Below are 57583 nucleotides of genomic sequence, written 5' to 3'. Positions count from 1 at the left end.
CGGCCACCGACCACCTCACCACCAACCCGGCGCTGAGCGGCACCGGCCTTGCCAACACCGTGGTGCACTTCACCATCGACGGCAGCCCGATCGCGACGACGACCACCGCCGATGCACAAGGCGCCTGGTCGTTTACGCCGGGCGGGCTGGCCGACGGATTACACACCATCGTCGCAAGCCAGACTGACATCTTCGGCAACACCGGCTCGGCCTCGCTGAGCTTCACCCTCGACACGACGGCACCCGCGGTCGCGATCACCAGCACCGGCGGTTCGACCAACCAGGCCAGCCAGACCATCACCGGCGCGGTGGGCGTCGCCGATGCCGGCGCCACCGTCACCATTCTGGATAATGCCACCGCAATCGGCACCGCCATCGTGCAGGGCAACGGCAGCTGGAGTACCACGCTCACGCTCAGCAACGGCCCGAACTCCCTGACGGCACGGGTCAGCGACGCGGCCGGCAACGTCGCGACCAGCGGCGCGGTGGTCTACACGCTCAGCACGACAGGTCCGACGGTGACCGAGGCCCTGGTTGCCGACACCGGCGCTTCGGCCACCGACCACGTCACCGCCAACCCGACAGTAAATGGCACCGGCCTCGCCAACACCGTGGTGCACTTCACCATCGACGGCAGCCCAATCGCGGCGACCGTGACCACCGATGCGCAAGGGACGTGGTCGTTTACGCCGAGCGGGCTGACTGACGGATTACACACCATCGTGGCGAGCCAGACCGACACTTTTGGCAACACCGGCTCGGCCTCGCTAAACTTCACGCTCGACACCACGGCACCCGCGGTCGCGATCACCAGCGCGGGCGGACCCGTCAACCAGGCGAGCCAGACCATCACCGGCACGGTGGGCGTCGCCGATGCCGGCGCCACCGTCACCATCCTGGACGGCAACACCGCAATCGGCACCGCCATCGTGCAGGGCAACGGGACCTGGAGCGCCACGGTCACGCTCAACAACGGCCTGAACTCGCTGACCGCTCGGGTGAGCGATGCGGCCGGCAATACCGCGACCAGCGGCGCCGTGGTCTACACGCTCAGCACCACCGGTCCGACCGTGACCGAGACCCTGGTCGCCGACACCGGCACGTCGGCCACCGATCACGTCACCGCCAACCCAGCGCTGAGCGGCACCGGCCTCGCCAACACCGTGGTGCACTTCACCATCGACGGCAGCCCGATCGCGGCGACCGTGACCACCGATGCGCAAGGGGGCTGGTCGTTTACGCCGACCGGGCTGGCCGACGGATCACACACCATCGTCGCGAGCCAAACCGACACTTTTGGCAACACCGGCTCGGCCTCGCTGAGCTTCACGTTCGACACGACGGCACCCGCGGTCGCGATCACCAGCGCGGGCGGACCGGTCAACCAGGCCAGCCAGACCATCACCGGCACGGTGGGCGTCGCCGATGCCGGCGCCACCGTCACCATCCTGGACGGCAGCACGACGATCGGCACCGCCATCATGCAGGGCAACGGCAGCTGGAGCACCACGGTCACGCTGAACCAGGGCGGTAACTCCCTGACCGCACGGGTGAGCGATGCGGCCGGCAACACCGCGACCAGCGGCGCCGTGGTCTACACGCTCAGCACCACCGGTCCGACGGTGACCGAGACCCTGGTCGCCGACACCGGCACGTCGGCCACCGACCACGTCACCGCCAACCCGGCGCTGAGCGGCAGCGGCCTCGCCAACACCGTGGTGCATCTGACGATCGATGGTGTTCTCAGCACCGCTACGGCGACCACGGATGCGCAAGGCGCCTGGTCGTTTACGCCGAGCGGGCTGGCCGACGGATTACACACCATTGTCGCAAGCCAGACCGACACTTTTGGCAACACCGGCAGCGCATCGCTGAGCTTCACCCTCGACACCACGGCACCCGCGGTCGCCATCACCAGCGCGGGCGGACCCGTCAACCAGGCCAGCCAGACCATCACCGGCACGGTCGGCGTCGCCGATGCCGGCGCCACCGTCACCATCCTGGACGGCAGCACCGCGATCGGCACCGCCATCGTGCAGGGCAACGGCAGCTGGAGCACAACGGTCACGCTGAACCAGGGTGGCAACTCCCTGACCGCCCGGGTGAGCGATGCGGCCGGCAACATCGCGACCAGCGGCGCGGTGGTCTACACGCTCAGCACCACCGGCCCGACCGTGACCGAGGCCCTGGTCGCCGACACCGGCGCTTCGGCCACCGACCACGTCACCGCCAACCCGGCGTTGAGCGGCAGCGGCCTCGCCAACACCGTGGTGCACTTCACCGTCGACGGCAGCCCGATCGCGGCGACGACCACCACCGATGCGCAAGGGGCGTGGTCGTTTACGCCGAGCGGGCTCGCGGACGGACCGCACACCATCGTCGCGAGCCAAATCGACACTTTTGGCAACACCGGCTCGGCCTCGCTAAACTTCACGCTCGACACGACGGCGCCGACCGTCGCGATCACCAGCGCGGGCGGGCCGGTCAACCAGGCCAGCCAGACCATCACCGGCACGGTGGGCGTCGCCGATGCCGGCGCCACCGTCACCATCCTGGACGGCAGCACCGCAATCGGCACCGCCATCGTGCAAGGGAACGGGACCTGGAGCACCACGATCGCACTCAACAACGGCCTGAACTCGCTGACCGCTCGGGTGAGCGATGCGGCCGGCAATACCGCGACCAGCGGCGCAGTCGTCTACACGCTCAGCACCACCGGCCCGACCGTGACCGAGGCCCTGGTCTCCGACACCGGCACCTCCGCCACCGATCACCTCACCACCAATCCGGCGCTGAGCGGCACCGGCCTCGCCAACACCGTGGTGCATCTGACGATCGATGGTGTTCTCAGCACCGCTACGGCGACCACGGATGCGCAAGGGACGTGGTCATTTACGCCGAGCGGGCTGGCCGACGGATTACACACCATTGTCGCAAGCCAGACCGATACCTTTGGCAACATCGGCTCGGCGTCGCTGAGCTTCACCTTCGACACAACGGCGCCGACCGGCGGTACACCGGACCTGACAGCGGGCTCGGACAGCGGTACCTCGGCTACCGACAACCTCACTTCGGCGACGTCGCCAAGCTTCACGGTGGCGCTGAACCCGGCGGCTGCCATCGGCGATACGGTGCAGCTGTTGCTGGGTGGCTCGCCGCTGGCGCATCCGGTCACGTATGTGATCACGGCAGCCGACATATCGGCCGGAAGTGTCAGCTTGACGGTGACTGCCGGCGATCTCGGCGCCAATGGCGCCAAGCAGGTGACGGCGCGGTTCAGCGATGTCGCCGGCAATAGCTCGACGAGCGCAGCGCTGAGCTTCACGCTCGACACGACGGCACCGACGGTCGCCATCACCAGCGCGGGCGGACCCGTCAACCAGGCGAGCCAGACCATCACCGGCACGGTGGGCGTCGCCGATGCCGGCGCCAGCGTCACCATCCTGGATGGCACCACGACGATCGGTACCGCGGTCGTGCAGGCCAACGGCAGCTGGAGCACCACGGTCACGCTGAACCAGGGCGGCAACTCCCTGACCGCACGGGTCAGCGATGCGGCCGGAAATACCGCGACCAGCGGCGCGGTGGTCTATACGCTCAGCACCACCGGCCCGACCGTGACCGAGACCCTGGTCGCCGACACCGGCACCTCCGCCACCGATCACGTCACCGCCAACCCGGCGCTGAGCGGCAGCGGCCTCGCCAACACCGTGGTGCATCTGACGATCGATGGTGTTCTCAGCACCGCTACGGCGACCACCGATGCGCAAGGGGGCTGGTCGTTTACGCCGAGCGGGCTGGCCGACGGATTGCACACCATCGTCGCGAGCCAGACCGACACTTTTGGCAACACCGGCTCGGCCTCGCTGAGCTTCACCCTCGACACCACGGCACCGACCGGTGGCACGCCAGATCTGACGGCGGGTTCGGATACTGGTTCCTCGAGCACGGACAACATCACCTCGGCGACCTCGCCGAGCTTCACGGTGGCGCTGAACCCGACCGATGCCATTGGCGATACGGTGCGGCTGTTGCTGGGCGGCGCGCCGCTGGCGCATCCGGTCACGCATGTGATCACGGCCGCCGACCTGACGGCAGGCAACGTTAATCTGACGGTGACTGCCGGCGATCTCGGAGCCGATGGCACCAAACAGATCACGGCGCAGTTCAGCGATGTCGCCGGCAACAGTTCGACGAGCGCAGCCCTGAGCTTCACGCTCGACACGACGGCACCCGCGGTCGCCATCACCAGCACCGGCGGACCCGTCAACCAGGCGAGCCAGATCATCACCGGCACGGTGGGCGTCGCCGATGCCGGCGCCAGCGTCACCATCCTGGACGGCAGCACGACGATCGGTACCGCGATCGTGCAGGCCAACGGGACCTGGAGCGCCACGGTCACGCTCAACAATGGCCCGAACTCGCTGACCGCACGGGTGAGCGATGCGGCCGGCAACACCGCAATAAGCGGCGCAGTGGTCTATTCTGTCGGCGTGCCCGGCGCCATTCTCGGCGATGCTGGCGACAACACCCTGACAGGGACCGCCGGGAACGATGCATTCCAAGGCTTCGGCGGTAATGACACATTCAATGGTTTGTCGGGCGTTGATCGAGCGGTCTATGTCGACGCGACCGGGGGCATCACCGCCGATCTGACGGCAGGAACCGTGACGGGGCCGGGTGTCGGCACCGACACTCTGGTCGGTATCGAAGCCATCCAGGGCAGCAACTTTGCCGATCACTACTCGGCGGTCGGTTTCAGCGGCAATTCCGGGGTGCCTGGCACGCCAATTGGCTTCAACGGCTTCGAAGGCATGGGGGGAGATGACATCATCGCCGGCACGGTCAATCCTTCCGGCGAGATTCTGACCCGCATTTCCTATGTCAGTGCGACAGCGGCAGTGGTCGTTGATTTCGCCGCGGGAACGGCGAACGGCGATGCATCAGTCGGCAACGACACCTTCACCAATGCCAATGCGGTCATTGGGTCAGCATTTGGAGACACGCTGCGGGGCAGCGACAATCCGAACGGCACGTTCGAGCAATATGACGCTCGTGCCGGCAACGATCTGATCGATGGCCGCGGCGGCTACGATTTTGCCGTCTACAACAACGACGCCACCACCACCACGGGCATAACCGTCAATCTTGCGGCCGGTACCGTCACTGGCGACGCGACAATCGGGACCGATACGCTGCGTTCAGTGGAAGCCGTCCGCGGCACCAACTTCACCGATACTTACGATGCCACTGGTTTCAGCGCCACCAGCACCAATGCCGGATCGAGCGGCACCTTCAACAATTTCGAAGGCATGGGCGGCAACGATGGCATCATCGGCAACGGCAACACCCGACTCCAGTATACGCAATCAACCGCCGGCGTGACTGTCGATTTCCTCGCGGGCACTGCAACCGGCGATGCCTCCGTGGGTACCGATACATTCACCGGCGTCAACGCCGTCATGGGCTCGATGTTTGCCGACACCTTTTCTGGAAGCGGCGCCAATGAGAACTTCATGGGCCTTGCCGGCGATGATTTCATCGACGGAAAAGGCGGCTTCGACACGGCGCAATATGCCAACCTGACCTTCACGACGGGGTGGATCAGCGTTCACCTTGCCGCTGGAACGGTGACCGGAGATGCCTCGAGCGGCACCGACACCTTGCGTTCAATCGAAGGCATTCAGGGCACTAATTTTACCGACACTTATGACGCGACTAACTTCGGCGTCACCGGCGCTATCGATCCCGCGACCGGCCTTCCTTATACCAATGTCGGCAACAATGGCACCTTCAATCAATTCGAGGGAATGGGCGGTAACGACATCATCACCGGCAACGGCAACACTCGTCTGATCTACACCAATGCAACCGGCCCCGTGACGATCACTTTCGCTCTCAACGGCTGGACCAGCACCACCAGCGGCGCGTCGGGTACCGTAACCGGTGATGGGTCCGTAGGCACCGACACCTTCTCCGGTGTCGGCTCGGTGTCGGGGTCGTCATTTGCCGACACCATCACCGGCTCGAACAATCCAAACAACACCTCGGAGGAATTTGCCGGTCGCGGCGGCAATGACTTCATCGACGGTAAAACTGGTTTCGACAGGGCTTTCTACAACAACGATGGTTCGGCGTCGGGTATTCAAATCGATATGGCTTCGGGCGTCGTGACCGGCGACGCTGCTATCGGAACGGACACCCTCCGATCCATCGAAGCGATCCGCGGAACCGGCTTCGCCGACACTTATGTCGCGACCAATTTCGGCGTCTCCGGCGCAAATGTCGGCGATTTCGGTACCCTCAACGAGTTTGAGGGAATGGCCGGCAATGACACGATCACCGGCAACGGCAATACCCGCATCGCATACTACAATGCTCTCGATGGGGTGACCGTCGACCTCGCCGCCGGCAACTCCCACGGGACTGCCTCCGGTGACCTCGCAGGTGTCGGGACAGACACGTTCACCGGCGTGAATGCCGCCCGCGGTTCAGCTTTCGCTGACGTCATTCTCGGCGACGCCAATGCCAATGCCCTCGACGGCAGGGACGGCAATGATCGGATCGACGGCCGCGGTGGCGCCGATACCTTGACCGGCGGGAACGGCGCCGACACCTTTGTCTACGCCGATGGTGACGGAGCAGACACCATCACGGACTTTAACCGTACCCAAGGCGACACGATCGATCTGACAGGGTTGTCAGGCTTCTTCACGCTCGCAGATGTTCAATCGAAGGCAACGGTGAGCGGCGGCAACACCATCATCGATGTCGGAAGCGGGAATACTCTGACGCTGATAGGTGTAACAAGCCTCCAGCAGAGCGACTTCATCTTTCCCAACGCCACCAACGGCACCTCGGGCTCGGATGTGCTGCTCGGAACGAGTCAAGCGGATGCAATTTCCGGCCTCGCCGGAAATGATCGGCTTCAGGGATTCGGCGGCAACGATCTGCTCGATGGCGGGGCCGATTTTGACCGCGCTGTCTACACCGATGCCACGGGCGGGATCTCCGTGAACCTTGCGGCGGGAACGGTATCCGGACCGGGAGTGGGTACCGATACGCTCGTTGCGATCGAAGCCGTGGTTGGCAGTGATTTTGCGGACACCTTCAATGCGACCGGTTTCGCCGGGGTCACCGGTACGCCCGGTACGCCGATCGGGTTCAACGAGTTCGAGGGCCGCGGTGGCAACGACACCATTCTGAGTGACGTGAATCCTTTAGGCGCGGCTCTGACGCGGGCTTCCTATGTGGGCGCCACTGCCGGTGTGACTGTCGACATCGCAGCCGGAACGGCGGATGGAGATGGATCCGTTGGTCACGACACGTTTGTTGGCTCTGGAATTCTTGCCGTCTGGGGCTCTTCGTTCGCCGATACTCTTTTCGGAAGCAACAATGGATTCGGTACGATCGAGGTATTTGCGGGGTTCGCTGGCAACGACGTGATCGACGGCCGCGGCGGCTTCGACCGCGTCGACTATAATAACGATCCGACCACCACGTCAGGTATCACGGTTAGTCTCGCGGCAGGCACCCTGACGGGGGATGCCACGGTTGGTTCTGATACACTTGTGTCGATCGAAGCGGCGCGTGGCACCAATTTTGCCGATACCTACAACGCCGTTGGATTTGGCAGCACCAGCACGAACTCCGGCTCCCTCGGGACCTTCAATGAGTTCACCGGCGAAGGCGGCAACGACATCATCAACGGCAACGGCAACACGCGCCTCGGATTCAACAATGCGACTGCAGGCGTCGTGGTGGATATAGCAGCCGGCACGGCTACCGGGGACGTCTCGGTCGGAAGCGATACGTTCACGGGCGTCAATGCCGTCATGGGCACGATGTTCGCCGATTCCTTGTCGGGAAGCGGCATCAACGAGATATTTACCGGGCTTGGCGGCAACGACACGATTGACGGTCGCGGCGGCTTCGATACCGCCAGCTACAACAACATCTATCTTTCGACCGGCAGTGTCACCATTGACATGGCGTCCGGCACGGCCACGGGCGACTCCTCGATCGGTACGGACACGCTGCGTTCGATCGAAGCCATCCAGGGAACCGTCCTTGCCGACACCTATGTGGCAACGGGATACGGCCTCGCAGGCGCTCTTAACGTCGGCAACAACGGCAGCTTCAACCAGTTCGAGGGACTTGGTGGTGACGATGCCATTACCGGCAACGGCAACACGCGTTTGATCTACACCAATGCAACCGGTCCCGTGACGATCACGTTTGGCCTCAATAGCTGGACCAGCACCACCAGCGGCGCGTCGGGTACCGTAACCGGCGATGCGTCGGTAGGCACCGACAGCTTCTCGGGCGTTAGTTCGGTGTCAGGGTCCTCATTCGCCGATACCATCACCGGCTCCAACAATCCCAATGGTACAGCGGAAGATTTTGCCGGTCGCGGCGGCAATGACTTCATCGACGGCAAAACTGGCTTCGACAGGGCGTTCTACAACAATGACGGTTCGGTTTCAGGTATTCAAGTCGATATGGCGTCAGGCGTGGTGGCCGGCGACGCTTCCATCGGAACGGATACCCTCCGATCTATTGAAGCGATCCGCGGGACCAATTTCGACGATACATATGTCGCAACCAACTTTGGCACCTCAGGTGCAAATGCCGGCGACTTCGGCACCCTCAACGAGTTCGAGGGAATGGACGGCAATGACGCCATTACCGGCAACGGCAACACGCGCATTGCATTCTACAATGCGCTGGATGGGGTGACTGTCGATCTAGCCGCCGGCAACTCCCATGGGACGGCCTCCGGTGACCTCGCCGGCACCGGGACAGATACCTTCACCGGCGTGAATGCCGTCCGTGGGTCATCCTTTGCTGACTTCATTTTTGGCGATGCCGGCAGCAACACGCTGGATGGGCAAGCAGGAAATGACGTGATCCAGGGCCGAGGAGGTGCCGACACGTTAATAGGAGGAGCGGGAAGCGACCAATTCGTCTTCACTGCGATTTCTGATTCGACGATTGCAAATCACGATACGATCAGCGATTTCGTTCATGGTGCAGACATCATCGACACCTCGGCGATCGCGGGGGTGACGAGTGCCCAAGGCTTGCTAAGCGGGAGCGCCCAAGTCGCCGCGCACAGTATCGGGTGGATTCAGAGCGGCGCAAATACGATTGTCTACGTCAACAACTCGACCACAGCGCAGAATCAAGGGTCGGCGGATATGGAAATTGTCTTGACCAATGTAACCGCGAATATACTGACCAGTCAGGATTTTCTCCTCCACATCTAACGGATGCGGCTGACAACCAAATTCGTTGCGATCAGCGCAGCCTCCGCGCTGCTGTGCGCAGCCGCTGCGATCTGGATATTGCGATCCGGCGAACCGGCGCGCGCAACGGCGGCATCCGGCGAGGTCCGTCCGGTGTGGACGGAAACCGACTGGCCTTTCGCCGCAGATCCCTGGGGCAAAGGAAAAGCGTTCCGCTGCAAGGCCGACGATTGCGGCGGCGAGGTCCAGCTCTGCGTTCGCGCCAAGCTCGGCTTCTGCAATTGCGCCACCGGCGTCGCTGACGATGGCGATCTCGAGCAAATGGGCGACCTGGCGCTGATTGGCAAGGCAACGCCGCTCGGTGCCGGCCGAGAGATCATCGTCGGTCCGATGCGCGGCCGCAGTCGGGCCTATCGTCTTGAAGGAAGTCGCAACGCCGCGCTCTCACTCGCCTTCAATCAACGCTGCGACATGGTGGCAGCGACGGCTTTGGTTGGACCGGGCGCGCCCGCGTCACTGGAGCCGGCGGTGCTGGCGTTCCTCAATGGCGACCGCATGTTGAAATGGGCCGAGATCGCGCTTGGCTTATAACTCAGAGCGATTCGGCTTCCGTCCTTCGCAGAGCCGACGACCTTCTCGATGCGCGCACCGAGCGCGCTGCGGTCAGCGGAGCCGACCATTCCGGCAGCGTCACTGCTGTACGCCACATCTTTGACCGGCAAATCCGCAGGTGCGTAGTTCTTGGTGGAAGCAGAGGCGCTCGTTTCGTCGTCCAGGGAGAATAGTGTCTTGGCCGCGCCACCAAGATCGTTTGCCGGCACCCAAGATGAGAATGTCATGGTCCCCTCCGAAGCGTCCGCTGACTGCCTCGCACGCTTGAACGAATGGAAGGACGAGAACGGAAAGAACCCTTGTCGCAACCGAAACAATAAAGCTCCGGAGCGATGGTGGCTCATCCTCTTCCAGGCGACGAGCGATCTTGTTGATCGGGTGTCGGCGAACCAGTTCTCCCCGACGGCTTCGGCGGGGGAATCGGCCTGCGTGAGGGCAAGACAACCATAACAAACAGAACGTTGATCAGGAGCCATATCCCAAGAATAAGAAGGACAGTACGCACGATAAACGACCATCGTTTGATTGAAATCTGCCGAACTTACCTCCTGCCTCATATCTAGGATGCAGCCGGCACCATACCGCGTCGCAAAAAGGGAGCCGCCGTAGCGCAGCCCCGATAAAAACGGCCTCGACATCCACCCTACCAAGACGCCGAGGCCGTCAGGCCCTGAGCGCGTTGGCGGCGCTCGGAGCGGTCACAGCCTAGTCCGGCGCAAAACTCGGGTCTGTGCGGTTTCGAACATTCATGCACGTTGACGGCGCCGTGTTCCAACAGACACGGATGGCTGGGCCTTGCGGCCTGTGGCCAACCGCTGGCACCGGATCGATCGGCGGCGGCTAGGACGGGATGACCGGGCCGGTCCGCGAAACGCCGGTCCAGCTCCTCAGGCGGCACCGTCCGAATCTGCTGCCGAAGACCCTGACTTGGTCCAACCGGCGCGATGGCTACATATCGCACGGTGAATAGCGACTAATTGGCAATTAAGAAGAACCAATAGCGCGTTTCGGTAGTTGACTCATGCGCGATCCGAACAACGGGCTTATTGTTCGCGCCGAGCACTAGTCTAGAACCCCGGGCCGAAACAACATGAAGGACCTCAGGCGACGATTAGAGAAGCTCCGCTCTGACGCCAGAGAATTCGACCTGATGAGTCAGCGGGCAACGGACGTAGAAAAGCGCGAGCTGTTTAAGCGCTTGGCGGATGAACTTGCCATAGAAGCTCTTGAGCTTGAGCAGCTCGTGAAACAAAAAGGGCAATCGGATCCCAGCGACCAGCATGAGGTCGTGGAATTGATCCGTCCCGAGCGGAAGCGCGGCTGACACGGAAAAGAGGCCAAGCCGTCGGCTTGTCTTCCTTATCCGCCCCGCGCACATAACGATTTTTGAGCATAGCTCCGTCGAATCGGCGGTTGCTGCGCCGCCGGCGCTGGCGCCCGACTTCGTGCCCTCCATCAATATCCCCCGCGACCGGCTTCGGATGACTCGGCGCGATCACCATCTTCGGTGCTGTTCTCGCGTCTGAGCTGAGGCAGAGCGGAAAACGACAGCGCCAGGCCCAGAGCGGAAGAGGACTGCTGCTGCCGCCGTTGGCACAGCGAAAGAGTCCGCGCATCACGCGGCACGGGCTGCGCGCCGTAGCATCATCAGCGAAATCGCATGCGAGAGTAGGCCAGTCCACGAAGTCTAATGCTGTCTCTGTTCCAGCTCTTTGAGCAAGGCGTGGAGAAACGCGCTGGCATGGTCGTGATTTGCATTGTCGTCCGCCACGCCACGCGCGCAGGGACTGAGCACGCTGCCGACAATTTCCGGTCCAGGCGCCTCAATGCGCTCTGACCAATGATCGAGGAGATCATCGGAAGTGTCTCGGGCGGACGTAAGTAGCTTCAGCAGCCGAGGTGCACGATCGTGCTGCTTGCCAGGTCGGTCTGCGCATGCATAGAGCGCGAACAAGCTTCGGAAATCATCGCGGGATATTTTACGACTCTCATTTTGTCTGACAGCCAAATGTGGCGCGGGCGCAACACTTCGCTACCTCGCCTGGTCTTGCAGAATGGTCGCCATCCTGGCTTTGAGGCTCGTGGGTCCTCGGTCCCAAATCGGATCGCCATAAATCAACCTGAAGAAGCCGAAGGATGGACGAGACGCCACCGCAGCTCTGGTTCGGCATCCGTATAATTACGGGCGGTGCTCGTCTTGCGTTGGGCTGTGGTTTGCGCAACAGCAACGCGCATCACACCGAATTCGGGACACGCGAAATGGTTCATTAGCTTTCCTGTGGCTAGCTGGGAGCGTGCCGATTACCGCCGATTGCGGCACATTGGAATGGGAATGCCGGCCCTGGCTGTTTTGCCCCATCCTGCAGCTGGGGCCGTTTTGAACTTTCGCAGCATCGTTCAAACCCGGTCCGCAACCATGCTTAGAGGCATTGCTATCGCGCTATTTGGAATGGGCATCTTCTCGCAGCTTGATCGCGCGCTGTTCTATGGCCGCCATACTGACGCCGCGCTCAGGCTGATGCGGGAGATCGGCCGAGGCTTTGGACTGTAGCACCTGCCACATTGTGGAGCGCGGTCGAGGCGGTCCACGGAGCGCGATGGTGCGGTATTTCTCTGGTGTGTGCGGCGTTCAGCAGGCGCCCGACGGCTCTAATCTCAGTTGATGATGCGGCTCCCAGCCGCCGGCATGCCGGGATACGGGCGAATGTTCGGTGTGCCCGCCAATTCGCTTTGATCAATCCGGACGAAGGCGTGTAGTACGGCGCATTCGTCTTCGGATCAGGCGGGCGCCCACGCTAGTGATCAATTGCCGCCCGGCTGGCGGCGTGAGCACGCCAGTGCTGCTTTTTTCAAAGATGTTTGAATGCGGTGAAGTGAGTGCGCCGTTTTGTCAGCGATAGCGAACAAAGGACGCAGCGTTCAAACATGACGACCGCCGTGCATCGTCGAACGATGGCACTCGATCACAGGCTTCTTTAGGGTTGTTCGATCAAGGGAGAGTTGCACCGCCCATCGCAACGCCACGGCCGACGCGACGGACTCGTCGCCTCATCGGTGATGGAGATGCTTCTATTTTCTGAGCGAAGCTTCCGCTTCCTCGTCACGCCGCAGCAAGCTATCGTGCAAGTGGTTCAGTCCCGAAACTCCAACGAGAGATAGGCCTTTGTCGCACACAGCGACATGGTCCAGGTCCAAATCCGGCTTTCGGAGCGCCTATCTTCGTCGTACGATGCATTCCCCCAAGTTCGGGGTGAACACGAGATGGCGCGAATTCCTTGGGGTGCAACGGTGCCCTGTTCGTCCCACTGGTTCTGACGCAATCCGCGGGGATTGAACAGCAAGTCGGCCAGCTCGATCGCACGTGCCGTCTCTTAGTCCGCAGCAGACTGCTGTGATCAATTGGACCTGAGTGCATCTGCCCGTATCCATCTAGCGATCTTAGATCCAGAGATCAAAAGTCAGTTTCGATAGACGAAGCATTTGCCTAGTCCAGGACGTGGACGATGTCCAATCCTCGATCATTAGCTCCCGCGACAAATTCTAGCCGAGGTGTCAGCTACGTCGGTAGTCTGGTCGCAATCGGCGCCATCTATCTCGTCTTGGCCAAAGGTGGGCTTGCTCTCGCGTCCATTCATCCCAGTTCAACGCCAATTTGGCCGCCGACAGGTGTCGCGCTGGCGGCGGTGCTGTTGGGGGGATATCAGACCTGGCCAGCAATTTTTGCGGCAGCGTTGATCGCAAATGCGACGACGGCGGGCTCGGTTGCTACCGCAATCGCGATTGCGGCCGGTAACGCTCTTGAAGCGGTTGTAGGCGCTTATCTCATTAATCGGTGGTCGAGCGGATGTAACACGTTTTCAACCCCCGATTCTGTCGCAAAGTTTGCGGTGATCTGCGTCGTCATCGCGACGCCGATTAGCGCCAGCATTGGGCTGACCAGTCTGACAATCTTCGGGTACATCGAACAGAAGAGTTTCGCCGACGCGTGGATCACCTGGTGGCTGGGAGATGTGACAGGCGCACTGGTCATTACTCCCGTTATCGTGCTTTGGGCATCAAGCCGCTATCATGACTTCGAACGCCATGCGCTTCAGGAGACGGTCGGCGTCCTCACGACAGCGGCGGTTGTTGGACTCATTGCTTTCAGCCCTTTGATCGAGCAAACGCCCGGCCGAGATCCACTGGGTTTTCTGGCGATCTTGCCAATGTTGTGGGCGGCGCTGCGCCGCGGTCCTCGCGATACCGCGACGGTCGCCCTGATGCTTGCGGGCATCACGATCTGGGGCACGCTCACGGGCGGCGGCCCGTTCACAACCACGGACCTTAACGCATCGTTCCTGCTGGTGTTGATGTTCTTGATCAGCATTACCGTTCCAAGCTTGTTGCTGAGCGCCGATGTCGAGGTACGCAAGAAAGCGGAGGAGCGTCTGCGCCGCGCGCGCGCCGAACTCGAGCAGAAGGTCGCAGAGCGAACGCAAGAGCTGGAGCTCGCCAGTGCCGCAAAATCACGCTTTTTTGCCATGGCAAGCCATGATTTGCGGCAACCGTTACATGCATTAGGGCTGTTTGTTGCCCAGCTGCGCACGCCGCTCGAACCGGGGGAGAGGGCGAGGACGATCGAGCGGGTCGACGCAACGCGCAAGGAAATGGACGAAATGTTCAATTCGCTGCTGGACATTTCGAGAATCGATGCCGGGATGCTGAACCCTTACATTACCGAATTCCCGATCGGGCGCCTGTTGCAGAAAAGCGAGACGGCGTTTGATCAGGCGACGCGTGAAAAAGGCTTGCGCTTACGCGTCAGGCCAAGTGAGGCCTGGGTGCGGAGCGACGCCATGCTGCTCGAACGCATACTCCTGAATCTGGTGTCCAATGCTGTACGCTATACGTTGCACGGCGGGATCCTGGTCGGATGCCGTCGGCGCGGTGAAATGCTGCGCATCGAAGTATACGATACCGGTCCCGGCATTCCCGAGGATCAAAAGCAGAATATTTTTGGCGAGTTTTTTCAAGTTCCTGCTCCGGAGCAGAACCGGTCCGGCGGCCTGGGACTCGGCCTTGCCATTGTCGACAGGCTTCGCTTGCTTCTCAACCATCCCATTGAGCTCGCTTCGACTGTGGGTCGCGGTTCGCGATTCACGATCCTGGTTCCGAAGGTCGACGAATGCGTCAGAGCCGCAGCGCCCGCCGACTTACCACACCCCGGTGCTTTTGCAGTCGACGGCAAGGCAATTCTTGTTATTGCCGATACTCCCATCGTGCAGGAGGGAACGGGCGGATTGCTCAGCAAATGGGGATGTTCGGTTCTTGCCGCCGGATCCGACGAAGCCGCACTGGTTCGACTTGCTGAGCGCGAACAACGCCCCGACCTCATCATCTCGGACTATCATCTCGCACGCGGGAAGACCGGAATCAGGGCAATTGAACAAATCAATGCGGCGTTTGGCTCGTCAATTCCTGCCATTCTCATCAGCGGCGATACAGCAGCTGAACCACTGCGGGACGCCAAGGATAGAGGATACGTTTTGCTGCATAAGCCGGTTGACCCAATGCAGCTCCGCGCCGTCATGCACAAGCTGTTTAGGGATCACGATGGTGGGAGAGACGCTGGGGCAGTTTCATGATCCAGATTTCGGCGGCCACTCCCAGCCCATTTTTCCGACCTTTATGATGGCCTCGGTGCGCGTCGCTACGCCGAGCGTCTTGAGAACGACCGTGATGTGATTCTTCACCGTAGGCACTGCCATATTGAGTATCGTGGCAATGACCTTGTTGCTCTTCCCCTTCATCAGGAGCGCAAGCACTTCAATCTGCCGATCGGTCAACCCGAGCCCCTTGAGCGAGTCGGGCGCCACTGGCTTGTTTGCATGCCGTGGGCCCGCTGTCTTCTCCAGTATCTCCAACGGGATGTAAACTCCGCCGGAGAACACCAATTCAATAGCCTTGAGCATCACCTCGCGTTCCGTGGTTTTCGGAATGAAACCCAGCGCGCCGAATTTGAAGGCGCGCCTGACTGTGTCTTGATCATCGGAGGACGAGAGAATGACGACAGCAGTCCTCGCATAGCGATCGCGCAGTTCGCAAAGGACGGAGAAGCCGTCGCGATCAGGCAAATTGATATCAAGCAAAATGAGGCTGATGTCGGGATGCTCCTCGACGATGTGCATGGCCTCTCGGCCGCTCGAAGCTTCGAATATGACGGCTTCTCGCTTTAGTTGCTTGAGGACAGCGTGCAGCGCGGCCCGAATCAATGCGTGATCGTCAACAACAAGCACCTTCATAAAAAAGCTCTCCGTCTTCTGGCCGCCCGGAGATCAATAGAAAATCATACACCCACCTTCGAAATCGTCCATCTTCCATCTCGTCTCAAGCCGGCGGTTCGCCTTCAGGTAAGAAGGGAGCTGACTACGTGAAGCGCGCAGCTCGCGGGCCCCGCAGGACGGACGGTACCTTGGTCATAGGACCTAGGCACCTCTCTGTACCGACCTCCGGCCGATTTACAGGCTGCGGCGCTTGCACGATGATGACGACAGTCAGCCACCTCACCAGAGGGTTGTGCGCAGCCCGGCGATATCATCATTGTCGCAATTGCTGTCGTGGCCGGGTGGGTGTGAAGCAATTCCGGACTGCGGTGCTGTCAGAACCCCGCAGCGTGCTTTTTGTTACATTCAGTTCCTCTCGCTCGTTCCTCTCGAAGCCTGCGCGTACCCTGGACGAGGCAAGCCAATGCAGGATCGGACCGCATCCCCGAAGCTATTTGCGGGCGCTCTGCCGGAGCTCAAAGTCAACAGCCGCGACCTTCGCATTGATGCCTGCCGCGGCATCGCGCTCTGGTGCATCTTTCTTGATCATGTTCCCAATAACATTGGAAGTTGGCTGACGCTACGGAACTACGGCTTCAGCGATGCCGCGGAAGTGTTCATGTTCGTCTCGGGAGTGACCTGCGCGCTGGCCTACGGCAAAGTGCGGAGTTGCGAGGGGTGGACCAGCGTGATCCGCCGGACCCTGCGGCGAAGTTGGGACATCTATGTCGCATTTCTGCTGCTGACGCTCGCCTGCGCCATCTTGGTTCACCTCGCAGGCGGGGACCGTCTTGCTGATGAGAGCAATACGCGGATTCTGTTGGACCAGCCGGGCTCGGCGCTCGCCCACGCAGCGATCCTGCAATACCGTCCGGTCAATACCGACGTATTGCCGATCTTCGTGCTTCTCCACCTCTTTTTCGCGCCGTTGCTGTGGTTGCTGCTCCGAATGCCGAACGTGACGCTTGGTGCCTCGCTGGCGCTTTATGCGCTGGTGCAAATGTTCGGCTGGTCCATGCCGGCGTGGCCGAGCGGCCATTGGGCTTTCAATCCACTGGCCTGGCAGCTATTGGCGGTTCTTGGTGCGTGGATGATAATCGAGGGCGAAAGAGTGCGCCCCTGGCTAACGTCTCGCACGGTGCTCGTGCCTGCCGCTCTCTATCTGATCTTCGGCCTCGTCATCGCATTGAGCTGGAGGGTCAAGCCGTTGGAAGCGTTGATCCCGCAGGGGCTGACCAAATTGGCTTACCCGCCAGACAAATCCAATCTCGCTCCGTTGCGTCTATTGCATTTCTTGGCTCTAGCGGTTGTGGCGGTATGGTTCGTACCCCCCAATCGGCAAGCATTGACGAGTGCGGTGATGCGCGGCGCCATCCTCTGTGGCAAGCACTCGTTGCCAATCTTCTGCCTCGGCGTCCTGCTGACGCTCGCTAGCCTCCTGGCGCTGCTCGACATATCGGAAGGGCTTGCGATGCAGATCACGCTCAGCGTTGGCGGGATCCTCATGATGATCGTGGCAGCGACGCTGCTGAATTTGGTCAAGATCACGCCCAGACGGCAGCCGTCTGTTGCTCTGGCTGCGGGCGTGCCCGTCCAGCCGGACGCCTGGGGCACCGTTGGCTGGCGCCCCTGGGAGGCGTTTCGCCGGGGACTGCGCGAGCTCGGATGGGCCGGCGGCCGGAATCCCGTCATCAATTGCTGGTTCGCGGATAAGCAATCCCACCGGGTGTACCAGGTGTTTGGCCTCGCAGACGGATTATTACGGCCGAAGGCGGATGTCATCGCGGCGTCGCCGAAGCCTGCAGCGACGGCGGCCAGGAATGCAACAGCGCCCATTGCATCGGCGGAATATGGCTTTTGACACATCGGCACGGAAAAGTTCCGGCAGAGCTCGAGCCGCTCTGAGAGATCACCAGGAGGTGAAGGATCGCGTTTCTTCGCAGCGTGAGGCGGAATGTTTCAGCAACGGGAATCGTACGGTTCAGTCGCCATCTTGCGTTCCGCCGTGTTGCTCATGCATCGAGCCATTTCCCCAAGGTCACAGCACGCACCCGCAGCGGGCAGATTGAGCATAGGCCAAGAGCCGAAAGTCAGCTTTAGCATGCACCGTGCAAAAGCGGTCGATGATTGGGGTCACCTTGTCACTGTAGCCGCGTTGCCAGTGTCCGAGCCCGTGCAGAGCGCTCTCCTGACAGGCAATCGAGTTGAGGTGAAGGATGCGCTCCATCGTGCGGAGCGCGCAATCGTGGAGAGTTGGCAGGTGCGGATCGTCGGCAAGAGCCAAGCACGGAAATGCATCCCACCACATATAACAGACACAGTTTAGCGTCCCGGCATCGGCTTCGCTCAGGTGGGACAAACTGGAGGTGCACCGCGATTCGAACAATTTGGCAAAGAGTTCTGCGATGGACGTGACGCAGCGGGCACGATCTTTGATGGGCACGTCAGTTGAACAAAGCCATCTGTTGTCGCCGCTTGCGCTGGTATTGACAAGATAGGTTAAGCCTTGTGCGATTTGGCTGTCGGCAAATCCCTCTAGCGCGGTCTGCGGGTCTTCAAACAGCCGAGTGAGATAAGACACGGCTTCTGCTGGTGGCGGGTCCCACCAATCATGCTCGGGATCGAAGTACCAAGGTGCTTGCTGAAAGCGAACCTCGCGTCCAAATGCGTGCTCCAGCCAATCATGAAACGAGAGCGTTTGCAGGCGCATCACAAACGCCGCCTCCCCGGAGACATGAAACTCCCTAATGCTATGCCAGGTCCGGGATCACGCCAAGGCGCGAAATTTTTCAGGCAAATGCCTCCTTGCGATCATTAGATGAATGAGATCGGTTCTTCACCTTGGGCCGATCGGCCAATTCGCCCATTCAGGCAGCTCCTGATTGTCATCCCGCTCGCGCGGCGCAAGGGGAGGCGCGCCACTGAAGTCCGCCGGATATATTTCCGTGCTCATGGCCACGCGAGTCCCTATTCGCCAGCGAAAATTCCCTGCTCCGATGAGGCCGCGACGCTCGGGATTTCTGGCAATTTAAGGTACTTCTCGCCAACTCTCGTTGCCAAGGCGGGTCCTGCGGTGGGCGTTTTCCCTGTAAACTTTCCCTGTTCGCAGGGAATTGGCGCGTTCGTGTTTGCCGCGGATGATGGCTGATACCACGCGCGGTTCAGGACCTCGGTCCCTGTCCCGAGCTGGACGATGCAAATCAAGCGAGTTGAGAAACAAGACTGACCAGCTCCGTCTGGCGGTGCGCGCCTGTCTTCGAGAAGATCGACTTGAGGTGGTTGCGGGCGGTTTCGCGCGAGATGCGCAGGTGCTCGGAAGCGCTGGCGAGCGATGCGCCGGTTGCAAGCAGGGCGGCCAGGCGGGATTCCGCCGGGGTGAGATCGAAGGCCTGGCCGATCAGCGCCGGGTCCGGCGCCGGGCGTGGGATGAGGTTGGACAGGATCAGCATGGCGCGGGCTCCGAGGAAGACGGAGCGCGCCGCGCCGTCCACCGGCAGGATCCGCAAGACGACCGGTGGCTTTGTCGTCCGGCGGATAAGGATCGGAGAGGCGGGGATGGCGGAGGCGTCCGGCGTGGAGCGCACCGCGCTGATCAGCTGATCGAGCCTTGTCATCGCATGCTTGTCGCGAAGGATGAGGCGCCGCTCCCTGATGCGGATCTCGTTGTCGAACCCAGCTTCGGCTGCCGCATTGGTGCGCAGGACCATTCCTTCCCGATTGAGGATCAACGCGGGCTGTCGGACCCGGTCCAGAACATCGGTCATCGCGGTGAGTGCGGCCCTGCCGACGACCGTCGCGAGCGTGGCCGTCTCGGTCAGGCGCGGCGCCAGTTGGGCAAGCCGTTGCTTGTCGGCTGCCTCGAATGCGCCTTCGCGGCCGGTTCGCTGGATCGTCAATGCCCACGCTGCGCTGTCAGCCCAAAAGCCGATGCCGGCAAACCACCGATATCCGGATGGAAACAGCAACTCGTTGTACATGGGATCGGCGCGAATCTGCTCCGGGGTCATCACATCGAGGTCGGTCACGACCTCGCCCGCCATCATGCGCGGAAAAGCCTTGGCGCGCGGGTCCCTCAGGTGCCAGTTATTCCTGAAGTAGAGCTCGGTGGCCTCAGCAATCGACGCCGTGCGCGGAACGTCCGGGGTCCGGATATCGCTTTGAAGGAGTAGGGCCGCCGACGCGCCCACCGCCTTGCAGATGTCATCCATGATGTCGCGCCATGCTTCCGGATTCACGGCGGCTTCGCCAAGTCGATTGAGGACCTTCGACAGCTCGGCATCGTCGATTTTGTCGAATTTCAAGCGCGGCCCCCTCCGCCTAACCCCACGCATTTCGTTGCGAGCCCGCATGCATCCCTGCTGCATGCATGCAAGTCCCCGACATTTGAGGCCCTGGAATGCGTTTCCCTGACCGGCGATGCTTCGTGAGGAGGCGGCTCGAAGCAAGCCCCCTTGCCTGTTTTTCCTGAAAAATCGCACTTGACGAAAGTCTAGCGGATGGCTGCGGGAGGCGGCGGCGCCCGGACCGGAATGACCCATTCGGGTCATGCGTCCAGATGTGCCGGCGCTATTCCATGGAGGAGGAATATTTGCCGCACCAGGAATTGAGATGACATTGCTTTGCTTGAGTCAGTCGGATCTCGGCGACGGCTTTCGGCTCCCGATATCGATCTGCGGGGATATCTGGGCGCGTCAGAGTGACGCAGTTCGCGTTGGCAGGCGCGGCGCGAATTGGTCAGCCGCGCTATCAACGGTCGCAATCCATTTTCTCGGCAGCTTAAGCGATCTGGTCAAGGCCAGCCGGGGAGGCAAGGCGATCGCTTCATTCCATCCCGTATTGTGCTGCAATTCGGCAACGCTTCGATATCCTGGTTTGCCGAAATCGGGCGCAATCGCAAACCTGGGACGCGCGCTTTCTCCGCTGCGCAGTTCGATTCACACCGCGCTTAAGGTTAGCAGCTGTGCTGTCTTGACGCAGTCACGCAACAATGGAAACAATTTGCAATTATCAGAAGTCCTTCGTCGCTCCGTGACAGGACTTCGCCGTTCGACGTCGGGCAACGACGCCTCGTCGAATCGATACCCGATACAACCATAACAAGACCATTTCATTTCCAACTCGCGCCGTTGGGCTGACGGCGAATTTTTGAGCATCAGAACGTTAAAGGGGGGCTCGCCATGAGCGACCAGACGATTTTGCGCGCCAGTTTTGTCTCGGAGTCCGCGGCCTATCGCAACACCTTTGGTTGGTACAACAGCTCAACAGGGCTCGGCGGAATTCTGTTTGCAAATGCGGATTCGCAAGGGGCTGGCGCCCTCACCCCCGGTGTCTCCTATGTCGACTTCGCGGTAAACACCGCCGATCTCGGCAAGATCCAGTTCTTCCTCATTCCGGACGGCGCGGCGCCGGGCCGCAACGATGCCGACGATCTCTCCGGCGCCATCAAGGTTATCAAGCTCCCGGACGGCACCTGGGCGGTCGCCGATGTCGATGCTAACGGCAACGTCATTTACGTTGCCGGCAAGCCCGACCTGCTCAGGGGCGCCGGCGCCAATGCGTTGTTCACCGAGACCTCCAAGAACGCGGGCGGCGTCGATTATGCCTCCTCGGTCACGGGTAGCCAGCAGACGGCAGCCAAGCTCGCCGGCGACACCGCCGACGGCGCAACCGGCACCATCGCCTGGGAGGACACCGCCGCGACGCGCAGGTCCAACGGCACCTACACCGCGCCGGGTGACGCCGACTACAACGACGCCGTCTTCCAGGTTTCGCTCGTGCAGAAACCGGTCGCCAATGCCGATGTGGTCACGATCGGCGAGGATGCCGGCGCCACCGCGATCAACGTGCTCGCCAATGACACCAACCCCGCGAGCGGGACGCTGCGCGTCACCTCCGTCAACACGCAGGGAATTTTGGGGACGGTCAGCATCGCCGCCGACGGCCACAACATCGCCTATACGCCGGGCGTGGCGTTCCAGTCGCTGCGCGCCGGCCAGTCCGCGAGCGAGACCTTCACCTATACCGTAACCAACAGCGCCGGCCTGACATCAACGGCGACGGCGACCGTCACGATCCAGGGCGCCAACGATGCCGCAATCATCGGCACACCCTCGGCTGCCGATGTCACCGAGGATTCCCGCAATCCGACCCTGAAGCTCACCGGGACGATCGCGATCTCCGACGTCGATCAGGGCGAATCGGCGTTCAAGACGACCGTGGTATCCGCGGTGGGCAATTTCGGCACCCTGTCCCTGAAAGCCGACGGCAGCTACACCTATTCGATCGCCAACAGCGCCGTTCAATATCTCGGCGCCGGCGAGACCAGGGTCGAGACGTTCACGATCAGCGCGCTGGACGGCACGGCCAAGCAGGTCTCCTTCACGGTTCACGGCACCAACGACGCCGCCGTGATCGGCGCGCCTGCCTTCACCACCGTCACCGAAGACGCGAGCACGCCGACGCTGTCGGTGTCAGGCACGATCTCGATCTCGGATGCCGACCAGAACCAGTCCGCGTTCCAAGCCGGCGTGATCACGGGACAGGGCAATCTGGGCGCGCTGACGCTGAATGCCAACGGCACCTACAGCTATTCGGTTGCCAACAGCGCCGTGCAATATCTCGGTGCGGGCGACACCAAGGTTGAAACCTTCACGATCAAGTCGTTCGACGGCACGGCCAAGCAGGTCTCTTTCGTCATCAAGGGCGTCAATGACGCCGCGGTGATTGGTACAGCCACGGTTCACGACGTCTACGACAATCCGTCCGCGCTCGTGCTCACCGCGTCCGGCAGCATCGGCATCACAGACGTTGATCAGGGCGAAGCGGCGTTCAAGCCGGCCGTTGGCTCCGCTGCCGGCAATCTCGGCTTCCTGCTGCTGTCGGGCGACGGCGGCTATGTCTACGTCGTGGCCGAAAGCGCTGCACATAATCTGGCGGCCGGCACCGTCAAGGTCGACACCTTCACCGTGACCGCTGTCGATGGCACCACCAAGCAGGTCAGCTTCACGGTTCATGGCCCGGCCGGCGGCAATCACGCGGCGACGATCGGCGATCCCACCATCGCCGATGTGACGGAAGACCTTGCGGCGAACAACGCCGGGAATCTGACCGCCGTGGGCAGCATCTCGGTCAGCGACCCGGATGCGGGCCAGTCGTCGTTCCAGGCCGGCGTGCTCACAGGGCCGGGCAATCTCGGCACGCTGAACCTCTCGGCCAACGGCAGCTACACCTACACCGTCGCCAACAACGCCGCGCAATATCTCGGAGCCGGCGAAACCAAGATCGATACGTTCAGGGTCACCTCTCAGGACAGCACCTCCAAGGACGTCACGTTCACGATCCACGGCGAGGACGACGGCGCGACCATCGGCATTGTTGGCGATCACGACGTCACCGAGGACGGCCAGCTGACAGCGTCCGGGCAGCTGTCCATCGTCGATGCCGACCAGAACCAGGCCGCGTTCCAGGCCGGCGAGATCACGGCACCAGGTAACTTCGGCACGGTGACGCTGCTGGCCGACGGCCACTACACCTATTCGGTCGATAACGCCGCTATTCAGCATCTCGGCGCCAACGACACCAGGACGGAGACTTTCACCGTCACGTCCGTCGACGGCACGACCAAGAACATCAGCTTCGATATCCATGGCGCGCAGGACGCGCCGAATCTAAGCGTTCAGGACTCATCGGGCGCCGCCGACGGAAACATCACGCTTCACATTGCCGCCGATAAGGTCGACCAGAGCAGCACCTTGTCGGTGAAGATCGACGGGGTTCCGTCGAGCTTTACGGTCCAGAACGGCGCAGCGATCGGGGACGGCGTCTGGCTCGTGACGGGCGACTCCATTCAGAACGTCATTCTGATCCCGAACCACGCCGTCGGCAGCGCTGATCCGTTCACCCTGCAAGTCACCGCCGTCTCCGACGACGGCGTTCATCAGGCGGTGAGTTCGGCCCAGCTCTCGCTGACCGTGACGTCCGGTGCCAACGAGATCAACGCGCTGGATATCGACGGCTATATCGGCGGCGCCACCGTATTTGCTGACGCGAACAACAACGGAATACTTGACGCAGGCGAAGCGTACACGACGACGCGGGCTGACGGCAGCTTTACGTTGGCGGGCGGCTCCGGTCCACTCGTGAGTATCGGCGGTGTCGATATCTCGACGGGATTGCAGGTCGCCGGCGTGCTGAGGGCGCCGGAGGGCTCCACCGTCATCACTCCGCTGACGACATTGATCGTTGCGCTGGTCGATAGCACGGCAAACGACGAGCACCCGCTGACGGTGGACCAAGCCATCAACGCCATTGCGGCCGCGTTCAACGTCGATCTCGCCTCTGATCCCGCCAACCCCATTGACCTGCTGTCGTACGATCCGGTGCCCGCTGCGGTGAATGGCGATCCGACGGCAACGGCGGTGCTCGCGGCAGCCATCCAGGTCCAAAGCACCGTCGCCCAGGTGTCGGCCGTCGGCGTGGAGACGGGCGCGGTCATTACGGCCATTGCAACCGCCATTACGGCCTCCCTGAGTGGGCCCGGCGCGCCCGTCTTCGATCTGGCCTCTTCAGAAACGGTTCAGAGCGTCGTCACGTCCTCCGGCGTCGACGCGGCGGCGGCCGCGACGGTTATCGAGGTGGTTGCTGCCGCGAACGACAGCATTCAGGGGGCCACGAACGTCACGGAACTGGCGCAGGCCGGTCAGGTCGCTCAAGGCGCGGCCGCCGACCAGTTGGCTGCGACCGATTTTTCGGATCAACAATCGATTGATCAGCTCACAGACCGCTTTGTCGAAAATCTGGACACGGAGGTTTCGAATGCCGTGCTGACCCCGGTCGGGAATGCCCTGTTCGGCTCGCTCGGCGATGACCTGCTTTCGGGCGGAGCAGGCAACGATCTGATTGACGGCCAGGACGGCAACGATCGCATCAGCGCTGGTGACGGAAACGACATCCTCTTTGGCGGCGCCGGCAAGGACTATCTCGGCGGCGGCTCGGGTGACGACATCCTCGACGGTGGCCCGGGCTTCGATCGCGCCGTCTATACCGACGCAACCGGCGGCGTCACGATCAACCTCGCGGCCGGGACGGCGTCCGGCGCGGGCGTGGGAACAGACACCCTCGTCAACATCGAAGCTGCCATCGGCAGCGACTTTGCCGATACGTTCAACGCGGCGGGCTTCACCGGCGACGCCCATGTCCCGGGTAGCCCCGTCGGCTACAACGAGTTCGAAGGCAAAGGCGGTGACGACACCATCATCAGCAACACCAACAGCCAGGGTGCGGAGCTGACGCGCGTCTCCTATGTCAGCGCCACCGGGGCGGTGACGGTGGATCTCGCCGCCGGCTATGCGCAGGGTGATGCATCGGTCGGTCACGACACGCTCGTCGGGTCCGGCTTCAACGGCGTCTGGGGCTCTGCGTATAACGACACCATTTTGGGCAGCAACAATCCGATGTTCACCGCGGAGGTGTATTCGGGCTTTGCGGGCAACGACTACATCGACGGCCGCGGTGGCTATGACCGCGTCGACTACAATGTCGATCCGAACACCACGACTGGAATTACGGTCAATCTCGCCGCCGGATCTGTCACCGGCGATTCGACCATCGGAACGGATACGTTGCGCGGGATCGAGGCGATCCGCGGCACCAACTTCGCCGATACCTACAATGCCACCGGTTTCGGCTCGGGCAGCGTCAATGCCGGCTCGAACGGGACGTTCAACGAGTTCACCGGCAATGGCGGCGACGACTTCATCACTGGCAACGGCTTCACGCGGCTCGGTTTCAACAACGCGACGGGCGGCGTCCAGGTCGACTTTGTCACGGGCTTTGCCACCGGCGATTCATCCGTCGGAACCGACCAATTCAGCGGCGTCAACGCCGTTCAGGCATCGATGTTCGACGACACGCTGCTGGGCGGGGCGACCAACGACACATTCACCGGCCTTGCCGGCAACGATTATATCGACGGCCGCGGCGGCTTCGACGTCTCGTCCTACAACAACATCTTCTTCATCACGGGAAGCATCACCGTCGATATGGCGGCCGGCATCGTCACCGGCGATGCGTCGAACGGCACGGATACACTTCGTTCGATCGAAGGCATTCAGGGCACCAACTTCGACGACACCTACGACGCGACCGGTTACGGCGCGAGTGGGGCCAATATCGGCAACAACGGGACCTTCAACCAGTTCGAAGGGCTGAGTGGTGACGACGTCATCACCGGTAACGGCAACACGCGCCTGATTTTCGCCAACGCGACCGGCGGGGTGACCATCAATCTCGCGGACGGCACCGCAACCGGTGACGGCTCGACCGGTCACGACACGTTCACCGGCGTCAACAGCGCCACGGGCAGCAGTCTTGATGACGTTTACGATGCAACGGGTTTCACCGGCGCCAACGCGAACTTCAACACATTCCAGGGCAATGCCGGAAACGACACCATTGCCGGCAATGGCAATACGCAGATCCAGTATGGCAACGCGACCGGCGGTGTGAGCATCAACCTCACCGCGGGCACGGCCGATGGCGACGGCTCGGTCGGCCACGACATCATCACCGGTGGCGTGTTCAACGTTCTGGGGTCCAACTTCAACGACACCATCGTCGGCAGCGCGAGCAACGATGGTCTCTCCGGCAGCAACGGCAACGACACCCTGGATGGTCGATCCGGTAACGACTTCCTCAGCGGTGGCGCCGGTGCGGACACTTTCGTCTATTCGAGCGGCGGCGGCTTCGACTTCGTCCAGGACTTCGTCCATGGCCAGGACAAGCTCGATCTGACCGGGGTCTACGGCATCTTTAGCCTCTCCGACCTGCAAGCGCACGCGGTGCAGAGCGGCCCCAACACGGTCATCACCTTCAGTTCGGGTGACGGCCTCACGCTTCAGAACGTCAATCTGAGCAGCTTGACGGCGAGCGATTTCCTGTTCGGCACGCCGGCCGCGCCGATCGTCGGCGACGAGAACGCGAACGACCTCGTCGGCACCGCCAATGCCGAATCCATCAGCGGACTCGGCGGCAACGACCGCCTCCAGGGCCTCGGCGGCAGCGATCTCCTCGACGGCGGCTCCGGCTTCGACCGCGCCATCTATACCGATGCGACCGGCGGCATCGCCGTCAACCTCGCGGCCGGCACCGTCTCGGGACCCGGCGTCGGGACGGACACGCTGGTCAACATCGAAGGGGTGGTCGGCAGCAACTATGCCGACGCGTTCAACGCAGCCGGGTTTACCGGCTCGACCGGTCTGCCCGGAGTAGCCGCCGGCCAGAGCGAGTTCGAAGGCCGCAGCGGCGATGATAGCGTCGTCGGCGATCTCAACGCCCTCGGGCAGGCGGTAACGCGACTGTCCTATCTGAGCGCGACCAGCGCGGTCACCGTCGATATCGGGGCAGGGACCGCCGATGGCGATGCCTCCGTCGGCCACGACACCTTCTCCAACGTCTCGACGATCTGGGGTTCGGCTTCCAACGACACGTTCTACGGCAGCGACAATGCGGCCTTTACCTACGAGACCTATGAAGGTCGCGGCGGTGACGACTATATCGACGGCCGTGGCGGCTACGATCAGGTCACCTACAATTCGGACACGACGACCACGTCGGGCATCTATGTTCACCTCGCCGCGGGCACCGTGAACGGCGATGCGACCGTCGGCACCGACACGATCCGCAACGTCGAGGCCGCCCGCGGCACCAATTTCGACGACACGTTCGATGCGACCGGATTCGGTCAGGCCGGGGCGACCAACGTCGGCTCCTCCGGCACCTTCAACGACTTCGCCGGCGCCGGCGGTAACGACACAATCATCGGCAACGGCTCCACCCGCCTGAACTACCAGATCGCCGCCTCGAGCGTCAGCGTCGATCTCGAGACCAGCGTCGTCGGGACGACGAATGCGGTCACGGTTGCCGGCAGCGCCACGGGTGCGACCGAGGGCACCGACACCTTCACCGGCGTCAATGCGGTGCAGGGCTCCACCTTCGCCGATACGCTGCTCGGAAGCAGCTTCAACAACAACTTCACCGGTCTTGGCGGCGACGATTACATCGACGGCCGCGCCGGCTTCGACACGGCGATCTACAACAGCCTCAGCACGGTCACGGGTGGCGTGAGCGTCGACATGGCGGCGGGCACGGCGACCGGCGACGCGTCGATCGGAACCGATACGCTGCGTTCGATCGAGGGCATTCAGGGCACGGGCTACGCCGACAGCTATGTGGCGACGGGTTATGGCCAGGCCGGTGCGCTCAATATCGGCAACAACGGCACCTTCAACCAGTTCGAGGGCCTCGGCGGCGATGATGCCATCACCGGCAACGGCAACACGCGACTGCTCTACACGAATGCCACGGGCGGCGTCACCGTCAGTCTGAACGCCGGCTCGGTCACGGGTGACGTGTCGGTCGGGCATGATACCTTCACGGGCGTCAACAGCGCCTATGGCGGCAATTTCGCCGATACTTACGACGCGACCGGCTTCGTCGGTTTCAATTCCTTCCAGGGCCTCGCCGGCAACGACCTCGTCACCGGCAACGGCAGCACGCAGCTGCTGTTCGCCAATGCGACCGGCGGCGTCGTTGTCGACCTCGCCAGCGGCACCGTCAATGGGGATGCTTCGGTCGGGCATGACACCATCACCGGCGGCGTGAACGGCGTGTCGGGATCTGGCTTCAACGATACGCTGAAGGGCCGCAGCGGCGCCGACAATCTGCTCGGAAACGGTGGCGCCGACACCTTCGTTTATGTCAGCGGCGGCGGTGCCGATTTCATCGGCGACTTCTCGCATGCGCAAGCCGACAAGATCGACCTTTCGGGCGCAGACATCTACAACCTCGCTGACGTGCAGGCGATCGCCTCGCAGCAGGGACCGAACACGTTCATCAATTTCGGCAATGGCGACAGCCTGACGCTGCAGAACGTGACTCTATCGAACCTGACTGCTGCGGATTTCATCTTCGCGCCAGGCGTTCACCTGATCGGCGATGCCAATCCGAACACGCTGGTCGGCACGGTCTATGCCGACAATTTGAGCGGTCTCGGCGGCAACGACGTCCTGCAAGGCCTCGGTGGCAACGACCAGCTCGATGGCGGCCAGGGCTTCGATCGCGCCGATTACGGCGATGCAACGGGAGGCATCTCCGCCAATCTTGCGGCCGGCACCATCTCGGGACCCGGCGTCGGGACGGACACGCTGGTCAACATCGAAGGCGTGGTCGGCAGCAACTATGCCGACACGTTCAACGCGGCCGGGTTTATAGGCTCAACCGGTCTGCCCGGCGTAGCCGCCGGCCAGAGCGAGTTTGAGGGGCGCGGCGGCGATGATAGCGTCGTCGGCGATCTCAACGCCCTCGGGCAGGCGGTAACGCGACTGTCCTATCTGAGCGCGACCAGCGCGGTCACCGTCGATATCGGGGCAGGGACCGCCGATGGCGATGCCTCCGTCGGCCACGACACCTTCTCCAACGTCTCGACGATCTGGGGTTCGGCCTCCAACGACACGTTCTACGGCAGCGACAATGCGGCCTTCACCTACGAGACCTATGAGGGTCGCGGCGGCGACGACTATATCGACGGCCGCGGCGGCTACGATCAGGTCACCTACAATTCGGACACGACGACCACGTCGGGCATTTATGTTCACCTCGCCGCGGGCACCGTGAACGGCGATGCGACCGTCGGCACCGACACGATTCGCAACGTCGAGGCCGCCCGCGGCACCAATTTCGACGACACGTTCGACGCGACCGGATTCGGTCAGGCCGGGGCGACCAATGTCGGCTCCTCTGGCGCCTTCAACGACTTCGCCGGCGCCGGCGGCAACGACACCATCATCGGCAACGGCTCCACCCGCCTGAACTACCAGATCGCGGCCTCGAGTGTCAGCGTCGACCTCGAGACCAGCGTCGTCGGGACCACGAATGCGGTCACGGTCGCCGGCAGCGCCACGGGTGCGACCGAGGGGACCGACAGCTTCACCGGCGTCAATGCGGTGCAAGGCTCGACCTTCGCCGATACCCTGCTGGGCAGCAGCTTCAACAACAACTTCACCGGTCTTGGCGGCGACGACTACATCGACGGCCGCGCCGGCTTCGACGTTGCCATCTACAACAGCCTCAGCACGGTCACGGGTGGCGTCGCGATCGACATGGCGGCGGGTACGGCGACCGGCGACGGGTCGATTGGCACCGACACCCTGCGTTCGATCGAGGGCATTCAGGGCACGGGCTATGCCGACAGCTATGTGGCGACGGGCTATGGCCAGGCCGGTGCGCTCAATGTCGGCAATAACGGCACCTTCAACCAGTTCGAGGGCCTCGGCGGCGACGATGCCATCACCGGCAACGGCAACACACGACTGCTCTACACGAACGCCACCGGCGGGGTCACCGTCAGCCTGAACGCCGGCTCGGTCACGGGCGACGTCTCGGTCGGGCATGACACCTTCACGGGCGTCAACAGCGTCTATGGCAGCAATTTCGCCGATACTTACGACGCGACCGGCTTCATCGGCTTCAATTCGTTCCAGGGTCTTGCCGGCAACGACCTCATCACCGGCAACGGCAGCACGCAGCTGCTGTTCGCCAATGCGACCGGCGGCGTGACAGTTAATCTCGCAAACGGTACTGTGGACGGCGATAGTTCGGTAGGTCATGACACCATCATTGGAGGGGTGACCAACGTTGCGGGCTCGAACTTCAACGACACGATCACCGGTTCTGGTGGCAATGACCAGCTGTTCGGCAACGGCGGCAACGATTTGCTCGGCGGTGGTGTCGGCAACGACGGCCTGAACGGCGGCATCGGTGCAGACACCTTTGTCTACGCTACCGGCGGCGGCGCCGATACCATCGGCGACTTCCTGCAGACGGACGCCGACAAGATCGACCTCACGGGGATCCCTGGTGTCTCGACCCTTGCCGACATTCAGGCGCTTGCCACACAACAAGGGCCGAACACGGTCATCAACTTCGGCAATGGCGACACCCTCACGCTGCTGAACGTGACGCTGTCGAACCTCACGGCTGCCGACTTCATCCTGGGGCAGGGCGTGAATCTCACCGGCGACGCCGGAGCAAATACACTGGTCGGCACCGCCTATGCCGACAGCCTGAGCGGCCTCGGCGGCAACGATCGCCTCAAGGGCCTCGACGGCAACGATCTGCTCGACGGCGGCCTCGGCTTCGACCGCGCCGACTATGTCGCTGCAACGGGAGGTATTACCGCAAATCTCGCGGCAGGCTCCGTGACAGGTCCAGGGGTCGGCACTGACACGCTGGTGAACGTCGAGGGGATCGTGGGCAGCGACTACGCCGACACGTTCAACGCGACCGGCTTTGCGGGCGATACCGGTATTGCCGGGACCAATGTGGGCTTCAACGAGTTCGAAGGCCGCGGCGGGAACGACAGCATCACGGGAGCAACGAATAGCCTGGGTGCGCTCCTGACGCGCATCTCGTATGCCAATGCAACGGGCAGCGTGACCGTCGATTTGACGGCCCACTCGGCGACGGGAGATGCTTCGGTCGGTACCGATACCTTGGTGGGTTCGGGCTTTGCGGGTGTTGTCGGCTCCGGATTTGTCGACCAACTGCTCGGCAGTGCCAATGGCCCAGGAACAGTGGAAACGTTCGAAGGCCGCGCCGGCGATGACTTCATCGACGGCCGGGCGGGCTTCGACCGGGCGGACTACGCGCTCGATCCGGCCGCAGTGGGTGGGATCAACGTTCAGCTGGCCTCGGGAACCGTGACAGGCGACGCCGCGACGGTCGGCACCGACACGCTGCGATCGGTCGAGTCCGTGCGCGGCTCGAACGCTGCCGACGTCTTCAACGCCGTTGGCTTCAGCGGGGGCAGCCAAAATGCCGGTTCCAACCTCACCTTCAACGAATTCATCGGCATGGGAGGTAATGACAGCATCACCGGTAACGGCAACACGCGCGTTGCATTCACCAACGCCACCGGCGCGGTGACGGTCGATCTGCTGGCGGGTACTGCAAGCGGTGACTTGTCCACGGGCAACGATACGTTCAGCGGCGTCAACGCCGTGATGGCCTCGATGTTCAACGACACCATCAGCGGCAGCGATATCACCACGGCCACGGAGACCTTCACCGGACTTGCCGGTGACGACTTCATCGACGGCCGCGGTGGCTTCGATGTCATCAGCTACAATAACATCTACTTCTCCACCGGCCCAGTCACCATCAACTTCACAGCAGGCACCGCGACCGGTGACGGTTCGATCGGCAATGATATGTTCCGCCGAATCGAGGGTGCCCAGGGCACCACGTTCAACGATGTCTTCACGGCTACGAATTTCGGCGCCGTTGGTTTCCAGAACGGCGCAACCAACAATGTCGGCAACAACGGCAACTTTAACCAGTTCGAGGGCCTGGCTGGCAACGATGGGATCACCGGCAACGGCAACACCCGCATCATCTATTCCAGCGCGACCGATGCGGTGACGATCAACCTGCAGGCTGGGACCGCGGCAGGTGGCAGCTCGATCGGCACCGACAGCTATGTGGGCGTCAACAGTGCGACCGGCAGCAACCTGAACGACACCTACAATGCCGCGGGCTTCACCGGCGTGACCTCCGCCGGATCGTTCGGCACCTTCAACCTGTTCGAAGGCCTGCTCGGTAACGACACCATCACCGGCAACGGCAATACGCGGGTCTCGTATTCTCAGGCGAGCGGGGGCGGAGTTTCCGTCGATCTTTCGACGGGAATTGTGAGCGGTGCGGCCGGCGCAGACTTCATCACGGGAGGCGTCAACAGCGTCCAGGGTTCGAACCAGGTCGATACGTTGCTCGGCAGCTCGAATAACGAGTTCTTCTTCGGCGGCGGCAGTGGCGACACGATCAACGCAGGCGGCGGCAACGACGGCATTACCGGCCAGGGCGGCAACGATACGATCGACGGCGACGCCGGCTCCGATTTGGCGATCTTCTCGGGTACGCAATCGCAATACACCGTGACGACGGCGGGATCGATCCAGGTTCAAGACAATGTTGTGAACCGTGACGGCACCGACAGTCTGATCAATGTCGAAGCGCTGCAGTTCAGCGACGCCATCGTGCTGCTGTCGTCGGGAGTTTCGGGCAGTCCGATCGATCTCTCGGCGCAACAGTTCTCTAACACGGCACCCGTGATCGGAACGGCCGGAGACGACTATCTTCGCGTCGGATCCAACATCTTCGGACACGGGATCAATCTGGGCGCCGGGACGGGCGATACCGTCTTGCTCAACGGAACCTTCGGTAACGGCTACACGCTCAATCTCTCGGGTGTCGAAAACCTTGTCGGCAACGGCAACGACGAGTTCGTCAACCTCACGACGACCGCCAACGGACTGGTCGTCGACCTCGGGGGCGGCAATGATCAGCTCAATCTCGCGGGCGGCGCCAACACGCTCAGCCTGATCGGTGTCGAGGGAGTCGGCGGGTCCGATTTCGGCGTGACGCCCGGCGTCAACGACGTGCTCACCTTGTCGACGATTGTCACGGGCCTGAACATCAGCCTCGGCAACGGCGACAATACGATGAATCTTGCCGCCGGCGCGAACTCGTTCGTGAATATCTACGACGTCAACCACGTGCACGGAACCGCGAGCGACGACACCTTGACTGTCACCGGCGCGATCGCAGCCGTCAACGGCGTCGCGATCGACCTCGGCGGCGGCGAGGATACGATCGTCCTTAACGGAAACTTCGCTGCATTCGCCGTGGCCGGCGTCGAGCATATCAACGGCAATTCTAGCGACAATTCAGTCAGCTTGACGAACAATGTCGACGGCATCGTCATCGACATGGGCGGTGGAAACGATCTGGTGTCCCTCGCCAATGGGGTGAATTCGGTCAGCATCAATGGCGTCGAAAACCTCAACGGCAGTGATTTTACCGGCAATCTCAACCCGTCGGACGATATGGTCACGCTTCTGAACACCGTGTCCGGAGTGTCGGTCAATCTCGGTGAAGGGACGGCAAACGTCCTGAATCTCGCCGCAGGCAGCAATTCGCTCGACAATCTGTGGAACGTGAATCTGCTCAACGGGAGCTCGTCGGACGACATTCTGACGTTGCAGGGCAGCCCGGCGAACGTGATCGATCTCGGCGGCGGCAACGACACTCTGAACTTCAACGCGAATGTCTATGACATCACGGTGACCAATGTCGAAACCGTCAATGCCGCCGCGAATTTCGACAGGATCACGATCGGCAATGCGTCAGGTAACACGACGATCACTGCCGGCGCGGGTGCGGATGAGATCTTCGCCAGCGCGGGCCATGACAACTTCCGCTTCGTCAGCACCGCGGATTCCGCCGCCGGCGCTGCGGATACCATTCACAATTTCGACGCCGATAATGACAGCTTTACGTTCTCGGGCATTAGCGTCGCTGGCGGTCACATCGAGTACGTGGAGAATGCGGCGCTGCTCGGTGCTAACCAGGCTTCGGCCCACCTGCAGAATTCCGGGCCGGGTAACGACTATCTTCAGATCGATATTGACGGCGACGGAACGAGCGATATGGACGTGAGCCTGCAAAATGTCACGGGCACACTGCACAACGGCAACTTCCTGTTGGCCTAAGAGGGAACCCGCTTCGGAGAGGCGCCCAAGCAAAAACCGCCGCCACCGGCTATCCGGTGGATCGGCGGTCTGTAGTCGAAGGTCGCTGGGTCGAAGGTGGCTGGCCTCTCAGGGGGGCTCTTAGCTAAGCGCTCCTGCGCTCACCTGACGTACCAATAGCCCCACCAGCGCTGGGACACTGGACGCGCCTGCGCCTTCATGGCGGCGACTTCCTCGACGGAGCGAAGCTGCGGGCCGTAGATCGCGGGCGGATAGACGTCATCCCACAGCACGACCCCGGTTTGGGCGTAGGCCGCCCGCTGATGTGCCGGCGCAAGCGCGAGCTCGGCGGCCGGCGCTACGGATGCCGTCAAAGCGAGGCCGAGAGCGGACAGGGCAATGGATGGAATAAGAGCGCGGACGGTCATTGGATTGAATCCCTCGTAATATGAGATGCGAAATAATGCGACGGGTCCCGAATGGTTGCAAGGGCATGGATTGGCCGGTTGGCCCGAAATTTCCTGTTCGTGGGAAGGCGTGCCAGGTCCGTTCGACGGCAGCAGCCTTTGGACGGATCGGGATCGCGAGGGCATCTCTCTATATAGAGTGACTCTCATAGAGCGATCTTGATCGCAGCGGTCGATGCACGGGAGGTTATGCCGCATGCACGTAAGAGGTCAGGCATGAACAATCTTTCGGCGCCCGAAGTCGGCAAGAACCATGATGTCGACACACTGCTCGCTCTTGATGAGTCCCGGACTATCTAGGGCGACTCCTATGACTTCTGCATTCCTCTCCGCTTTCATTTTCGGCGCTGGCCTCACCTTGGGATACGCGCTACGCGCTTGGCGCGTGCAACGAAGCCCTGCAAGCTCATCCCGCGGCGCCTCGCGCCGAATGACCGGACCGACTCCCACCTCGACGTTCGGCCACGCCCGACGAGCCTTTTAGGCAACGTCCGATTCGCTGGCGGGATCTCACTGGTACTATGGGGCATGACGAGATGAGCGAACCCAAGAAGGATGCGCCGCGGCGTTACATCGTCGATGGCGCCGGACAACGCGTGCTTGTCGGGCTGACGATCTCGGAGACGGTCGAGTTCGAAGCGCTGGATAATCCGAGCTCCCGCCCCGGCGCCGATTTGCTTGTCGAGGCGCGCCGTGTCCGCCAGGACAGACATGGGGAGCGCTGGCTGGAGCTTTACGTCAAGCACGAGCGAGCCTGGAACGATTGGATGGCTGAAACACGTGCGCGGCTGGAAAAGCCCCGCTTGCTCAACTAGATCCGCTCGAGGTCGATGCCATAGTCCGATAGGCGAGCCGTCGCGAACCAAGGCTCCGCGTCATACCGCGAGCATGCGGCTGCCCTGGATGCTCATCAGGGTGAGGTTGCCGGTCGCATAGGCACCGGTGTCGATGTTGACGCGGTTCGCCATGAATTCGGCACTACGGACCGGCGTATGGCCATGCACGATATACTTGCCGAATTGCTCCTCGCTGCGCAGGAACTCTTCGCGAATCCAGAGCAGATCGCGCTCCGTCTGGTCGGCCAGCGGAACGCCCGGGCGAACGCCGGCGTGAACGAAGAAGAAGTCCCCGCAACTGAAGCTCAGCCGCAGATTGTCGAGGAATTCCAGATGCTCGGTGGGCATCGCCCGAATCAGATCGCGCATGATCGATGCCGGCTCGTCGCGCTTCAGGTCCGGCGGCGCGAGCCCGTAGGACATCAGCGTCTGGGTCCCGCCGACGGCAATCCAATCCTCGAACAGTGAAGGGTCTTCGAACACCCTCACCAGAAATGCCTCGTGATTCCCTTTGAGGAAGACCGCGTTGCCCCGGCGGCTCCGTTCGATCAGGACGTCGAGGGTGGAGCGCGTATCCGGGCCGCGATCGATGTAATCGCCCATGAAGACCTCGACCGCGTAGCGCGGTCGGCTGCAGGCGACGTCGGCGTCGATCACCCGCAACATCGGCTGGAGCAGATGCGCGCATCCATGAATGTCCGAGATGGCATAGATGCGGACTCCCTCCGGCAACTGCGGTTTGGGAATAGGCGGGCGTGGTCGGGCGAGAGATATCATGGCGCTCAATCGATCGGGTGGTCGAAAAAATTTCCCCAAGTCGCCGGCACCGGAGAGCTTCCATCTAACACGAACGAGGTGAATTCGGTGAGGGAGCGTCCTTGTTCTCCGGCTCGATCACGCCAAAAGAAGGGCGGCATTTTTTGCCGACCTTGTTCGGCGATCGGCAGCGCGAATGGCGCGGCCCGCCGGAATTGCATCGCTGAAGGCGAGAGTGCAGCAAAGATGCATGCCTGGGCGCAATTTCGCATCGCACGCCCAGATAGAAAATCATCGAAATTCTCGCAAATGACTCATTGTGCTTCGTCGAAGGATTGCATCGCCCGAAAGATGAGCGAAGAGGTGCTCGCGCGATGGCCAAGCATCGCGATGGACGTGGAACTTGATTCAAAATAGGGCAACGCGTTCGCTCGTATGTCATCACTGTGACGACATTTTCAGCGCGTCGAATTTCGCTGCGCATTTCAACACGACGCATGATCCGTGCGCCGCAAAAGTTTTGCGTGCAACGCCACAATGTCGCTGCGATCACTCAACACTTTCCGTGCGGGGCAGTGACGAGTCTTCAGCATCACGATGAGCGTCAGGCACACTCTCGATAGGCAGAGGTTCGAATGGCTGTTGCAACTTATGGTTCTGAAAACGCTCACGCGCTGTCGTCGACGCGAGGTGGCGCTCTTCAGAGGCCATTTCAAATCGTCGTCATGGCGGCTGACTTTCTGCTGATCTTGTTGAGCTATGCCGCCGGGGCTTCGCTGTACGGCGCCGCGGTCGCTTCGCCCACCGACGGCGCTTCGGTGGGAGCGGGGTTGTTTGTCGGCGTGGTGTTCGTCGCAGTCGCCTATTTCCGGGACGTCTATGCCACGCACCGGCTGCTCAACATCGTCTGGCAGCTTCGAAAGGCGGTGTTGATCTGGCTGACGTCGCTGACGATCCTTGCTGTTGCGGCGTTCCTGCTGAAATCGACCGACAATCTGTCTCGCGGCACTGTCATCGTGTTTGCCGTGATCGGCGGACTTGGTTTGGTCAGCCTCCGCTTCGTCTGGCAGGCGGTGTTCGGCACGAGCTTTGCGCGAAGCCGGCTGGTCGATCGCAAGGTGATCCTGCTCAGCCTCAAGCCGCTCGACTTCACCTCCAGCCGCTTCAAGGACCTGCGGAGGAATGGCTTCGACGTCATGCGCCATTTCGTGCTCGGCGACGAGCGGGATGACGGTCATTGGGAGCGGCAGATTCGCGACGTGATCCGTCAGTCGCGCTCGGCCGACGTCGATGAATACCTGCTTGCGATCGACTGGGACGAATTGCCGATGCTCCGCAAGCTCGGGCCATATCTGCGCGCCGTCCCCCAACCGATACGCCTTTTGCCGGACGATCCGGTCGCCGATCTGGTGGCTCGTCCCTTCCTGCCGGTCAGCGGAACCGTAGCGGTCGAAATCCAGCGGCCGCCTCTCACCATTCTCGAGCGGTTGCAAAAGCGCTGTCTCGACGTCGGCGTGGCCCTGTTCGCTCTCGTAATCTTGACGCCGCTGCTGCTCACCGTTGCCGTGCTGATCAAGCTGGATTCCCCGGGAGCCGTCATATTCCGCCAGTCGCGCCGCGGCTTCAATGGCAGGCCGTTCGAGATCTGGAAGTTCCGGAGCATGACCGTCTGCGAGAACGGCGAGACGATTGCCCAGGCGACCAAGAGGGATGCTCGGGTCACCAAGATCGGGCGCTTCCTTCGTATGACGAGCATCGACGAACTGCCGCAGCTCTGGAACGTGCTGCGCGGGGACATGTCGCTGGTTGGACCGCGTCCGCACGCGCTGGCCCATGACAATTACTATGACGAGATCATCAGCAAGTACGTCTACCGCCATCACATGAAGCCGGGCCTGACCGGCTGGGCCCAGGTGAACGGGTTCAGGGGGGAAACGCCGACGATCGATCTGATGGAGAAGCGGGTCGAATATGACGTCTGGTACGTCAGCAACTGGAGTATCTGGCTCGACCTGAAGATTATGGCCCGGACGGCGTCCGCAGTGATGTTCCAGGAAGCATACTAGTCGTTCAATTTCTTCACTGTCCGGAACCGGATCCTCGGGGGATCAGGTTCCGTCTCTCGACGACCTGCTGAAGAGCCGCATGATCGCGTCGCGCAAGGCAAGCAACGGCGGCACCAGCACGAAGAAAGCCCCCATCGCAACGGAAACGATGACATGGCGGATCGAGAAGGGTTCGTCCTGCTCGATTTCCCTTTGACTCGGGTCGATGGGCGCGGGTGAGAGCGTCGTCGCCATCGGCTGCCGACGCGGCTTGCGTGGGGGAACCACGATCAACACGAACAGGATGTTGAGCAGAACCCAAATAGTCAAAATCGTCAGGACGATCAGCATTCCGAGCCCGCCGGAAATGAACGACAAATATCAGCCGAGGTTAGCCTCAGGGAACCCAGAAAGAAAGATGCCCAAAGTTTCAGCATTTTGAAGCATCGAGGACCGGATTGTCTCGTCTTGCCGATGAATGGTTGCCAATTGGCGCACTGTCCTAGCCATCGCAGCCTTCGTCAATCCTTGCTTTTGGCTAGAGCAATAACTGCAAGTTGTGGATTCCGGACGAATACGGAGGCCTCAGCAGTCCGAGGTGGGCTCGGCGCAATCCTCCGTTCGTGTGCGAAGGCGTACTCGCTCCTCTTCAGGCGATAGTTCCGAAGAACGCAAAAAATTGGCCCGCTGCCAAATGGCAGCGGGCCCGACGTCTTTACAATTCGGCTGGGCGCGGCCTGCCGCGCCTCCGCCTAAAGCGCGATGCGATTAGGATGAATCGTCATCGCGCTTTAGGTTGTTGTTTAAGCATGATCTTTTCGGAAAACCGCCGCGCACTTTTCCGGATCATGCTTTAGGCATGCTCGACGTAGTAGCTGTTGTGATGCTTGCCCTTGTACGCCTCGATGCGCTTGAGCATCTTCGGGTTGGCGCGGTTGAGCACGGCGCCGAGCAATTTCTTCTGCAGGACTTCCGACCCGGAAACCGACTCCTGAAGAGCGCTTCGTGTCGTCTGCCCCCACTCGATCACATAGACCATGGCATCGATCAGGAAGCTGACGGCCTTTGAATCCGCCACCGGCATCACCGGGGCAAGATCGATCACGATATACTCGTAGTGCTCTTTCAGCACCTTGAGCAGATCGGCCATCGCCTTCGATCCAATGACGTCTGCCGAATTGACCATGCGGGAGGCCACGACGGACGGCAGGAAATCCAGGCCCGTTTCCTTGCTTCGCTGCACATGGTAGCCGAGGCTGGCCGGATCGCTGAGCGCCTCTACCAGTCCGCTCTTGGCGTTCGGCGCGAGCTCTCGCGTGAGCGAGCGCGTGTGCAGATCGCCGTCGATCAGGACCGTGCGATGCCCGGTGAGGGCGATCAACTGGGCGAAGTTGGCCGCCACCGTCGTCTTTCCTTCCTTGGGAAGAGACGAGACGATGCCAATCACCTTGATCTCGCGGGTCAGGCGCGCAACGTCGATCGATACCTTGATGTTGCGCAACGTCTCGGCAAATCGCGAGAATGGATGATCGACGACGTAGCGGGACAGATCGGGTGGACCGGTCTTCGCGGACGTCGATAGCAACGCGCCGGTCTTCGTCGGCGGACGAATGTCCGGCAGGACTCCGAGGCACTTCACGCCGAGCTCGTCCTCGACCTCGCCAGGGGTCCGCAACACGTCGCTGAGCAGTTCACGGGCAAAGGCGGCGCCGAAGCCGAGGCACAGGCCGCCAACCAGGCCCCCCACCAGGGCCAGGACCGTGCGCGGCGAGCTCTTGCGATCCGGCTTGGTGGCGGTGCTGATGAGGCGCGCCTCGCTGAGCGGAAAGCTCTGGTTCTGCGTCGCGCTCTGCAGCTTCTCGAGGAAGTTGTTGTAGAGGTTGCGGTAGGTGTCGGCAGCGCTTTCGAGATCGCGCAACTTGACTGCAGCCTGGCCGGTATCGCCGGCTTGGGCGACGAGTTCCTTTACGTTCTTCTCGAGCGAGGCTTCTCGGCTCTTTGCGATCTCATAGTCGCTGCGATAGGCGTCGCCGATCCGATGCAGCTCGTCGGCGATGTTCTTGCGCAGTTCCTCCATCTTGTTGGCCAGATTGACCGCAGCAAGATGTTGCTTGCCATAGCGCCTCGACCAATCGGCATACTGGGCCTGGAGGTCCAGATATTGCGCGCGCAGGCGGGTGATGACCGAGTTGTTGAGAGCATCGGTCACCGTCGATTGTGCGACGTCCTGGTCCGAAATCGCGGTGATCCGGTCGAGCCGGGCCTTGGCTTCGGCCGTCGACGCCCGCGCTTGAACCAGCTGGGTGTTGAGGTCCGACAATTGCTGTTCGGACATCAGGCCGCGGCTGGTTCCGACGATGTTGTTTTCGGCCTTGAAGGTCTGCACGGCGCGGTCGCTGGCCGTTGCCTGCTCGCTCAGCTCGATGCTGCGCTGCTGAAGCCATTCGGTCGCCCGCTTGGTGGACTGATATTTGGCTTCCAGGGCGCCGACAAGGTAGGCGCTGGCGACGGCGTTGACGATCTTGGCGGCCTTGTCAGGGCTTCGCGAGCGATAGTTTAGCGACAAGACATAGGTCGTCAGGACGCGTTCCGTCCTCAGATTCTTCTGAACCTGCTCGACCACGGCGTGCTCGAGCCGCTCCTGCGACGCCGGTTCTCCGGAGCCGAACAGCGCCATGAACTTGCCGAGGACGATGGAGAGCAGGCCCGGATTGGAGCCATTGAACTCCGGATCGTCCGTCAGCTTCAGGCGACGGACCACCGAGAGGATCAGGTCGTCCGAGTTGATGACCTCAACCTGGCTGTCGACGTATCCGGTATCGATGAGGGCGCTGTTGGCGTTGCTGTCCTTATCCAGCACCTGCGCCTGACGGGTATCCATCATGATGCGGGCATTCGCCGTGTACATGGGTTGCGCCATGATCAGATAGACGAACACCAGCGCCAGCGAAGCGCCGGTGCACACCGCGATGATCGGCCACTGCCGGCGCAGGACGTCGGCCACGCGTTCGAAGCTGAGGACCGCTCCGCCGAATTCGATGCCGAATCTGTGGCCCGACGGGAAATGTTCTCTAGGCTGATACATTTGCTAATTCGCTGCCTTTTGACGATCGCTGATCAATTCGGAAGGGGGACGGGCTTGAACGGGTTGGCCAGCTTGGTCTTCCACTCGCCGTCGAGCAGCGCCCCGCCTCGGGGCGGTTGCGCACGGCCCTTGTCTTGCGATTGGGCCTGGGCGCCGGAGGCGTCCTCTCCGGCGGCGGAATAACCTGCTTGCACGTTGAGATCGCCGATCCGCTGCGTGAAATCCCTGATCTTGCGCGCAGCGTCTGGCTTCGTCGACGTGCACCGCCCTTCGGCGATCCTCAACGCGGCGCCAATGGCTGAACGGTCGGTTGAAGTCGACGCCGAGATGAGGGTCTGCACGGACGGCAACACTGACGGGTTCGTGGCGATAAAGGTGGCGAGCCGATATCTCAGCTTCTCCTTGTCATTGCGCAGCTGCTCCAGAAGCGAGGAGGGCGATTTTACGAACGTGTCGAGTTGGAGCTGCGAGGCACGATCCGTAAATTCGACGCACTGGGCGCGGCAAGCATCGATGCTCGACACCATCAAGGCAGAACATGCCAAGACGATCGGTAGCCATCGCGATCTCGCAAGACGACGTGTTAGTCCGCAACCCATCCGTGTCCCTTGCTCCCTGTTGCAATAGGAGAACACGCGAAACTTGGCAGGCAACTGTGTCAATTTTTGTGCGGCGCAAAAGCTGCGTGCGTGTGCTCGGCGAGACAACGTGCATTGTCTGTTTCCCGGTCGGTTGCAAAATGAAGATATGCAATGCCTGCGAGATCGGCACGCTGGCGCCTAGGAATGTTGCAAACTGAAAACATAAGAGGCGTTGAATGTCGAAGTGTCGCGAGCATGCGTCGCAAAACCGACACAAGTCGTCACGCGACTCATTGTTCCCCGCTTGCAAAAAATTATCAGCGCAATATGTGGGACACGGTGCATGGGGATAGATCAATGACTTTGCGGTCGCCTTGATCGCAACAGCGCCGAATTTAGCGCACACTTTGCACGCAAATACTCGCAATCATCACGTCCGGATTGATTTGCGCGCCGACGCACTTCGATCTCAAGCAAAAAGTGGCGTGAACTTGGCGCTCGCATGTCCGAATGATCTGCGAGCTTTGAAATTATCGTCGACCCTCATGCGTCGAATGCGAGTCCGCGATCGCAGAGATTGAACGCGCGCAAGACCTGATACACACTGCTGCGGTGCAATAGCTACGGAATGTTGATGTGACGGAGATGGTTCATCGTGAGAAGGCGCATGTCCTGCCGCTCGATAGCATTCGGGGGATCGCCGCGACGTCGGTGGTGATTCACCATCTCCTGCTGATGCCGACATTCCTCGCGGCGTTCCCGCACAATGCGTGGATCAATTGCTCGTTCTTCAGAAGCTCCTGGCTGCTGGTCGACTTGTTCTTTGTCCTCAGCGGGATCGTCATGTCGCTCAGCTACGTCGAGAGCGACTTCGGGCGCTTCTCGCTGCGCGAGTTCATGGTGCGGCGCCTGGCGCGGGTCTATCCGCTGCACATCGTCATGCTGATGGCAAATCTTCTGTTTCGCCTCCTGCGGATCGGTCTGGTCATGGCCGGTGTTGTGGTGGCCGCGCCGGCGGCGTTCGAAGTGAATAATGCCTATTCCTTCGGTCTCAACGTCCTGCTGCTGCATTCGATGGGGTTCATCGATTATCTCAGCTGGAATGCACCGAGTTGGAGCATCAGCGTCGAGTTCTACACATATCTGGTGTTCGGCTTGATCGTGCTGCTGGCCCAACGCATGCGTTCCCTGCTCTGGTTCTACGTCCTCTGCGGGGCGCTTGCGATCGGCAGTCTGGTCTTCATCATTTTCGTGCTGGACAAGAGGAGCCTCGGGCTTCAGACCGACTTCGGCATCCTGCGCTGTTTCGTGAGCTTCTTTCTGGGCGTGCTGACGGTGAGAATCGTCGATCGCCTGCCGGCCAAGCCGGGCCCTGCCGTGCAGGGCGTACTGCAGTTCGCCGCCATGGTCGCGAGCATCGCTCTGGTGTCCCTGGCGGAGACCAATCCCGCGGCAACGTTCCTCGCGCCGGTGACGTTCGCGATCTTCCTCGGCAGTTTGATGGCCTTTCCGGATGCGCTGCTGGTGCCGCGGATGCTGGTGGCCGGGCCGCTGGTCTGGCTCGGGAAACGTTCCTACTCCATCTACATGGTGCACGCGCTCGTGGTGCTACTCGCTGAATATTTCGTGCGGGCAGTGGGGGCGGGGCGGATCGCCGCCCTGGATTCGGTCTGGGCAGGCCTGCCGGCGACGCTGAACCTCGTCGTCTCGCTGGCTGCCGTGCTAGCGGTCTCGCACTTCACTTATCTCTACATCGAAATTCCCGGCGGCAAGTTCATGCGAAATGTGCTCGGAAGCCGTCGGGATTTCGCGCGATCCCCCGCGCCATCGGCGCGGCTGACGAACTGAGTCGGTCATGAGCATCCTCGCAATGCAACGGCCGCGGCTGATCCTGATCAGCCTCAGCATCGAGGCGATCGCGCTCGGCGTCTATCTGGTCCGCGACGCCTTTGGTGGCGTGATCCGCTATTATACCAGCATCTATCACATGGATGCGCTCTGGTATCTGCCCGATGCGGTCGCGCTTGCGTGTCTGATCCAGTTCATCGTGCATTGCATCCTGCGCAATCGCAGCACCATGGCCCTGTTGGTGTTGGTCCAGATCATGCTGTCGCTCGTGCTTGGCTATTTCATGATGGGAACGGCAAACGCGGCGATCTCGTCCTTCAAGATGATGCTGCCGGTGTTCGTCGGCTTCTGCTTCTGTGATTCGAGTCTCGGCTCGTACAAGAAGCTGCTATCGGTCATCGCCGTGACCTTCTACCTCTCGGTCATCGGGGTGTTGCTGACGAAGTTCTACCTCATGCCCTGGGTCGGGTATAAATATGAGTCCTTTGGCGCAGTTCGAGAGGCGGGCCGGCTGTGGTGGGCCTATGGCGGCGACGACCAGCGGCTCATGGGTTTTGCGGCCGACAACACCATGGCCGCCTTCTTCATTCTCGTGTCGTTTGCGATCACCTCGATTCGCAAGAGCACGACGTGGTGCCTTCTGTTCGGCTCGCTCGCGGTCTATGTCATCAAGCTGACCACGAGCAAGACGACGATGATCGTCCTCGTGCTCTATCTGCTCCTGCTCGTGTTCGTGCGTATGCTGCCGGAGAAGTCGCGATTTCCCGCAATCAGAGGCATCGCGCAATGGTCCTTTGCCGCGATCTTCGTTCCGTTCTTCATGATCGTGATCGCTTCCGGCACCGCCGCCGTCCCGCACTCGACCCTGTTCAGCATCGTCGATCGCATCAACAATAGCTGGCAGTTGCCGTTCGTCTACATGAACCAGCTCATGCCGATCGGTCTGGTGACGGGCTGCGGCGCGGGTTGCTTCAACTATCCGCAGAAGCTGTTCTCGCCGCTCGCGCACTTCTGGGTGCCCGTCGACAATTTCTACATCGGGACCTACCTGATGTTCGGTCTGCCGTTCGTCGCGTTCATGGTGATGGTGTTCAGGGCGACATTCGGAGCGACGGACGTGTACAAGCTGACGCTGATCTTCGTCGTCAACCTGTTCACGATCACGGTGTTGAATTACGGCCCGGCGTCCGGCCTCCTGATCATCGCATTGAGCTTCAGCGACGTGTTTTCGCGCCGCGCGGCCTCCGCACGGGCGGGCGACGCCGTGCCGATTGTCATGCGGCCGCCGATGCCGTCATTGGAAGGCTTCCGCCCGGACATACCGGCGGCGAGCGGAAGCAGGTGAGAACGAATAATGCATAAACGGCTCGCATTCATCGACACGCTGCGCGGCATTGCCGTGTTGTCGGTCCTGGTCCAGCATGTGTTCGAGGTGATCGTCGAGAAGCACCCGACGGGTGCCTATTACTGGCCCATCCACGATTTGTTCGGCTACTACATGAACTTTGGCCGGTTCGGCGTGGTGTTGTTCTTCTTCGTCAGCGGCTTCGTCATTCCGTTCAGCTTCCCGGACAGCGCCACGCCCGTGCGGGATTTTTCGATCAGCCGCTTCTTCCGGCTCTACCCGGCCTACTGGACCTCGCTCGTGGTCGGGCTCGTGACGATGCAGCTGATGGATTCGAAGATCTATCCGCTCGGTCAGATCGCCGCGAACGTGACGATGTTGCAGACCTTCGTGAACGTCCCGAACCTCTGGGTGTTCTATTGGACGCTGGCGATCGAGCTGCTGTTCTATGTCGGATGTACTATTCTCTTTGCGATGGGGCTGCTGAACCGACGCTTCACGGCGGTGACGATCGTCGTTGCGGCCGCGCTGGTCGGAACCACCGCTGCGCTCCTGGTGGAGAACAGGGCGGTTTCCTCGGTGATGGAGGTCGGGCTGAATCTGTCGGCGATGTTCCTGGGCAAGATCATCCGCGACACCGTCGTCGGCGGAAAGCTGCGATGGTCTCACGTGGCGGTCTGCACGCTCCTTTATGCGATCTTCGCCATCACCCTGGCCGACCGGCGGTTCGGAGGCGTATATCACGAGAACTTCTTCTACAGCTATTCGATCGCATCGGCCTATGTCTGCGCGGCGCTCGTCTTCATCGGCTTTGCCGTGTTCGGTGAGCGAATGGCGTGGCGGCCGATGGCATTCGTCGGCGTGATCAGCTATTCGGTCTACCTGATGTCGCCGTTCGTGCTCGTCTTCATCCATCGCCTTTTCTGGTTCGGCGATGGGCCGCTCGGATGGTCGATCTTCATGACCCTGATCCTGGCGTTGTCGATCCTCGTCAGCTGGATGACGTTTACATTCGTCGAGAAGCCCAGCATCGCCTTCGGACAAAGGTTCCGATCAGCACGGCGAAAGAAGGTCGTTCTCGAGCCCGCCCTCAGTACTCAGGGTGCTGCAGAGTGAGTAACGCGCTGCACCAGCCGGGCGCCGCCTACGACGGATCGTTCGTTCCCTCGGTCCAGGGGCTTCGGGGGATTGCCGCGCTGAGCGTGCTGATGGATCATTTCTACGACATGCCGAAGGGAGGCATGTACGACATCCCGGATCCCGGCTTCCTGCCGCCGCTCTGGCTCTGGCTGCAATCGGTGATCAATGTCGGCGGGCATGGCGTCGAGCTGTTCTTCATGATCAGCGGCTTCCTGATCCCGGCGAGCCTGGTGCGGCACGGCTCGCTGCCGCGGTTCTTCTTCGACCGCGTCCTGCGCATCATGCCGGTGTTCGTCGTCCTGCATCTTGCGCTGTTCGCGATAGGTCCGATCGTCGGCTACAAGTTCTTCCGTGGGATCGATCTGACGAGTTATCTCGGGATTTTCGCGGCCAATCTGTTCTTCGTGCAGGACGCGCTTGGCTTGCCCATTGCCCAGCAGAATGCCTGGACACTGACCTATGAGTGGGCATTCTACATCTGGTTTGCGCTGACATTCTCCATGTGGCGCGGCGGGGGCAAGCTGCTGGCGGCGCCCCTGATCCTGCTGGGTCTGGCCTGCCTGATGCACTGGCCGATCACGGCGTTCTTCTGCATCGGCATGCTGTTCAGCGCCACCGGGTTTCGCATCTCCATTCCCGGACGGGTCGGCCTGCTCGCGGGCCTCGCCTGCGGAGCCGCCCTGTATGCGAGCCTCGTGCTGTTTCACCCGTTCGTGGGACTCCTTCCCGGATTCCTGCTGTTCGGCATGGTGCTTGCCCCGGAGTCGGGCCTTGGCAGGGCTCTGAGCGCCCCGGCCCTGCAATATGTCGGCAAGATCAGCTACAGCCTCTATCTCGTGCATCCCTTCGTGCTCTTCCCGTTGCAGGTGATCGGCCTGAAGCTGGTCGCCGCCGGCGTCGATCGCTGGCTGCTGTGGGCTGCCTTCATCGTGCTCGGGCTGGTGATGTCATTGGTCGCAAGCGCGATCAGTTATGAGCTGATCGAGGTCAGGCTGAGGCGCCTGCTGGACGGCGCGATCCGCGGCATGTTCTTTCGACCGTTGAAGGTCGGGCAATCGGTTTGAGCGACCGCGTGCCCGTCGCGGTCAGGTTACGGTACGGCCGGCGAGCTTGCGATAGGATCCCAGCAGCTGTTCGGCGATGTGGTCCCAGTTCAAAATGCCGGCCGCGGTCTGCCGTGCGCCATCTGTCAATGTCGCGGCGAGCGGCTTGGAAGTCAGCACGCGTTCGAGTGCATCGGCCAATGCAGGGGCATTCCCGGGAGGAACCAGCAGCCCGTTAACGCCGTCGGTGACGACGTCGGGTATGCCGCCGGTGGCGCTGGCAACGACGGGACGAGAATTGCCGTAAGCGGAGGCAAGCACGCCGCTCTGTGTTGCATCCTTGTACGGCAAGGCGACCACGGTGGCGGATTGAAACAACTGTCCGGTGTCCGCAGGCGAAATGTAGGCGTTGATGGTCTTGACCGTCGGCATCGCTTCCATCCGCGCGCCGAGCCGTGTCATCTCGGGGCCGCGCCCGGCGACGATCGCCTCATGCGCCACACCGCGCTTGGCCAACATGTCGATCGCGTCGATGAAGACGTCGAGGCCTTTGTAGGCCCACATCCGCCCAAAAAACAGGATGCGTGCGGCTTCAGGCGCAGCGACCGCCCCTCGGGCCGGCGGAACCATGAGCACGCCGTGCATGCTTGAGATCGTTCCGCCCTTGAAGTCGGGCGAGGCGCGACGAAAATCCGCAATACAGCTCTCGCCATGCGTCGTGACGATCGACGCGGCGGCGCGCATGCGTCCGCGCCAGCCGTCTTCACGCGGCGAAGTGCCGGAGCCGCCTTCCGAATGCGGGATAGCATCGTGAACCGTGAGCACCAGGGGAATGCCGAGTGGTCGAAGGAACTGAATCAGCTTGGACGTATAGATCTCCGGAACTTCGTGACAATGAACGACGTCCGGACGAAACGAAATTATGTCGAGGAACGAAGCCGGGATGCCGATCACGCCGCCGCGGCGCAGGCTCAAATCGCGAACCCTGGTCTCGAAGGGAGCCGCGACGGCGATATCGGCCAGTTCCCATTGCTGGTTGGCATCCTTGCGGTTGAGCACGAGCCTGACGTCGCAATGGTGAGCCAATCCCGAAGCGAGCCGGTAGGAATATTCTGCAAAATGCGGGGCGTAAATCGCCACGCGCAAGCGTTTGGAGCTACGGAGAGAACGCGGGGCCGGCGAATTCATCAAGGCATCCATTTTGCATCACATCGCAGAGAGCGATTGGAGTGTAGTCCACGATTTGAACTCACTTCCACTCTAAATCGGAATCGTGATGGCGCTCATCTGATTGCCATCACTCCGTCGTATTGTAGCGAGCAATCAGTCGCCGTTGTGAGCGGCGACAAGCGGTGGCGTGTCATCATCATTGTCGCGTCGTCTGGATCGGAATTGGGTCGAATTGTTGATGAACGTCACTCGAGGCAGGCAACATCAGGTCGTGGTGGCGCTGTTTTGGTCGCTCGCGCAGAATTGGGGCGGCCGCGCATTGTCGTTCGTGCTGTTCCTGGTACTGGCACGGCTGCTCGATCCCGCGGATTTCGGTCTTGCGGCGCTAGTCGCCTTTATCCTACTGCTTTTGAGCTCCATCGCGGAATTCGGCTTCGGTGATGCATTGATCCAGCGGCGGACGCTCGAGCCCGCCGATGTGACGCTGCCGTTCTTCTGCTCGTTTGCAGCCTCAGTGCTCCTGGCCGTTCTGATCGCATTGCTCGCGACGCATATCGAGCATTGGTTCGACGTGAAGGGGCTCGCGCCGCTGCTGACCGCCGCCAGTCTCTCGCTTCCGATCGGCACCGCGACCCTGTTCCAGGAGGCGCTCTACAAGCGCCAGATGGATTTTCGGGTGCTCGCAGTCAGGACCATGGTGGCGACAGCCGTCTCGGGGGTCGTGGGGATCGCCTGTGCCTATGCAGGGTTTGGCGCCCTCAGCCTCGTGATCCAGGTGGTGGTTCAGAGCGCGATCAGCGGCTTATGGCTCTGGAGCCAACCGCGATGGTTGCCGATGCGCGGCTACGATCTGAAGAGCTTTCGCGAACTCTCCGGCTACAGCATCCACGTCCTGCTGAACAGGCTGCTGGACTTCGCCATCGTTCGGACGATCGACATGATCATCCTGTCGCTCTATGGCGTGGCGGCGCTCGGCATCTATACGGTCGGCGCGAGGGTCTACATCATCCTGATGCAGTTGCTCACGCAGGCGGTCATGGACGTGGCGCTGAGCGCCTTGTCCAAAATCGCGCACGAGCGGGACCGCATCGCGGGCGCCTATTTGCGCAGCGTCAGTCTCGGTGCACTGATCGGATCTCCGGTCTTCGTGCTCCTCGCGGCGATCGCGCCGGAGTTCTCCCTGCTGCTGTTCGGTGCGAAGTGGGGTGGCAGCGAAGCGGTGATGCGGCCGCTGATGCTGATTGGCGCGGTCCAGACGGTGCAGTTCGTCAACAGCGCCTATTTTGGCGCTCTGGGCAAGCCGAACTACGTCTTTCTGCTCAACATTCTCAAATTCTCTACGGTCGTGCCGGCAATGTTCCTGCTTCCCTCGCGCGACATTGGTCAACTGGCCACGATCTTCGCGTTCTCGCAGCTCGTGGTGACCCCCGTCACGTTTGCGCTGGCGCTCCGGCTGCTGGGCTTGAGCTGGAGCCAGTTTCTGCGTCCCATTGCGGGCTGCCTTTGCGCCATCGCTCTGGCCTACGGCGCAGTCGTGCTGTGCCGGGAGGCGACGCCGGGCATGAACCCGTACTTGCGGATTGGACTGCTGTCGTCCTGTTTTGGCGCGACTTATCTGACAGGCATTCTGCTGTTCTGGCGGAAGCAGCTCCTTTCCCTGATTGATTTCGTCGTGAAGCGCGGTGCGACCGCTTGATGAAGACGAGGAGAATGTCGTGAAGCAATTGATCCCGGTGCCCGTACGCAGGCAGCTCCGAGGCTGGCTCAACAGCGCGAAGAATACGCCGTTGGCACTCGATCTGCTCGAGCTGCGCAGATGGCAGATCGCCCGGAGGGACGTCGGCGTCAACGCCGCGCCGCGCAACACTCCACGCCGGCTCGTCGTGCTCCCCTCCGATCCCTGGAGCGTTCGTCAATCGCGCGGCGATGAGGCGATGATCGAAGCGGCCACTGGGGAGGTGAAGAAGACCTATCCGAACCTCGAGGTCTACATCGTCACCGCTACCGCAGCGGCCAGCGCGGACGTGCGCGCGATGGGTTTCAAGCCCCTCGAACTCTGGCGTCAGCCGTTCTCATACGAGACGGTCGCGCAGGAGCTGTCGCTCACCAGGCCGGATTTCGGACTGGTTTTGGGGGCCGACGTGCTCGACGGCTACTATTCTCCGGTGGATGCCGCGCGCATGCTGCTCGTGGCCGACCTGATGGCTGCATTCGGCGCCAAGGTCAGCGTGCTCGGCTTCAGTTTCAACTCCCGCCCGGCGAAGGCGCTACGCGAGGTGTTCCGGCTGCTGGACCCGGGAGTGGTCCTGAATCTGCGCGATACAATATCTCTTCAGCGTTTCGACGATTTCGCGCGGAAACGCGCCCGTCTGGTTGCCGATGCGGCGTTCATGCTGACGCCGCGGGCGGATACGGCCGCAGTGAAGCAGATCGCGACGACGATCGCACGACAGCGCGAGCAGGGTCGCAAGGTCTTCGTCTTCAACATTCATCCGATGTTGTTCAAGAAGCCGGAACCGGCCAAGCTGCGGCAAATGATAGAGCTCGCCGCGGGCGCCATGGAGCGGCTGTCTCGCGAGCACAATGCAAGCTGGTTGTTGCTCGCTCACGACTACCGCCCCGAGATCGCCGACGACAATTGCCTGCGGCCACTGGCTGACCGCCTGAAGCCAACGCTCGGCGATCACGTGCATCATGTCGATCAGGCGCTGTCGGCGGGCGAGATCAAGGCCGTTGTCGGTCTGGTCGACGGCGTGATCACCGGCCGCATGCATCTGGCGATTGCGGCGCTGGGGCAGGGAACGCCCGTCGCAGCGATTACCTATCAGGACAAGTTCCAGGGCCTGTTTGCTCACTTTGGCGTCAGCGAATCGCTGTTGCTGTCGCCGGTCCAGTTCCTGGTCGACGACAGTTTTGAGAAGTTCGTGCTGCAGTTCCTTGGCGCGCACGAAGCCGTCGGTGAGAAGGTACGTCAGATGCTGCCGGATGTCATGGAGCTGTCCCGCGCCAACATCGCACCGCTACTGGGCGAGAGCGCGATGCGGACGGTGCAGGAGGTCGGCGGCAAGGTCGCCTGAACGCCCTCATGTCGCCGGCAGGCGTCAGTTGACCGCCCGCTCGGTGTTTTCAAAGCGCACGGAGCTGTCGGCTGCGGCCGGCTTGCGCGAGGACGTGGCACCCGAGGACGTGGCACCAATGTCGGCCCAGCGGTTGATGAAGCGCCGCGCCGGATTTTCGAAGTAGGCGTAGGTGCGGTCCGCGGCGATAGTCAGGACCGCGCAACACGCCAGGGCGAACAGGCCGAACTGATCAGGACGCAGTCCGAGCCAGATCCACAGCGGCTTGAACACGGCAATGAGAATGGCATCGTGCAGCATGTAGATCGCATATGAGGTGTTGCCGAGCCGTCCGAGCAGGCGGGCGCCCGGAAACTCCTTGAAGGCGCTTTCGCCGACCGCAGTGAGCAGGATGGCGCAGGAGAACAGCAGGATGGCGAGGTCGGGCTTGGCGAAGACGTTGAGAACGAGCACGGAGAGGCCGAACGTGCCGATGCCGGCGAAGATCATCCGCTTGTGCCGGTAGGGATGCGACATCCGGAATAGAATGGCGAGCAGGATACCGTTCAGGAAGCTCGGCAGCGCGCGGAGCATCCCGTAGTCGAAATTGGCGCCATACATCTGCGACCGTTCCTGCCAGAGCGGCAAATGGCCGTGGGCAAGGACCAGATAGAGCGCGGCCACGATCGCGCCGAGCACGATCGGTTGAACCTTGCGGGCAAGCAGCATCAGCAGCGGAAAGACCAGATAGCAGAAGAGCTCCGCGCTGATCGACCAGGACGGCGAGTTGAAGCTGAGATGGTCGGTGACGCCCCACGCCTGGAGCAGCAGAAGGTTGTACAGGAAGTCCAGCGGGGTCGAGCGGGCTGTGCGCTCCAGGCCGACGCCGATGAGCACCACGAAGATGAGCAAGCTCAGCAGATGCAGCGGATAGATCCGCGCAATACGCCGGATCATGAACCGGGAATAGGCCGCCACGCCACGTGCATCGGACGGATAGGAATAGGAGATCACGAAGCCGGACAGGATGAAGAACATGTCCACGAACAGGCCGTAGGACCCGTTCCAGGCCGGCGAGATGCCCGTGTCGATCAGCTTCAGGTGGAAGATGAAGACCCCGAGCGCGGCGACGAAGCGGTAGAAGTCGAGAACGACAAAACGTCTTGCTTCACTTGCTTCCATCGGGCCTCGGAGTCCTTGCGCGGTTCGTCTCGCTTCTAGAGACGAATTGTGACGCAAGTTCGCTGGATGGAGCGGCGGAGGTGGCGTGATCGCGGATCGATCGGCCTTGAGTTCCTCGAGACCTCTTGCCCGGGAAGGGAACGACTTCATCGTCCCAACTCTGCCTCTTGATGAGGCAGGCGCCTAATGAGCGGGCCGGGACCTTGGCTGGTCCCGGCCCGTGTCAACGTTGATGCGTCCTGTCGTCAGTGCGCCGTGCTCAGACGAACAAGAAATCGTGGCTCGTCAGGCTGCTGACATACACGTTCTTCAGCAGGATCGAATCATTGGCCGAAAATGTGATCAGCGCATTCGTGCCGGACTGCGTGATCTGCAGATGACTGTAATCCGCAGCCAGGAGCTTCGAGATCTGAACCACGTCATGAGTTGTGCCGTCCCCGGCCTGGAAGTTGAGGATCTGGTCCTGGCCATGATCGTAGGCGACCGTGGTCGAGTTTGGCGCGGCCGAGAACACGTCATTGCCGGCCCCGCCCTGGATCGTCACGCCGCCGGCGACAGCCGTGACATTGTGAGTGCCGTCGGCCTTGCTCTGATCGAAGAATTGCAGCGCGCTGGCGGAGTTGTAGTTCTCGTGCTGCGTCGTACCGGTCTGTCCGTTGAAGTTGAACAGGAAGACGTCCTTCGAGCCGTCGACGTTGTTGGCGATCTCCTGGGTCTTGGTCCCGGAGCTGTTGTAGATGTCGGTCAGCTTGCTGCCGTCGTCATGGATGACCTGGGTATAGTCCAGAGTGCCGTCGGCGTGGGTCCGGGTGAGCTCGACCATCTTGCCCGAGGCATCGAGGTGCTGATGCTGGGTCGTATAGGACTGCCCGGTGATGTTGTAGTTCCAGTTGTCGGATGTGCCGTCGGCGTTCTTGATGTAGGCAGCGCTCTTCACGCCGCCGGCATAGACGGTCGTGGAGCTGTAACCATCGCTCTTGGTCGTCACCTCGCTGGTGATGACGCCGTTGGCATCGTACCAGTCGGAGGTCTTGGTGCCGTCGGCGCTCTGCTCCAGCGTGAAGGCCAGGCTGTTGTCCGCGTGGGTGCGAACAATATCGGTGAGGAAGCCGGTCGAATCGTAACTGTCGTGCTCGTTCGTGTAGTTCTGGCCGACGACGTTGAACTGGAAGACGTCCTTCGACCCGTCGGCGTGGTAGTCGGTTTCCGTCTTCTTGACGCCTGATGCATCGTAGTTGGTGACCACGCTGCTGCCGTCGCTGTTGACGACCTGGGTATAGTCGAGCGAGTTGTCGGCATGCCAGCGGGTCACCTCGGTGGTCTGGCCCGATGGATCGAGGTGCTGATACTGCGTGGTATAGCTCTGCCCGGTGATGTTGTAGCTGTAGTTGTCGTGACTCATGTCCGCGTTGGTGATGTAAGCCGCGGTCTTGACGCCATTGGTGTACACCGTGGTCGAGCTGTAACCGCTCGGCTTCTGGACGACCTCGCTGGTCAGCACGCCGCTGGCATCGTACCAGTCCGTGGTCTTGGCCCCATCGGCGCTCTGCACCAGCTTGAACGCCATGCTGCCGTCGGCGTGCTTGCGAATCAGCGTGGTGAGGAAGCCGGTCGCATCGTAGATGTCGTGTTCGGTCGTGTAGGTCTGCCCGGTGATGTTGAAGAGGAAAACGTCCTTGCTGCCGTCGGCGTGATAGTCGGTTTCCTTGGTCCGCGTTCCCGCGGCATCGTAATTGGTGACGACGCTGCTGCCGTCGCCGTTGATCACCTGGGTATAGTCGAGCGTGCCGTCGGCATGCTTTCGGGTGACGGCGGTGACCTTGCCGGACGGATCGACGTGCTGGATCAGCGTGGTGTAGCTCTGGCCGGTGATGCCGTAGGCGTAATTGTCCTGGCTGCCGTCGGCATTCTTGACATAGGCGTTGGTCTTGACGCCGTTGTTGTAGAGCGTGGTCGAGGAGAAGCCGTCGGCCTTCTGGATCACCTCGCTGGTGAGGCTGCCTGCCGCATTGTACCAATCGGTCGTCTTGGTGCCGTCGGTCGTCTGAGTAAGCTTGAAGGCGAGGCTGCCGTCGGTGTGCAGCCGCGTCAGGCTGGTGAGGAAGCCGGTCGAATTGTAGACGTCGTGCTCGGTCGCGTAGTTCTGGCCCGTGATGTTGTAGGTCCAGACGTCCTTGCTGTGGTCGGCATGATAGGCGGTCTCGACCAGCTTGACGCCGGTGGCGCTATAGGTGGTGATCACGCTGCTGCCGTCGGCGTTGTAGACTTGCGTCGAGTCCAGCGATCCGTCGGCATGGCTGCGGGTCACCGAGGTGACCTTTCCGGATGCATCGAGATGCTGAACCTGGGTGGTGAAGCTCTTGCCCGTGATGCCGTAGGTGTAATTGTCCTGCGAGCCGTCCGCATTCTTGACGTAGGCGGCCGTCTTCACGCCGCTCGTGTAGAGCGTGGTGGAGTAATAGCCGTCGGACTTCTGGACGACTTCGCTCAGAAGGGTTCCGGCCGTGTTGTAGGTGTCGGTGGTCCTGGTTGCGTCGGTGTCGATATGAACGAATTTCGTCTTCACGCCGCCGGTGTAGCTGATCAGGTCCTTGGACCCATCGGTGTAGGCGACGGTGGTCGAGGTCGGCTGTCCGCTCGCATTCAGGCCGGTGTCCGACTTCGACACAAGCGTTCCGCTGGAATTATAGGTCTTCGTGCTGCTCCAGGTCGCAGCCGAGTTCGTCACCGAGAACGAGTAGCCGCCCTGGATCTTGGAGAGGGCGCTGCCGTAATGGGCGATCATGTAGTCCATGGTCGCCTTCGAGGCGACCGGCAGGACGTGGGAGTCGGTCAGCGTGATGGTCTGCAGCGCTGTCGAGTCGCTGAGGTCGGACAGTTGCGGCACGATCTCGGCGGCGGTGCCGCTGACACTGGTCCTTGTGTCCGGCGGAGTCGTGGTGGTCGGGGGCGCGTCGATCTCGATGATCAGGGGGTGATCGCTGACCGGGATGGTGATCGTGCTGACGTCGGTGTAGCTGGCGATCGCCGTGGTCCCCGTCAGCGTGTCGTACACCTTCACCGAATGATGCACGCCGCCGAGGTTCACCGTGACAGTCTCGGTCGGATTGGAAATCTCGGTGTCGTTGGCGTCCTTCCAGAGCTTCGGCTCCGCCCACACGACGAGCTCGTAGGCGCCGTTGCTCTTGCCGAGCACCATGCTGTTGCCTGTAGCTGGCATGTTGCTCAGGGTGTAGTTCAACGGATCAGTCGGCTGCAGGCTGCCCTTGCCGTCGTCCGCCAGAATGGTCGTCAGGTTGTGAATGGCGGTGGCGGCGAGCTTCGGCGTCCCGTCGGAATTGAACAGTCCGAAATTGGCCTCGGGATTGGTATTGCCGGCGGAGGAGTCGCGGTCGAACAGCTCGTAGAGATAAGTCGCGCTGACGCCGGCCTTGTAGGCATCGACCAGGGTGTTCAGGATCGATTTGGCCTGCACCGTCTCGTTGACGCCGAGATATTGGGTGTTGGCCTGCGTGGTGTAGCCGGTTTCCGTAATGACGACCGGCTTTCCCGGTGCCGCGGTCATGACTGCGCTCAGTGTCGCCGCAATCGAACTGCTGGTCGTGAGGCTGGTGCTGACATAGGCATGGGCGTTGGCGTAGTCGACCGAGCCCGACATGTTGCCGAGCTGGCTGTAGCCCTGCGGATCGTTGTAGGCCAGTGACAGATTGTAGACGGGGATGCTGCCGAGCGCGGCGTTGGCGTTGACGGCCTGATAGAGCGCGCTCTGGAACTGAGCTGCGGCGGTAAGGCTCGAGCTGCCGTTGTAGCTGAAGGGCTGGTGATTGGCCTCGTTGAGCCCTTCGATGGCGCTGATGCTGCCCGGGTGGCTCGCCGCGAACTTCTGGAGCGAGGCGATGTAGTTCTGCAGCCCGGCCGTGCCCGTCTGGGGCAGGGCGGACGACACCAGGAAGTCGAACTTGTAGCCGGCAGCGGCCAGACCCTCGACGACGGGTTGCGCGGCCGGGCTGGTCCCCATGGCGTCGCGGAGATGGTTGACGCCGAGATACTCGAGGTCATCGACCATGAGCGCGAGATTGTTGTAGCCGGTCCAGCCGAAGCCGGCGTGCGTGTTGACGCCGATGGAGTCGATGAAGCCGCTGGCGGACAGGATGGTTTGATCGGACATTGTACACTCGAGTTTCAGCGCGAACGAAATTGCTCGCAGGGATTGCGTTCAAGCTTCTCTGTCGAGTGTGAATTTCAGATAAAAATGGAAGCTACAAATCGTGAGCGAAACGAGG

26 protein-coding genes are annotated in these 57583 nt (G+C 61.7%); 15 read left to right on the top strand and 11 right to left on the bottom strand.

Going from position 1 to position 57583, the window contains the following annotated elements:
• The 5 genes from GA0061098_RS10095 to GA0061098_RS10075 all read left to right on the top strand — a co-directional run.
• The coding region (locus GA0061098_RS10095) for an Ig-like domain-containing protein (protein WP_091956188.1) at window positions 1-9269 on the top strand (9269 nt) is incomplete at its 5' end.
• 3 nt (window positions 9270-9272) lie between these two features.
• Complete coding sequence (locus GA0061098_RS10090; RefSeq protein ID WP_091956187.1) at window positions 9273-9839, top strand: hypothetical protein; 567 nt, start codon at window positions 9273-9275, stop codon at window positions 9837-9839.
• 1111 nt (window positions 9840-10950) lie between these two features.
• The gene (locus GA0061098_RS10085) at window positions 10951-11184 is read left to right on the top strand and encodes a hypothetical protein (protein ID WP_091956186.1); all 234 of its coding nucleotides are present in this window, start codon (window positions 10951-10953) and stop codon (window positions 11182-11184) included.
• A gap of 1008 nt (window positions 11185-12192) precedes the next feature.
• Window positions 12193-12411 carry a hypothetical protein gene (locus GA0061098_RS10080; protein WP_129590826.1) on the top strand — a complete coding sequence of 73 codons (219 nt, stop codon included), beginning with the start codon at window positions 12193-12195 and terminating at the stop codon, window positions 12409-12411.
• Window positions 12412-13363: 952 nt separating this feature from the next.
• Complete coding sequence (locus GA0061098_RS10075; RefSeq protein WP_165637270.1) at window positions 13364-15484, top strand: MASE1 domain-containing protein; 2121 nt, start codon at window positions 13364-13366, stop codon at window positions 15482-15484.
• On the opposite strand, the gene GA0061098_RS10070 is transcribed toward GA0061098_RS10075, so the two are convergent.
• Window positions 15479-16141: a response regulator transcription factor gene (locus tag GA0061098_RS10070; RefSeq protein ID WP_091956184.1), complete on the bottom strand. Its 663-nt coding sequence runs from the start codon at window positions 16139-16141 to the stop codon at window positions 15479-15481. The two genes, GA0061098_RS10075 and GA0061098_RS10070, sit on opposite strands and share 6 nt — an antisense overlap.
• Window positions 16142-16586: 445 nt before the next feature.
• On the opposite strand from GA0061098_RS10070, the gene GA0061098_RS10065 reads away from it, so the two are divergent.
• Window positions 16587-18023 carry an OpgC domain-containing protein gene (locus GA0061098_RS10065; protein ID WP_091956183.1) on the top strand — a complete coding sequence of 479 codons (1437 nt, stop codon included), beginning with the start codon at window positions 16587-16589 and terminating at the stop codon, window positions 18021-18023.
• Between the two features lie 177 nt (window positions 18024-18200).
• Here the strand turns inward: GA0061098_RS10065 and GA0061098_RS10060 are convergent, their stop codons facing one another.
• On the bottom strand, window positions 18201-18872 hold the full coding sequence (locus GA0061098_RS10060) for a hypothetical protein (RefSeq protein WP_091956182.1): 672 nt from the start codon (window positions 18870-18872) through the stop codon (window positions 18201-18203).
• A 490-nt stretch (window positions 18873-19362) separates the two neighbouring features.
• Window positions 19363-20463 carry a helix-turn-helix transcriptional regulator gene (locus GA0061098_RS10055; protein WP_091956181.1) on the bottom strand — a complete coding sequence of 367 codons (1101 nt, stop codon included), beginning with the start codon at window positions 20461-20463 and terminating at the stop codon, window positions 19363-19365.
• Window positions 20464-21339: 876 nt separating this feature from the next.
• Between GA0061098_RS10055 and GA0061098_RS44835 the strand changes: the two genes are divergently transcribed.
• A complete protein-coding gene (locus GA0061098_RS44835; protein ID WP_091956180.1) occupies window positions 21340-34767 on the top strand; it encodes a beta strand repeat-containing protein in 13428 nt (4475 codons plus the stop codon).
• A 140-nt stretch (window positions 34768-34907) separates the two neighbouring features.
• Here GA0061098_RS44835 and GA0061098_RS10045 read toward each other — a convergent pair whose 3' ends face one another.
• Window positions 34908-35174 carry a hypothetical protein gene (locus GA0061098_RS10045; RefSeq protein WP_091956179.1) on the bottom strand — a complete coding sequence of 89 codons (267 nt, stop codon included), beginning with the start codon at window positions 35172-35174 and terminating at the stop codon, window positions 34908-34910.
• A 575-nt stretch (window positions 35175-35749) separates the two neighbouring features.
• Between GA0061098_RS10045 and GA0061098_RS10040 the strand changes: the two genes are divergently transcribed.
• On the top strand, window positions 35750-36028 hold the full coding sequence (locus GA0061098_RS10040; RefSeq protein ID WP_038972575.1) for a hypothetical protein: 279 nt from the start codon (window positions 35750-35752) through the stop codon (window positions 36026-36028).
• Between the two features lie 60 nt (window positions 36029-36088).
• On the opposite strand, the gene GA0061098_RS10035 is transcribed toward GA0061098_RS10040, so the two are convergent.
• A complete protein-coding gene (locus tag GA0061098_RS10035; RefSeq protein ID WP_091956178.1) occupies window positions 36089-36826 on the bottom strand; it encodes a metallophosphoesterase family protein in 738 nt (245 codons plus the stop codon).
• Between the two features lie 614 nt (window positions 36827-37440).
• Between GA0061098_RS10035 and GA0061098_RS10030 the strand changes: the two genes are divergently transcribed.
• Window positions 37441-38871, top strand: coding sequence for an undecaprenyl-phosphate glucose phosphotransferase (locus GA0061098_RS10030; protein WP_091956177.1), 1431 nt, complete (start codon window positions 37441-37443; stop codon window positions 38869-38871).
• 42 nt (window positions 38872-38913) lie between these two features.
• Here the strand turns inward: GA0061098_RS10030 and GA0061098_RS10025 are convergent, their stop codons facing one another.
• The 3 genes from GA0061098_RS10025 to GA0061098_RS10015 all read right to left on the bottom strand — a co-directional run bounded on the left by GA0061098_RS10025 (window position 38914) and on the right by GA0061098_RS10015 (window position 42462).
• Window positions 38914-39201, bottom strand: coding sequence for a hypothetical protein (locus GA0061098_RS10025; RefSeq protein ID WP_091956176.1), 288 nt, complete (start codon window positions 39199-39201; stop codon window positions 38914-38916).
• A 502-nt stretch (window positions 39202-39703) separates the two neighbouring features.
• Window positions 39704-41935: a Wzz/FepE/Etk N-terminal domain-containing protein gene (locus tag GA0061098_RS10020; RefSeq protein ID WP_091956175.1), complete on the bottom strand. Its 2232-nt coding sequence runs from the start codon at window positions 41933-41935 to the stop codon at window positions 39704-39706.
• Window positions 41936-41967: 32 nt separating this feature from the next.
• Window positions 41968-42462 carry a hypothetical protein gene (locus GA0061098_RS10015; protein ID WP_018323195.1) on the bottom strand — a complete coding sequence of 165 codons (495 nt, stop codon included), beginning with the start codon at window positions 42460-42462 and terminating at the stop codon, window positions 41968-41970.
• A 699-nt stretch (window positions 42463-43161) separates the two neighbouring features.
• On the opposite strand from GA0061098_RS10015, the gene GA0061098_RS10010 reads away from it, so the two are divergent.
• Genes GA0061098_RS10010 through GA0061098_RS09995 form a run of 4 tightly spaced genes read left to right on the top strand, consistent with a single transcriptional unit; the run spans window position 43162 to window position 47913 of the window.
• Window positions 43162-44364 (top strand): acyltransferase family protein, encoded by a 1203-nt coding sequence (locus GA0061098_RS10010; protein ID WP_091956174.1) that lies wholly within the window; start codon window positions 43162-43164, stop codon window positions 44362-44364.
• Window positions 44365-44371: 7 nt separating this feature from the next.
• A complete protein-coding gene (locus GA0061098_RS10005) occupies window positions 44372-45709 on the top strand; it encodes a hypothetical protein (RefSeq protein WP_091956173.1) in 1338 nt (445 codons plus the stop codon).
• Window positions 45710-45718: 9 nt separating this feature from the next.
• Window positions 45719-46825 carry an acyltransferase family protein gene (locus GA0061098_RS10000; RefSeq protein WP_091956172.1) on the top strand — a complete coding sequence of 369 codons (1107 nt, stop codon included), beginning with the start codon at window positions 45719-45721 and terminating at the stop codon, window positions 46823-46825.
• Window positions 46822-47913, top strand: a complete 1092-nt coding sequence (locus GA0061098_RS09995; protein ID WP_091956171.1) for an acyltransferase family protein — start codon at window positions 46822-46824, stop codon at window positions 47911-47913. Before GA0061098_RS10000 ends, GA0061098_RS09995 begins: the two co-directional genes overlap by 4 nt.
• 21 nt (window positions 47914-47934) lie before the next feature.
• Here the strand turns inward: GA0061098_RS09995 and GA0061098_RS09990 are convergent, their stop codons facing one another.
• Window positions 47935-49032 carry a glycosyltransferase family 4 protein gene (locus GA0061098_RS09990; RefSeq protein WP_245323201.1) on the bottom strand — a complete coding sequence of 366 codons (1098 nt, stop codon included), beginning with the start codon at window positions 49030-49032 and terminating at the stop codon, window positions 47935-47937.
• A gap of 268 nt (window positions 49033-49300) precedes the next feature.
• Here GA0061098_RS09990 and GA0061098_RS09985 point away from each other — a divergent pair, with 268 nt between their 5' ends.
• Window positions 49301-50758, top strand: coding sequence for a lipopolysaccharide biosynthesis protein (locus GA0061098_RS09985; protein ID WP_091956169.1), 1458 nt, complete (start codon window positions 49301-49303; stop codon window positions 50756-50758).
• 19 nt (window positions 50759-50777) lie between these two features.
• Window positions 50778-52139, top strand: a complete 1362-nt coding sequence (locus GA0061098_RS09980; RefSeq protein ID WP_245323200.1) for a polysaccharide pyruvyl transferase family protein — start codon at window positions 50778-50780, stop codon at window positions 52137-52139.
• Between the two features lie 24 nt (window positions 52140-52163).
• On the opposite strand, the gene GA0061098_RS09975 is transcribed toward GA0061098_RS09980, so the two are convergent.
• Both GA0061098_RS09975 and GA0061098_RS09970 read right to left on the bottom strand, forming a co-directional pair.
• Window positions 52164-53300, bottom strand: coding sequence for an acyltransferase family protein (locus tag GA0061098_RS09975; RefSeq protein ID WP_091956167.1), 1137 nt, complete (start codon window positions 53298-53300; stop codon window positions 52164-52166).
• 259 nt (window positions 53301-53559) lie between these two features.
• On the bottom strand, window positions 53560-57468 hold the full coding sequence (locus tag GA0061098_RS09970; protein ID WP_091956166.1) for an RHS repeat domain-containing protein: 3909 nt from the start codon (window positions 57466-57468) through the stop codon (window positions 53560-53562).
• Window positions 57469-57583 lie beyond the last annotated feature (115 nt).

Origin of the sequence: Bradyrhizobium shewense, from assembly GCF_900094605.1 — a bacterium.
Lineage (GTDB): Bacteria > Pseudomonadota > Alphaproteobacteria > Rhizobiales > Xanthobacteraceae > Bradyrhizobium > Bradyrhizobium shewense.
The sequence above is the reverse complement of the archived record's forward strand: the minus strand, read 5'-3'. Positions and strand labels throughout refer to the sequence as shown.

What these genes read in the sequence shown, in the direction of transcription:
- GA0061098_RS10090 (WP_091956187.1), top strand. Translation starts at nt 9,273, where the DNA reads ATGCGGCTGACAACCAAATTCGTTGCGATCAGCGCAGCCTCCGCGCTG.
- GA0061098_RS10085 (WP_091956186.1), top strand. Translation starts at nt 10,951, where the DNA reads ATGAAGGACCTCAGGCGACGATTAGAGAAGCTCCGCTCTGACGCCAGA.
- GA0061098_RS10080 (WP_129590826.1), top strand. Translation starts at nt 12,193, where the DNA reads ATGCCGGCCCTGGCTGTTTTGCCCCATCCTGCAGCTGGGGCCGTTTTG.
- GA0061098_RS10075 (WP_165637270.1), top strand. Translation starts at nt 13,364, where the DNA reads ATGTCCAATCCTCGATCATTAGCTCCCGCGACAAATTCTAGCCGAGGT.
- GA0061098_RS10070 (WP_091956184.1), bottom strand. Translation starts at nt 16,141, where the DNA reads ATGAAGGTGCTTGTTGTTGACGATCACGCATTGATTCGGGCCGCGCTG.
- GA0061098_RS10065 (WP_091956183.1), top strand. Translation starts at nt 16,587, where the DNA reads ATGCAGGATCGGACCGCATCCCCGAAGCTATTTGCGGGCGCTCTGCCG.
- GA0061098_RS10060 (WP_091956182.1), bottom strand. Translation starts at nt 18,872, where the DNA reads ATGCGCCTGCAAACGCTCTCGTTTCATGATTGGCTGGAGCACGCATTT.
- GA0061098_RS44835 (WP_091956180.1), top strand. Translation starts at nt 21,340, where the DNA reads ATGAGCGACCAGACGATTTTGCGCGCCAGTTTTGTCTCGGAGTCCGCG.
- GA0061098_RS10045 (WP_091956179.1), bottom strand. Translation starts at nt 35,174, where the DNA reads ATGACCGTCCGCGCTCTTATTCCATCCATTGCCCTGTCCGCTCTCGGC.
- GA0061098_RS10040 (WP_038972575.1), top strand. Translation starts at nt 35,750, where the DNA reads ATGAGCGAACCCAAGAAGGATGCGCCGCGGCGTTACATCGTCGATGGC.
- GA0061098_RS10035 (WP_091956178.1), bottom strand. Translation starts at nt 36,826, where the DNA reads ATGATATCTCTCGCCCGACCACGCCCGCCTATTCCCAAACCGCAGTTG.
- GA0061098_RS10030 (WP_091956177.1), top strand. Translation starts at nt 37,441, where the DNA reads ATGGCTGTTGCAACTTATGGTTCTGAAAACGCTCACGCGCTGTCGTCG.
- GA0061098_RS10025 (WP_091956176.1), bottom strand. Translation starts at nt 39,201, where the DNA reads ATGCTGATCGTCCTGACGATTTTGACTATTTGGGTTCTGCTCAACATC.
- GA0061098_RS10020 (WP_091956175.1), bottom strand. Translation starts at nt 41,935, where the DNA reads ATGTATCAGCCTAGAGAACATTTCCCGTCGGGCCACAGATTCGGCATC.
- GA0061098_RS10015 (WP_018323195.1), bottom strand. Translation starts at nt 42,462, where the DNA reads ATGGTGTCGAGCATCGATGCTTGCCGCGCCCAGTGCGTCGAATTTACG.
- GA0061098_RS10010 (WP_091956174.1), top strand. Translation starts at nt 43,162, where the DNA reads ATGGTTCATCGTGAGAAGGCGCATGTCCTGCCGCTCGATAGCATTCGG.
- GA0061098_RS10005 (WP_091956173.1), top strand. Translation starts at nt 44,372, where the DNA reads ATGAGCATCCTCGCAATGCAACGGCCGCGGCTGATCCTGATCAGCCTC.
- GA0061098_RS10000 (WP_091956172.1), top strand. Translation starts at nt 45,719, where the DNA reads ATGCATAAACGGCTCGCATTCATCGACACGCTGCGCGGCATTGCCGTG.
- GA0061098_RS09985 (WP_091956169.1), top strand. Translation starts at nt 49,301, where the DNA reads ATGAACGTCACTCGAGGCAGGCAACATCAGGTCGTGGTGGCGCTGTTT.
- GA0061098_RS09975 (WP_091956167.1), bottom strand. Translation starts at nt 53,300, where the DNA reads ATGGAAGCAAGTGAAGCAAGACGTTTTGTCGTTCTCGACTTCTACCGC.
- GA0061098_RS09970 (WP_091956166.1), bottom strand. Translation starts at nt 57,468, where the DNA reads ATGTCCGATCAAACCATCCTGTCCGCCAGCGGCTTCATCGACTCCATC.